This window comes from Paraburkholderia sediminicola (assembly GCF_046027825.1).
GTDB classification, from domain to species: Bacteria; Pseudomonadota; Gammaproteobacteria; order Burkholderiales; family Burkholderiaceae; genus Paraburkholderia; species Paraburkholderia sediminicola_D.
The window spans coordinates 1-40,905 of sequence record NZ_JAQQDU010000079.1 but is presented as its reverse complement, the minus strand read 5'-3'; the positions used below and the strand labels follow the sequence as shown (position 1 = coordinate 40,905).

36 protein-coding genes and 1 pseudogene are annotated in these 40,905 nt (G+C 62.2%); 23 read left to right on the top strand and 14 right to left on the bottom strand.

Annotated features, from left to right (window positions below):
* Positions 1-183, top strand: a 183-nt coding sequence (locus tag PQQ96_RS31890; protein ID WP_408299927.1) for a hypothetical protein, incomplete at its 5' end; no start/stop codon positions are given.
* Between the two features lie 51 nt (positions 184-234).
* Here the strand turns inward: PQQ96_RS31890 and PQQ96_RS31885 are convergent.
* Both PQQ96_RS31885 and PQQ96_RS31880 read right to left on the bottom strand, forming a co-directional pair.
* On the bottom strand, positions 235-1,503 hold the full coding sequence (locus PQQ96_RS31885) for an SGNH/GDSL hydrolase family protein (protein WP_408299925.1): 1,269 nt from the start codon (positions 1,501-1,503) through the stop codon (positions 235-237).
* Between the two features lie 160 nt (positions 1,504-1,663).
* A complete protein-coding gene (locus PQQ96_RS31880; RefSeq protein WP_408299923.1) occupies positions 1,664-3,289 on the bottom strand; it encodes an NAD(P)/FAD-dependent oxidoreductase in 1,626 nt (541 codons plus the stop codon).
* Between the two features lie 216 nt (positions 3,290-3,505).
* On the opposite strand from PQQ96_RS31880, the gene paaA reads away from it, so the two are divergent.
* From paaA to PQQ96_RS31840, 8 genes are all read left to right on the top strand, one after another.
* Positions 3,506-4,504 carry a 1,2-phenylacetyl-CoA epoxidase subunit PaaA gene (gene paaA / locus PQQ96_RS31875; RefSeq protein WP_408299921.1) on the top strand — a complete coding sequence of 333 codons (999 nt, stop codon included), beginning with the start codon at positions 3,506-3,508 and terminating at the stop codon, positions 4,502-4,504.
* A gap of 39 nt (positions 4,505-4,543) precedes the next feature.
* Positions 4,544-4,828: a 1,2-phenylacetyl-CoA epoxidase subunit PaaB gene (gene paaB, locus PQQ96_RS31870; protein ID WP_408299920.1), complete on the top strand. Its 285-nt coding sequence runs from the start codon at positions 4,544-4,546 to the stop codon at positions 4,826-4,828.
* Between the two features lie 8 nt (positions 4,829-4,836).
* Positions 4,837-5,640: a 1,2-phenylacetyl-CoA epoxidase subunit PaaC gene (gene paaC / locus PQQ96_RS31865; protein ID WP_408299919.1), complete on the top strand. Its 804-nt coding sequence runs from the start codon at positions 4,837-4,839 to the stop codon at positions 5,638-5,640.
* A 31-nt stretch (positions 5,641-5,671) separates the two neighbouring features.
* Positions 5,672-6,214, top strand: a complete 543-nt coding sequence (gene paaD / locus PQQ96_RS31860) for a 1,2-phenylacetyl-CoA epoxidase subunit PaaD (protein WP_408299917.1) — start codon at positions 5,672-5,674, stop codon at positions 6,212-6,214.
* A gap of 1 nt (position 6,215) precedes the next feature.
* Entirely contained in the window at positions 6,216-7,304 is a 1,089-nt protein-coding gene (gene paaE, locus PQQ96_RS31855) for a 1,2-phenylacetyl-CoA epoxidase subunit PaaE (RefSeq protein ID WP_408299915.1), read from the top strand.
* A gap of 154 nt (positions 7,305-7,458) precedes the next feature.
* Positions 7,459-8,271, top strand: a complete 813-nt coding sequence (locus PQQ96_RS31850) for a DUF1835 domain-containing protein (RefSeq protein ID WP_408299913.1) — start codon at positions 7,459-7,461, stop codon at positions 8,269-8,271.
* Between the two features lie 14 nt (positions 8,272-8,285).
* Positions 8,286-8,894 carry a TetR/AcrR family transcriptional regulator gene (locus PQQ96_RS31845; protein ID WP_408299911.1) on the top strand — a complete coding sequence of 203 codons (609 nt, stop codon included), beginning with the start codon at positions 8,286-8,288 and terminating at the stop codon, positions 8,892-8,894.
* A gap of 243 nt (positions 8,895-9,137) precedes the next feature.
* Positions 9,138-9,806: a GNAT family N-acetyltransferase gene (locus PQQ96_RS31840; RefSeq protein ID WP_408299909.1), complete on the top strand. Its 669-nt coding sequence runs from the start codon at positions 9,138-9,140 to the stop codon at positions 9,804-9,806.
* A gap of 81 nt (positions 9,807-9,887) precedes the next feature.
* Here the strand turns inward: PQQ96_RS31840 and PQQ96_RS31835 are convergent, their stop codons facing one another.
* Positions 9,888-10,385: an Lrp/AsnC family transcriptional regulator gene (locus PQQ96_RS31835; protein WP_408299907.1), complete on the bottom strand. Its 498-nt coding sequence runs from the start codon at positions 10,383-10,385 to the stop codon at positions 9,888-9,890.
* A gap of 159 nt (positions 10,386-10,544) precedes the next feature.
* Here PQQ96_RS31835 and hppD point away from each other — a divergent pair, with 159 nt between their 5' ends.
* Positions 10,545-11,642 (top strand): 4-hydroxyphenylpyruvate dioxygenase, encoded by a 1,098-nt coding sequence (gene hppD, locus PQQ96_RS31830; protein WP_054043238.1) that lies wholly within the window; start codon positions 10,545-10,547, stop codon positions 11,640-11,642.
* 145 nt (positions 11,643-11,787) lie between these two features.
* Here hppD and PQQ96_RS31825 read toward each other — a convergent pair whose 3' ends face one another.
* Positions 11,788-11,988 carry a hypothetical protein gene (locus PQQ96_RS31825; protein ID WP_408299905.1) on the bottom strand — a complete coding sequence of 67 codons (201 nt, stop codon included), beginning with the start codon at positions 11,986-11,988 and terminating at the stop codon, positions 11,788-11,790.
* A gap of 348 nt (positions 11,989-12,336) precedes the next feature.
* Here PQQ96_RS31825 and PQQ96_RS31820 point away from each other — a divergent pair, with 348 nt between their 5' ends.
* On the top strand, positions 12,337-15,936 hold the full coding sequence (locus PQQ96_RS31820; protein WP_408299903.1) for an indolepyruvate ferredoxin oxidoreductase family protein: 3,600 nt from the start codon (positions 12,337-12,339) through the stop codon (positions 15,934-15,936).
* A 556-nt stretch (positions 15,937-16,492) separates the two neighbouring features.
* Here PQQ96_RS31820 and PQQ96_RS31815 read toward each other — a convergent pair.
* Together PQQ96_RS31815 and PQQ96_RS31810 are read right to left on the bottom strand one after the other, a co-directional pair.
* Entirely contained in the window at positions 16,493-18,775 is a 2,283-nt protein-coding gene (locus tag PQQ96_RS31815; RefSeq protein ID WP_408299901.1) for an NADP-dependent malic enzyme, read from the bottom strand.
* A gap of 305 nt (positions 18,776-19,080) precedes the next feature.
* Positions 19,081-20,313: an MFS transporter gene (locus PQQ96_RS31810; RefSeq protein WP_408299899.1), complete on the bottom strand. Its 1,233-nt coding sequence runs from the start codon at positions 20,311-20,313 to the stop codon at positions 19,081-19,083.
* Between the two features lie 386 nt (positions 20,314-20,699).
* Here PQQ96_RS31810 and PQQ96_RS31805 point away from each other — a divergent pair, with 386 nt between their 5' ends.
* Positions 20,700-21,386, top strand: a complete 687-nt coding sequence (locus PQQ96_RS31805) for an orotate phosphoribosyltransferase (protein ID WP_074281967.1) — start codon at positions 20,700-20,702, stop codon at positions 21,384-21,386.
* Positions 21,387-21,489: 103 nt separating this feature from the next.
* On the opposite strand, the pseudogene PQQ96_RS31800 reads toward PQQ96_RS31805, so the two are convergent.
* Positions 21,490-22,177, bottom strand: a pseudogene (locus tag PQQ96_RS31800) (response regulator).
* A 265-nt stretch (positions 22,178-22,442) separates the two neighbouring features.
* On the opposite strand from PQQ96_RS31800, the gene PQQ96_RS31795 reads away from it, so the two are divergent.
* The 6 genes from PQQ96_RS31795 (at position 22,443) to PQQ96_RS31770 (ending at position 29,316) form a co-directional block, all read left to right on the top strand.
* Positions 22,443-23,045, top strand: a complete 603-nt coding sequence (locus PQQ96_RS31795) for a YbhB/YbcL family Raf kinase inhibitor-like protein (RefSeq protein ID WP_408299897.1) — start codon at positions 22,443-22,445, stop codon at positions 23,043-23,045.
* Positions 23,046-23,235: 190 nt separating this feature from the next.
* Complete coding sequence (locus PQQ96_RS31790; protein WP_408299895.1) at positions 23,236-23,808, top strand: flavodoxin family protein; 573 nt, start codon at positions 23,236-23,238, stop codon at positions 23,806-23,808.
* Positions 23,809-24,096: 288 nt separating this feature from the next.
* Entirely contained in the window at positions 24,097-25,044 is a 948-nt protein-coding gene (gene argC / locus PQQ96_RS31785) for an N-acetyl-gamma-glutamyl-phosphate reductase (protein ID WP_408299894.1), read from the top strand.
* 490 nt (positions 25,045-25,534) lie between these two features.
* Positions 25,535-26,962, top strand: a complete 1,428-nt coding sequence (locus PQQ96_RS31780; RefSeq protein ID WP_408299893.1) for a DUF2957 domain-containing protein — start codon at positions 25,535-25,537, stop codon at positions 26,960-26,962.
* A 100-nt stretch (positions 26,963-27,062) separates the two neighbouring features.
* On the top strand, positions 27,063-28,319 hold the full coding sequence (locus PQQ96_RS31775) for a DUF2957 domain-containing protein (RefSeq protein ID WP_408299891.1): 1,257 nt from the start codon (positions 27,063-27,065) through the stop codon (positions 28,317-28,319).
* Between the two features lie 172 nt (positions 28,320-28,491).
* Positions 28,492-29,316 (top strand): OmpW/AlkL family protein, encoded by an 825-nt coding sequence (locus PQQ96_RS31770; protein WP_408299889.1) that lies wholly within the window; start codon positions 28,492-28,494, stop codon positions 29,314-29,316.
* Positions 29,317-29,617: 301 nt separating this feature from the next.
* Here PQQ96_RS31770 and PQQ96_RS31765 read toward each other — a convergent pair whose 3' ends face one another.
* Both PQQ96_RS31765 and PQQ96_RS31760 read right to left on the bottom strand, forming a co-directional pair.
* Positions 29,618-30,253 carry a LysE family translocator gene (locus tag PQQ96_RS31765; protein ID WP_408299887.1) on the bottom strand — a complete coding sequence of 212 codons (636 nt, stop codon included), beginning with the start codon at positions 30,251-30,253 and terminating at the stop codon, positions 29,618-29,620.
* Between the two features lie 82 nt (positions 30,254-30,335).
* Positions 30,336-31,205, bottom strand: a complete 870-nt coding sequence (locus PQQ96_RS31760; RefSeq protein ID WP_408299885.1) for an NAD(P)-dependent oxidoreductase — start codon at positions 31,203-31,205, stop codon at positions 30,336-30,338.
* 94 nt (positions 31,206-31,299) lie between these two features.
* On the opposite strand from PQQ96_RS31760, the gene PQQ96_RS31755 reads away from it, so the two are divergent.
* Both PQQ96_RS31755 and PQQ96_RS31750 read left to right on the top strand, forming a co-directional pair.
* Complete coding sequence (locus PQQ96_RS31755) at positions 31,300-32,055, top strand: Mut7-C RNAse domain-containing protein (RefSeq protein ID WP_408299883.1); 756 nt, start codon at positions 31,300-31,302, stop codon at positions 32,053-32,055.
* A 137-nt stretch (positions 32,056-32,192) separates the two neighbouring features.
* A complete protein-coding gene (locus PQQ96_RS31750; protein ID WP_074281957.1) occupies positions 32,193-32,471 on the top strand; it encodes a hypothetical protein in 279 nt (92 codons plus the stop codon).
* 153 nt (positions 32,472-32,624) lie between these two features.
* Here the strand turns inward: PQQ96_RS31750 and PQQ96_RS31745 are convergent, their stop codons facing one another.
* The 4 genes from PQQ96_RS31745 to PQQ96_RS31730 all read right to left on the bottom strand — a co-directional run bounded on the left by PQQ96_RS31745 (position 32,625) and on the right by PQQ96_RS31730 (position 35,889).
* Entirely contained in the window at positions 32,625-32,837 is a 213-nt protein-coding gene (locus PQQ96_RS31745) for a hypothetical protein (protein WP_408299881.1), read from the bottom strand.
* 226 nt (positions 32,838-33,063) lie between these two features.
* Positions 33,064-33,816 (bottom strand): IclR family transcriptional regulator domain-containing protein, encoded by a 753-nt coding sequence (locus tag PQQ96_RS31740; RefSeq protein WP_408299879.1) that lies wholly within the window; start codon positions 33,814-33,816, stop codon positions 33,064-33,066.
* 107 nt (positions 33,817-33,923) lie between these two features.
* Positions 33,924-35,102 carry an SDR family oxidoreductase gene (locus PQQ96_RS31735; RefSeq protein ID WP_408299877.1) on the bottom strand — a complete coding sequence of 393 codons (1,179 nt, stop codon included), beginning with the start codon at positions 35,100-35,102 and terminating at the stop codon, positions 33,924-33,926.
* Positions 35,103-35,172: 70 nt separating this feature from the next.
* Entirely contained in the window at positions 35,173-35,889 is a 717-nt protein-coding gene (locus tag PQQ96_RS31730) for a MipA/OmpV family protein (protein ID WP_408299931.1), read from the bottom strand.
* Positions 35,890-36,140: 251 nt separating this feature from the next.
* Between PQQ96_RS31730 and PQQ96_RS31725 the strand changes: the two genes are divergently transcribed.
* Genes PQQ96_RS31725 through PQQ96_RS31715 form a run of 3 tightly spaced genes read left to right on the top strand, consistent with a single transcriptional unit; the run spans position 36,141 to position 39,292 of the window.
* Positions 36,141-36,866, top strand: coding sequence for a response regulator (locus PQQ96_RS31725; protein ID WP_408299875.1), 726 nt, complete (start codon positions 36,141-36,143; stop codon positions 36,864-36,866).
* On the top strand, positions 36,867-38,312 hold the full coding sequence (locus tag PQQ96_RS31720) for an ATP-binding protein (protein WP_408299874.1): 1,446 nt from the start codon (positions 36,867-36,869) through the stop codon (positions 38,310-38,312).
* Positions 38,313-38,356: 44 nt separating this feature from the next.
* Complete coding sequence (locus PQQ96_RS31715) at positions 38,357-39,292, top strand: DMT family transporter (protein ID WP_408299872.1); 936 nt, start codon at positions 38,357-38,359, stop codon at positions 39,290-39,292.
* Here the strand turns inward: PQQ96_RS31715 and rtcR are convergent.
* Positions 39,280-40,866 (bottom strand): RNA repair transcriptional activator RtcR, encoded by a 1,587-nt coding sequence (gene rtcR, locus PQQ96_RS31710; protein ID WP_408299929.1) that lies wholly within the window; start codon positions 40,864-40,866, stop codon positions 39,280-39,282. The genes PQQ96_RS31715 and rtcR overlap by 13 nt on opposite strands.
* Positions 40,867-40,905: the final 39 nt, after the last annotated feature.

The window sequence follows — 40,905 nt, the reverse complement described above, 5'->3', positions numbered from 1 at the left end:
CACTTCAACCACCCGGCACCGCTTCGTTCTGCGTCGCTGCATCAGCAGCAGAGAGACGAGATTATGAAGAATCTTTTTCGTTTCGTCAACAACATTTTTTCGCTTTCGCTTAAAACCTTGTTGACGATACGGCCACCTGTTTCTGCAGCGGCCCTCGTTCGCAAACGAGGAGGCGAATCTTAGGCGAACATCAACGATACGACAAGGGTTTGACGAGAATATTTTTTTGGCGGCTCACTTCCGGGTCGAATTCACTACAGCAGCCACCGGAACCGCGTCGGCCATTGCGGTGTATCCCGCGTCGCTGGGATGAATATGGTCACCGCTGTCAAAGGCCCGCTGCAGGCGATTCGGTTGCGCCGGGTCGCGTAGTGCAGCGTCGAAATCCACAACGCCGTCGAAAGCGTGGCTGGTTCGGATCCACTGGTTGACCGCCAGCCGGATCGTCTCCCGCGGCGCCGGCAGCGACGCCGGCGTCAACGTTGCGCCAAACACCTTCACGCCGCGATGCCGCGCATCCGCAATCACCCGCTGGTAGCCGGCAATCAGATCGGCGGCCGTCACCGAAGTATGCGGGGCATCGCAGTCAAGTCCGCTGCGAGCCGGCATCTCCGCAAAGTTGATGTCGTTGATCCCGATCAGCAGAATCGCCGTCTTGACGCCAGGGCGCTCGAGCACGTCCCTGTCGAAACGCCGGACGAGCGCGTCACCGTAGCAGGGTGAGTCGCTCAGTAGGCGATTGCCGCTGATGCCAAGATTAACGATTGCCGTGGAATGGTCGCCGCTGCTGGCGAACCGGCGAGCCAGCGCATCCGGCCAGCGCCGGTTCTGGTTCAGGCTGGAGCGCATGCCGTCGGTGATCGAGTCGCCAATCGCGGCGACGGCGGCCGATGAAGGCGCGTCCACTGACAGACCCGTCACCCACACATATTGCGTGAACCGGCCGCGAAACGAATCGGCGAGAGTATCCGCTGTGTGATTACCTGGCGCAGAAACGTAATTCAACTGATTGGAGACCCGGTGCCATGCCACGATCCGCTGTTCCGGCCCCATGAAAGCACTGATCGCATAAGGCGAACCTTCGGCGATGTCGATAGCGATCGGGTCGCTGTCCAACTCTGCGCCCGCCGGTACGCTTACCGAGCTCTTGCCGCCGAACGTGACGCGCGTCTCGCCATTGCCCAACACGGCGGCACCGCCCGCCGAGCGCGCGATGCGCAGATCCTCGATGAGGAGCGTCGTCTTGCCGTACTCGTTGCTGAGATGCAGTCGTGCGGTTTTACCAGACAGCGTCGGATAGACGATCTGGCGAACCGTGCGCCCTGCTACCTCTGGGGCGCGATACAACGGCGGCAAATCCGACCGTTGCGGGATGGGTTGCAACGCCGTTGCCCACGCGGAGACCCAGTGCGCCGGGGCGTCAGCGGCAAAAACAGTCGAGGAAACGGCAAATTGGCAAAGCAGCGCTGCGCCACATGCGGCAGCCAGGGTACGAATGGTCATTCGGGTGGTCAGTTCGAGGCGAAACGTGCATTGTGCCCGATCGCCATAACCATCGCGGCTGTCCGCGCGAACGCTAGCACACGATCAGCCGCACCTGGTATCAGGGCTGCGGCGCCGAATGCGCCACAGCCATTGGCTGCAAGCGCAGACGCATGGCGAATCAACCCGTCGCCGACGCCCCAGTCATGTTCAACGCAAGCGCTTCGGCCACTTCGATCCCGTCGATGGCCGCCGAGTAGATCCCGCCGGCATAGCCCGCGCCTTCACCGGCCGGATACAAGCCCTCGACATTCATGCTCTGAAAGTCATCCCGGCGCCGCACGCGAATCGGCGACGACGTTCGTGTCTCGACGCCGGTCAGCACCGCGTCATGCATCGCGAAGCCGGCAATCTTCTTGTCCATCTGCGGCAACGCTTCGCGAATCGCTTCGATCACGTAGTCCGGCAGCGCCGTGCTGAGATCGGTCGGATGCACGCCCGGTTTGTACGACGGCACCACTGAACCCAGCGAAGTAGACGGCCGCCCGGCGATAAAGTCGCCAACCAGTTGGCCCGGCGCCATATAGTTGCCGCCGCCCAGTTCGAACGCCCGCTCTTCCCATTTGCGCTGGAAGGCGATCCCAGCGAGTGGACCGCCCGGATAATCGTCCGGCGTGATGCCGACAACAATGCCGGCGTTGGCATTGCGCTCGGCCCGTGAGTACTGGCTCATGCCGTTGGTCACCACGCGGCCCGGCTCGGAAGTCGCCGCGACCACTGTGCCCCCCGGACACATACAGAAGCTATAAACGGCGCGCCCGTTGCTGCAGTGGTGCACAACCTTATAGTCGGCGGCGCCCAGTTGCTTGTGACCGGCGAACTTGCCGAAACGGCTGCGATCGATCAACCCTTGCGGATGTTCGATCCGGAAACCGAGCGAAAACGGTTTCGCTTCTATATAGACACCGCGGTCGTTCAACATCTGGAAGGTATCGCGCGCGCTATGACCGACCGCCAGCACCACGTGGTCACAGCGCAAATGCTCGCCCGTCGACAGCTTGAGCCCGCGCACCTTGCCCTGATCGATTTCGATATCGTCGACCCGCGTCTCGAAACGCACCTCGCCGCCCAGCTCGTGGATGGTCGCGCGCATCTTCTCGACCATGCTGACGAGGCGGAACGTCCCGATATGGGGCCGGCTCAAATAAAGAATGTCCTCCGGCGCACCCGCGCGAACGAATTCATCGAGCACCTTGCGGCCGTAATGCTTCGGATCCTTGATCTGACTGTAAAGCTTGCCGTCCGAGAAGGTACCCGCGCCGCCTTCGCCGAACTGAACGTTCGATTCAGGATTGAGCACCGACTTGCGCCACAGCCCGAAAGTATCTTTGGTGCGCTCGCGCACGGCCTTGCCGCGCTCGAGAATGATCGGACGAAAACCCATTTGCGCCAGAATCAGCCCGGCAAACAGGCCGCACGGCCCCATGCCGATCACGACCGGGCGCGGGGCAGTCATCTGCTCCGGTGCCTTGGCGACAAAACGGTACGTCATATCCGGGGTCACACCGCAGTGCGGCACGTCGGCGAGCCGTTTGAGCGCGGCCGCTTCATCCTTTACCTCGACGTCGACGATGTAAGTGAGCTTGATGTCGGCGCGCTTGCGCGCGTCGTGCGCGCGACGAAACACGGTGTATCGGATGAGCCCGTCCTCGCCCACGCCGAGTTCAGCAAGGCGCGCGCGGACGGCGGCTTCGAGAACGCTCTCGGGATGGTCGAGCGGGAGCTTGATTTCGCTTAGACGTAACATGAGTACCGGGGGATGCATGAAGGCCATAAATCGCGGCCAATTCGCAATTTTATAGGTTAAGTGTCGGCGCGGGGCAGTGGCGCTCGCGAAACGCCTCGCCAGCGGGTCCAGGATCTCCCTATCGGGAAGCGCCGTTCGTCTCAAAAAATTTATTAACCGACCGGTCGGTTGATTTATACTGCGCAGACACAGACAACTTCCGCTGAGAGCGTCCCCATGTACACGCAATCCCTGGATATCCCCGGCAACGTCGCCCCGCTCGACGCAGCAGCGAGTTCGCCCGAGCAGGCGCAATTCGACGCGGTCATGGCCGCCGACGGCAAGATCGAAGCGCAGGACTGGATGCCTGACGCTTACCGCAAGACGCTGGTGCGGCAAATCTCGCAGCACGCGCATTCTGAAATCGTCGGCATGCTGCCCGAGGGCAACTGGATCTCGCGCGCACCCAGCCTGAAGCGCAAGGCGATCCTGTTGGCCAAAGTGCAGGACGAAGCCGGCCACGGCCTCTATCTATATAGCTCGGCGGAAACGCTCGGCGTGTCGCGCGATCAGTTGATCGCCGCATTGCACTCGGGCAAAGCCAAATATTCGAGTATCTTCAACTATCCGACGCCCACATGGGCGGACGTTGGCGTGATCGGCTGGCTGGTGGACGGCGCGGCGATCATGAACCAGATTCCGCTGTGCCGCTGCACTTACGGCCCGTATGCCCGCGCAATGATCCGTATCTGCAAGGAAGAGTCGTTCCATCAGCGTCAAGGCTTCGACGCGCTGATGTCGATGACGAGCGGCACCGACGCGCAACGCGAGTTGGTCCAGCAAGCGGTGAACCGCTGGTGGTGGCCGGTGCTGATGATGTTCGGCCCGAGCGACAAAGACTCGATCCACAGCAACCAGTCGTCGAAATGGGGCATCAAGCGCATCTCCAACGACGATCTGCGCCAGAAATTCGTCGACGCCACCGTCGACCAGGCCAAGGTGCTCGGCGTCACGCTGCCGGATCCGGACCTGAAGTGGAACGAAGCGCGCGGCCACCACGACTACGGCGACATCGACTGGGAAGAATTCTGGCGCGTCGTGAATGGCGACGGCCCGTGCAACCGCGAACGTCTCGCGACCCGCGTGAAAGCCCACGACGAAGGCACCTGGGTCCGTGAAGCCGCCCTCGCCCACGCCGATAAGCAGCGCCAGCGCGCACAACAGCAAGCTGCCTAACCGCGGCGACCAGCCAGACACAGTATCAGGAGATCAGCGATGAACAAGGAATGGCCGATTTGGGAAGTCTTCGTGCGCAGCAAGCAGGGACTCGACCATAAACACTGCGGCAGCCTGCATGCCGCCGACGCGCCGATGGCGCTGCGCATGGCGCGCGACGTCTACACCCGCCGCCAGGAAGGCGTGAGCATCTGGGTGGTGCCGTCGTCGGCGATCACGGCGTCCGCGCCGGAAGACAAGGCGGAGCTGTTCGAACCGGCTGGCGACAAGATTTACCGCCACCCGACGTTCTACAGGCTCCCCGACGAAGTCAACCACATGTAAGCGCGGCCATGACCATCACGCCCCAACATCTGCAGTACGTGCTGCGCCTCGCGGACACCGCGCTGATCCTCGGTCAGCGCAATGCCGAGTGGTGCGGTCACGGCCCGATCCTCGAAGAGGACATCGCGCTGTCGAACATGAGTCTGGATCTGATCGGCCAGGCGCGCCTGCTGTACACGCACGCCGCCTCGCTGGAACAGCAACTCACCGGCAAAACCCGCACGGAAGACGACTACGCCTACTTCCGCGCCGAACGCGAGTTCGCCAATTACACGCTGGCCGAGTTGCCGCATTACGGCCCGCTCGCCGGCACCGCGCAAGCCGAGAAGGACTACGCGGTCACGATCGTGCGCAATTTCCTGTATTCGACGCTGATGGCGCATCTGTGGACGGCCCTCACGACCTCGAAGGATGAACAGCTGGCAGCAATCGCCGCGAAGTCGATCAAGGAAACCAGCTATCACGTGCACCATGCGAGCGAATGGCTGATCCGTTTCGGCGACGGCACGGACGAATCGCATCGGCGCGCACAAGCCGCGCTCGACTATCTGCTGCCGTACACGCGTGAGTTTTTCAGCGCGGACGCCGTGGAGGAGACCATCGCCGCAGCCGGCATCGGGCCGCTGACGTCGGACCTCGAGGCGGCATGGCGCGAAGACGTACAGGCCACGCTCGACAAAGCCACGCTCCAGCTGCCCGAAGCGGTCAAGCACATCACGACCGGCAAGCATGGCGAGCACTCAGAGCACATGGGCTTCGTGCTGGCCGAAATGCAAAGCCTCGCGCGCCAGCATCCCGGCGCCACCTGGTAAGCGCTCAACCGGAACCCGACGGAACTTCACGATGACGACCTCGACTGCCATCTCCACTGCCGACGCCATGCTGGAACGCGCATGGGCCGTGCTCGAAACGGTGCCCGATCCGGAGATCCCGGTGGTGTCGATTCGTGAACTCGGCATTCTGCGCGATGTGCGACGCGCCGCCGACGGCACGCTCGAAGTCGTGATCACGCCAACCTATTCCGGTTGCCCGGCGATGTCGCAGATTGCTGAAGACGTCGCGCACGCGCTCGATGTGGCTGAACTGAAGCCGTATCGGATCGCCACGGTCCTCGCACCGGCCTGGACCACTGACTGGATGACCGCCGACGCGCGCGAAAAGCTGCGCGCCTACGGAATCGCGCCGCCCACGGGTAATTGCGGTTCCACTGCGCCGTCGCAGGAAAAAGTGCTGCGCTTCATGCCGCGCGCGCTGCCGGCGCCGTCCTGCCCCCGTTGCGGCTCGGCGCATACCGAGCGAGTCGCGCAATTTGGCTCGACGGCCTGCAAAGCGCTGTACCGCTGCCTCGACTGCCGCGAACCCTTCGACTACTTCAAACCATACTGATATGGCTACCCCGCAATTTCACCCGCTGCGTATCCGCGAAGTGCGTCCCGAAACCGCCGACGCGGTTTCGGTCGCCTTCGACGTCCCTGTCGAACTGCGCGACCACTATCGCTTCACGCAGGGCCAGTTCGTCACGCTGAAAACGCACATCGACGGTGAGGAAACGCGTCGTTCGTATTCGATCTGCGTCGGCGTCACCGATTACGATCGCGACGGCGAACTGCGCATCGGCATCAAGCGCGTGCGCGGCGGGCGTTTCTCGAACTTCGCGTTCGACACGCTGCAACCCGGCCACACCATCGACGTGATGACGCCGGATGGGCGCTTCTTCACCCATCTCAACGCAGACCAGGGCCAGCAGTACATCGCCTTTTCCGGCGGCTCAGGCATCACGCCGGTGCTCGCGATCATCAAGACGACGCTCGAAGTCGAGCCACGCAGCACCTTCACGCTGGTGTACGGCAACCGCAGCGTCGATCAGATCATGTTCGCGGAAGAACTCGAAGATCTGAAGAACCGCTTCATGGACCGCTTCGTGCTCTATCACGTGCTGTCGGACGACCTGCAGGACGTCGAGTTGTTCAACGGCGTGCTCGACCAGCAGAAGTGCGCAGCCTTCATCGAGAACCTCCTGCCGGCCGACGCGATCGACGAAGCCTTCATCTGCGGCCCCGCGCCGATGATGGATGCCGCCGAGGCGGCGCTGAAAGCCGCGGGCGTGCCTTCGGCAAAAGTGCATGTGGAGCGCTTCGGTTCGCCGCTGCCGCAAGCGGGCGTGCCGCCGGTCGAAATCACCGACGACACCCCGGCCGCCGACCTCGAAATCGTCCTCGACGGGAAAAGACGCAAGTTGCGCCTGCCGTATCAGGGCGTGAGCGTGCTCGACGTCGGCTTGCGCGCCGGCCTCGCGCTGCCGTATGCGTGCAAGGGCGGTGTCTGCTGCACCTGCCGCGCAAAGGTGCTCGAGGGCGAGGTGAAGATGGAGAAGAACTACACCCTGGAAGAACACGAAATCCGCGACGGTTTCGTGCTGACCTGCCAATGCCATCCGATCAGCGATCGCGTGGTGGTGAGTTACGACGAGCGCTGAGTCGAGCGCGGCGGGTGGCCATGCGACACCCGCAACGCTTTCAGCAGGTCCGCGATCCGCTTACACTAGGGGCCGCTCGTGATCGGACACCTGTCCCGGTCGATGAGCGGTCCCTTTTGTCATTTGCGTTTTTTGCCAGCCCAAGCCACTGCCGATGAGCATCATCCACCTCACCAACGGCGATGTCGCCGCCGAGTCACTGCGCGCCGCGCTAGCCGAGGCGGGCCACGACGATCGCGTGCATGCACTGCGCGACGATCTGGCGGTCGGTCCGCTGCGCGGCATCGATGACGGACCCGACGTGCGAGCCGAGTTCTGGGACCGTGTCAGCACGGACACCCGGCGCGATTTTCTTCGGGAATTCCGCGAGCAGGCGGCAGCGCTGGAGAACATCGCACGCGGCGAGGCGAACCTCGTGGTCTGGCACGGCGAAAGCGCAGCCGATCAATTGATGCTGCGCCGGGTCTGCTACCACCTGCGCAACAACCCGCAGCGACTGAACGAAGTGCGTCTATCGATTCGCGACCTCACCGATCCGGGCGCATGGGCACACAGCCGCAAAGATCGCGCGACATCCGTCGGCATGTTCTCGCCGGCTGTCCTGCAAGGGCGTCTGTCGGACGCGGCACCGATTTCGGTTCTGCGCATCAGCCGGCTCGCGCTCGAATGGCAGGAAGCCAAACACGCGAACGGGGAGACGCGGCGCTGGCGCGACAACACGTTCACGAGCGGCAGCTTCGCCGATCTGGACACGCTGATTCTCGAGCATGTCACCGCCGACTGGCAGCCGGCCGCGCATGTTGCCGCCGCATTGATGGCCGCCGAACTCGGCTATCTGGTGAGTGACACCATTGTGCTGTGGCGCTTCCGCGAACTGGCCGCGACCCGCCGCATCAAGCTGCGTGGCGACACAAGCGCATGGCGCACGCTGGAACTATGTACTGCGCTTGCCCCCTGTCCACACTAATAAAATAGACGACTATGGCCCGCACCCGAGCCCCCGACCACGAAACCCAGCGCGATCAGATTCTCGAACTAGCCGCGGCGAAATTCGCCCAGACCAGCTACCCGAGCACCTCGATGGCTGACCTTGCCGCCGCGAGCGGCACCTCGAAAGCGCGCCTGTACCACTACTACGCGAGCAAGGAAGCGATCCTGTTCGATCTGCTGGATCGCTACACCAAGCGGTTGATGCTGATCATCGCCGAGGTGGAAGGTGCGAGCCAACGCCGTGGACTGACGGAGCGGGAAACCTTCGCGGAGCTGATCCGTGCGTTTTTGTCCGAGTACGAGACGTCGCACAGCCGCCACGTCGCGCTCCTCAACGACGTGAAGTATCTGGTCGACACCCAGCGCGAGGTCATCCTGAACCGCCAGCGCGATGTGGTCGCGGCGTTTGCGCGGCAGCTGGCGCGTGCCTATCCGGAACGCGCCACGCGCGAAAACCAGACCGCCCTCACGATGATGGTGTTCGGCATGATCAACTGGACGTTCACCTGGCTCAAGCCAGACGGCAAGATGGGCTACCGGGAATTTGCCGAGCAAGTGATCAATATGGTGGACCACGGGTTGAGCGCTGCCGAGGCCTGATTTGCGCACGACAGCATTGTTCAGAGGAAATGGTCGCCACGAGTTGCCTAGGCGCGGCACTTTCTCGCGAACGCTCGTTCAGTTTATTTTCCTTTAATAATCAATGCTATAAAAATAGGGCGCCAACTTTTTAGGCATTCCCTTCAATTTTTTATACGGGTTTTCCCTAGTGATAAGCCAGGGTTTCCGCTAAAATCGTTTTTGCGGTGCACCATTCCGCTCGATTAAAAGGAGAACCCGACCATGAACTTGATTACACCCCGCGCCGCCGAGCCGATCGTCGCACACGATCGCGTGTTGCAGCCAGGCGGTCGTGCGCCTGCTCTGGTCCGTGAGCTCACCGCCATCGATCGCGAACGGCTGCTGACCCACTTCCTCTCGCTTGGTGAAGAAGACCGCCTTCTGCGCTTCGGCCAGATCGTGCCGAACCACGTCATTGAAAACTACGTCCGCGCGATCGATTTCACGCGTGACACGGTTTTCGGCGTATTCAATAGCCAGTTGCAACTCACCGGCGTCGGCCATCTGGCGTATCTGCCGGCCGAAGGCGACAAGCGCACCGCCGAGTTCGGCGTTTCGGTGCTAGAAAGCGTCCGCGGGCAAGGGATTGGCTCGAAGCTCTTCGAGCGTGCCGCCATCCGCAGCCGCAATACACATGTCACCACGCTTTACATGCATTGCCTGTCGCGCAACTCGACCATGATGCACATCGCGAAGAAGGCGGGCATGAAGATCGAATACGCGTACGGCGAAGCAGACGCCTACTTGACGCTGCCGCCGGCGGATCAATCGAGCATCATCGCTGAGATGCTGCAGGAGCAGGCAGCGGTGTTCGACTACGCACTCAAGCGCCAAGCGCGTCAGGCGTCGAAGTTGTTCGAATCGTTTATACCGACCGCAGCGGCAGCCTGAACAGCCTGCGCTTCGACGAAAGAAAGGGCGGCCTTATGGCTGCCCTTTTTGTTTGTCCGTCCCCTGACCGCAGCCCAGCGCTCACAAAATCGGCAATGCCGTCGTCTCCTTGAATTTCTCGAGCGAAAAGCTCGTTTTCACGTCGATGACAGAGGGATGGTGCAGCAACTGATCCTGCACGAAACGGGAAAAGTGCGCCATATCCTCGACCTGTACACGCAGCAGGTAATCCATGTCGCCCGTCATCGCGTGACATGCGACGACTTCCGGCCACGTCTGCACCGCTGCGCGGAACAGATCGGCATGCGTGGCGTCGCCGCGCGGACTGAGTGCTGGACCACTACGCTTTTCCAGCCGCACGTTGACGTAGGCCAGCAGATCGAGCCCAAGCTTTTGCGCGTCGAGTAACGCGACATAGCCGCGGATCACCCCGCTCTCTTCCAGCCGACGGATACGCCGCAGACACGGGCTCGGCGACAGGTTGATGCGCTCGGCGATCTCCTGGTTCGACAGCCTGCCATTCTCCTGAAGGATGGCCAGAATGCGTCTGTCGATAGCGTCTATCTCGATACTGGGCATTTCCTGCCGTCCGTGTGAAAAATTGCGCTAGAAAATAGCGCCAGCGTATCGCCATGCGATTAAGTTCGCAAGTTTTCGCCGTGAGCCCGCCTTTACACTTGCGTCATTCAGTCGCGCAATGCGCGCACCCCGCGCCGGCGCTCATAGGAGACAGACACAATGCAGGTTTCAACTTGGGAAAACCCGGTCGGTACCGACGGCTTCGAATTCATCGAATACACCGCACCGGATCCGAAGGCGCTCGGCAAGCTGTTCGAACAGATGGGCTTCACCGCCGTCGCCCGGCATCGTCACAAAGACGTGACGCTGTATCGCCAGGGTGAAATCAACTTCATCGTCAACGGCGAGCAGGATTCGTTCGCGCAACGTTTCACGCGCCTGCATGGCCCGTCGATCTGCGCGATCGCGTTCCGTGTGCAGGACGCAGCGAAGGCGTACCAGCAGGCCCTGGAAAAAGGCGCCTGGGGCTTCGACAACAAGACCGGCCCGATGGAACTGAACATCCCGGCGATCAAAGGTATCGGCGACTCGCTGATCTATTTCGTCGACCGCTGGCGCGGCAAGAACGGCGCTGAGCCGGGCACCATCGGCAACATCGATATTTACGACGTCGACTTCGAGCCGATTCCTGGCGCGAATCCGAACCCGGTCGGCCACGGTCTGACCTACATCGATCACCTGACGCACAACGTCCATCGCGGCCGCATGCAGGAATGGGCGGAGTTCTATGAGCGTCTATTCAACTTCCGGGAAGTGCGTTACTTCGACATCGAAGGCAAGGTGACCGGCGTGAAATCAAAGGCAATGACCTCGCCGTGCGGCAAGATCCGCATTCCGATCAATGAGGAAGGTTCGGACGTGGCCGGTCAGATCCAGGAGTATCTGGATCAGTACCATGGTGAAGGCATCCAGCACATTGCGCTGGGCAGCAACGACATCTACCGCACGGTGGACGGTTTGCGCGCGGCGAACATCTCGCTGCTCGATACGATCGACACGTACTATGAACTGGTCGATCGCCGCGTGCCGAACCACGGCGAGCCGCTCGACGAATTGCGTAAGCGCAAGATTCTGATCGACGGCGCACCCGACGACTTGCTGCTGCAGATCTTCACCGAAAACCAGATCGGACCGATCTTCTTCGAGATCATCCAGCGCAAGGGCAATCAGGGCTTCGGCGAGGGCAACTTCAAGGCGTTGTTCGAATCGATCGAACTGGATCAGATCCGCCGCGGCGTGGTTCAGGACAAGGTTTAACGACGCAAGGTCAACGGCCGGCGAAGAATCTGAGAGATAGAAAAAAGGGCGAGGATCTTGCGATCCTCGCCCTTCGTCGTTTGTGCCGTTGTCAGAAGCCCGGACAACGACTGATTTTCAACCGATACGCCGCCTTAGCGACGCATCACGAATTCTGGTCTTCCTCGTCGGCTTTCGTGGATTGTGCAATGCGCTCCACCGCAATGCGCGCGGGCGCGACTTGCGCCGTGCTGGCAATTGCATTCGACAGCGTCCCTGCGCTGTTCGAACTCGAGCGCACCGGCGCGCTCATGGCGAAAAATGCGGCCGAAACCATCAGGAACGTCTGGATGTTTCTAGTGTTCATGCGTACTCCTTTTCTAACTGCCCTGCTGTCCTGAAGCTCCACCGAATGCGGAGCGTTGCGCAGACATTGCTCGCAGGTGGGGGTATTAGACAGACATTTCAACTGCGGTTCCGCAGATTTGTAGTTTTTACAGCTTGTTACAGCAGCGTTCCGGCACTTTAAGTCATCCCGCGTATTCCGTGGAGACCAAGCTGCGTTGCCGCATTTCTGGCGTGGTGCGGCGGGTTTTCACCAGTGCTACCATCACTTAAAACACGTCAATATGGCGACCCCGCCCCAAGCATTCACAAGATGCCGCGGCCCAAAAAAAGTTTTGGTGATCCCAAACTGGTTGGAGGAGTACACATAATGAATGCCCCGCTAGACGCAGGTCAGCGAGCTTCGCTCGAAGCCGCGCTATCTTCCGTCACGCTCGACGACAAATACACCCTCGAACGCGGCCGTGCGTACATGAGCGGCATCCAGGCGCTAGTTCGTCTGCCGATGCTGCAGCAGGAGCGCGACCGGGCCGCCGGGCTCAATACCGCCGGCTTCATCTCCGGTTACCGCGGATCGCCACTCGGCGGACTCGACCAATCTCTGTGGAAAGCGAAGCAGCATCTCGCCTCGCACCAGGTGGTGTTCCAGCCCGGCGTCAACGAAGACCTTGCGGCCACCTCCGTATGGGGTTCACAGCAGGTCAATCTGTACCCGAGCGCCAAGTACGATGGCGTGTTCTCAATGTGGTACGGCAAGGGCCCGGGCGTCGACCGTTCCAGTGACGTGTTCAAGCACGGCAATTCGGCCGGCTCGGCGCAACACGGCGGCGTTCTCGTGCTCGCCGGCGACGACCACGCCGCCAAATCCTCGACACTCGCGCACCAGTCGGAACACATCTTCAAGGCGTGTGGCCTGCCAGTGCTGTTTCCATCGAACGTGCAGGAATATCTGGATTTCGGCCTGCACGGCTGGGCGATGAGCCGCTATTCCGGCCTCTGGGTGGCGATGAAGTGCGTGACCGACGTGGTCGAATCGTCGGCTTCGGTCGACATCGATCCGCACCGCACGAAAATCGTTTTGCCGGACGACTTCGCGATGCCCGAAGGCGGCCTGAACATCCGCTGGCCGGATCCGCCGCTGGTGCAGGAAGCGCGTCTGCTCGACTACAAGTGGTACGCGGCGCTCGCCTATGTGCGCGCGAACAAACTCGACCGCGTCGAAATCGATTCGCCGCACGCGCGTTTCGGCATCATGACCGGCGGCAAGGCGTACCTCGACGTGCGTCAGGCGCTGACCGATCTCGGCCTCGACGACGAAACCTGTTCGCGCATCGGCATCCGTCTATACAAGGTCGGCTGTGTCTGGCCGCTCGAGGCGCAAGGCGCGCAAGCCTTCGCGCGCGGCCTCGAGGAAATTCTGGTGGTTGAAGAAAAGCGCCAGATTCTCGAATACGCGATCAAGGAAGAACTGTACAACTGGCCCGATGCGCAGCGTCCGCGCGTGTTCGGCAAGTTCGATGAAAAGGACGGTGCCGGTGGGGAATGGTCGGTGCCGATGGGCAACTGGCTGCTGCCCGCACACTACGAACTCTCGCCGGCGATCATCGCCAAGGCAATCGCCACGCGGCTCGACAAGTTTGACCTGCCGTCCGACGTACGTGCACGCATTGCCTCGCGCATCGCCGTGATCGAAGAAAAGGAAAAAGCCCTGGCGCGCCCGCGCGTCGAAGCCGAGCGCAAACCGTGGTTCTGCTCAGGCTGCCCGCACAACACGTCGACGAACGTGCCGGAAGGGTCGCGCGCGATGGCCGGCATCGGCTGCCACTACATGACCGTGTGGATGGACCGCAGCACCAGCACGTTCAGCCAGATGGGCGGCGAAGGCGTCGCGTGGATCGGCCAGTCGCCGTTCACCAATGACAAGCACGTGTTCGCCAACCTCGGCGACGGCACCTACTTCCACTCGGGCCTGCTCGCGATTCGCGCGGCGATCGCGTCGAAAACGAACATCACCTACAAGATTCTCTATAACGACGCGGTTGCCATGACCGGCGGCCAGCCGGTCGACGGCGTACTGACCGTGCCGCAAATCACGCACCAACTCGCCGCCGAAGGCGCGACGAAAATCGTGATCGTTACCGATGAACCGGAGAAGTACGCCGCGAACGTCGGCCTCGCGCCCGGCATCGACATCCACCATCGTGACAAGCTCGACGAAGTTCAGCGTCAGCTTCGCGAGATTGCCGGCACCACGATCCTGATCTACGACCAGACCTGCGCAACAGAGAAACGCCGCCGCAGGAAACGCGGCACGTATCCGGATCCGGCACGCCGTGTCGTCATCAACGAAGCGGTGTGCGAAGGCTGTGGCGATTGCTCGGTGAAGTCGAATTGCCTGTCCGTGGAACCGCTCGACACCGAGTACGGCACCAAACGCCAGATCAACCAGTCCACCTGCAACAAGGACTTCTCGTGCGTGAACGGGTTCTGCCCGAGCTTCGTCTCCGTCGAAGGGGGACAGTTGCGCAAGCCGAAGGCGGCTTCCGGCATCGTCGGTGATGCGATGCCGCCGGTACCGGAACCCGAGCTCCCGTCGATCGCGCGCCCTTATGGGGTGCTGGTGACGGGCGTCGGCGGCACGGGCGTTGTGACGATCGGTGCATTACTCGGGATGGCCGCGCATCTGGAAAACAAGGGCGTTACGGTACTCGACGTCACCGGCCTCGCGCAAAAGGGCGGCGCCGTGATGAGCCACGTGCAGATCGCCCAGCACCCGGCTGACATCCACGCGACCCGCATCGCAATGGGGGAAGCCAGTCTCGTGATCGGTTGCGACGCGATCGTTACCGCCAGCGACGAATGCGTCTCGCGCATGCAGGTGGGCCGCACACGTGTCGTGCTCAATAGCGCGCACACGCCGACCGCCGAACTCATCAAGAACCCGAACTGGCGCTTCCCCGGCAGCAGCACCGAAGCGGATGTGCGTGCCGGCGCGGGCGACGACGGCGTTGATATGGTCGACGCGAATCACTTCGCCGTCGCGCTGCTCGGCGATGCGATCTACACGAATCCGTTCGTGCTCGGCTACGCATGGCAACGCGGCTGGGTGCCGCTGACCTATCAGTCGCTGATGCGCGCGATCGAACTGAACAACGTGCAGATCGAAAAGAACCGCGCAGCATTCGAATGGGGGCGCCGCGCGGCGCATGATCTGGCTGCGGTGCGCAAGCTCGCGCAGTCGCAAGGACGCGGTGCCGCCGCGGAAACGACGAGCAGCAAGATCATTTCGTTGCACACGCCGAAGGCGCTCGACACGCTGATCGATAAGCGCGCCGACTACCTTGCAGCATGGCAAAACGACGCGTACGCCGACCGCTATCGCGCGCTGGTGTCGCAAGTGCGGGTAGCGGAATCGGCGCTCGATTCGATCGACGGGCAGTTGCCGTTGACCGAAGCGGTCGCCAAGAATCTGCACAAGCTGATGGCCTACAAAGACGAGTACGAAGTCGCACGGCTCTACAGCGACCCCGCGTTCATCGAAAAACTGAAGGCGAATTTCGAAGGCGACTGGAAGCTGCACATTCACCTCGCGCCGCCGACGTTCTCGAAGAAAGACGCACACGGCCATCTGGTGAAGAAGAAGTACGGGCCCTGGGTGTTCAGCGCCATGCACGTGCTCGCAAAACTCAAGTTCCTGCGCGGGACCGCGCTCGACGTGTTCGGCAAGACGGAGGAGCGTCGCACGGAGCGTGCGGTGATTGGCGAGTACGAAGCGCTGGTGCGCGAGCTGATCGGCGGTCTGACTGCGCAGAAGCGCGAACTGGCGGTCGAACTGGCGAATCTGCCGGACGGCATCCGCGGCTACGGGCACGTGAAGGAAAATAACCTGAAGGGCGTGCGAGTCAAGTGGAACGACTTGCTGACGCGTTGGCGCTCGTCGGAAACGGGAAAGACGCAGCACGCTGCGTGATCTTGCCGGCTTGACCGGCTGGCATTGACCTGAAATGGAAAAGGCGGCTGTCCTCGTGGACAGTCGCCTTTTTTTGCCTGTTTCGACACGTGATGCGTGTGTACAAGAACAAGCGGTACAGCTCCTTCCAACAACACAACAACAACCAACCAAAAACAAACAACTGCCAGACAACAACTACGAACTTCTACTACGACTACGACTACGAACTACGAACTACGAACTACGAACTTCTACTTCTGCTTCTGCTTCTGCTTCTGCTTCCATCCAACACCAGAAGAAGCGCGGCGCCTGACGCGATGCAAGGATTGACCAGCCGACTGTTCCGTTGCGTTCGCGTTGTGCCGCGCCTCAGAAGTAACTTTACAAAAGTGTCACAGGAAACCGAATAGGAGCATTCTTAAAGCTCACCTAGCTCCATAAGAATTTTTCAGACCAACAGCCATTACAGTAAGAACGCCCAAATAAAAAACGCCACGGAAGCACCTTCCGTGGCGTTCTCACAGGCTTGCCGCAAACGCCGCAATGCAGCGCCGCTTCAACCCTCAATACCGCATTACTGCGCGCTCACCCGCTTGCGAGCGTTTGCCGAAGCCACCGCCGTCATGTTGATGATCCGGCGCACGGTCGCAGCCGGCGTCAGGATGTGCACCGGCTTTTCCGCGCCCAACAGGAACGGTCCCACCGTCACGCCTTCGCCGCCGATCATCTTCAGCAGGTTGTACGTGATGTTCGCCGCTTCCACGTTCGGCATGATCAGGAGATTCGCTTCACCGGTCAGCGTCGTGCCCGGGAACGCGGCCTTGCGGACGGCTTCCGACAACGCCGCGTCGCCGTGCATCTCACCGTCGATCTCGAGCGAAGGCGCACGTTCAGCAATCAGCTTGCGAGCTGCGGCCATACGTTGCGACGACGAAGACGGCGCGCTGCCGAAGTTCGAATTCGACAGCAACGCAACCTTCGGCGTGATACCGAACTTCTCGATTTCGCGCGAAGCCAGCATCGTCATGTCGGCGAGCTGTTCGGCGGTCGGCGTTTCGTTCACGTACGTATCGCAGATGAACAGATTGCGGCCCGGCAGCATCAGCAGATTCATTGCAGCAAAGTTCTGCACGTTATCTGCCTTGCCCAGCACCTGCTCGATGAACTTCAGATGCGTGTGGTACTGGCCGATCATCCCGCAGATCATGCCGTCCGCTTCGCCGAGGCGCACGAGGATCGCGCCGATCAGCGTGTTGAACTTGCGCATCGCGGCCTTCGCGACATCCGGCGTCACGCCTTCACGCGCGCCGAGTTCGTGGTAAGCCTGCCAGCATTGCTGATAGCGCGGATCGTCTTCCGGATCGACGACTTCGAAGTCTTCACCGCACTTCAGCTTCGAGCCCATCTTCTTCAGACGCATCGCGATCACCGACGGACGGCCGACCAGAATCGGCTTGGCGATCTTTTCCAGCAGCACGAACTGCGCGGCGCGCAGCACGCGCTCGTCCTCACCTTCGGCGAACACGATACGCGCCACCTCTGACTTCGCCGCGGCGAACACCGGACGCATCACCATGCCGGTGCGGTACACGGTCGTGCCGAGTTCTTCGCGGTACGCATCCATATCCTTGATCGGACGGGTCGCGACGCCCGAGTCCATCGCGGCTTGCGCGACAGCCGGCGCGATCTTGATGATCAGGCGCGGATCGAACGGCTTCGGAATCAGGTAGTCAGGACCGAATTCGAGCGAGTGGCCTTCATACGCCTTGGCGACTTCATCGCCCTGATCGGTTTCTTCGGCCAGTTCGGCAATCGCGCGCACGCAGGCGAGCTTCATTTCTTCCGTGATCGTGGTCGCGCCGACATCCAGCGCGCCGCGGAAGATGAACGGGAAGCACAGCACGTTGTTGACCTGGTTCGGGTAATCCGAACGGCCCGTGGCGATGATGCAGTCCGGACGCACCTTCTTCGCTTCTTCCGGTCGGATTTCAGGTTCCGGATTCGCCAGCGCCAGAATCAGCGGCTGCGTGCCCATTTCGACGACCATTTCCGGCTTCAGCACGCCCGCGCTCGAGCAGCCGAGGAACACGTCGGCGCCGCGGATCGCGTCGGCCAGCGTACGTGCTTCGGTGTTCGCCGCGTAACGTTCCTTCGACGGATCGAGATTGCCGCGGCCTTCGTAGATCACGCCCTTCGAATCCGTGACCAGCACGTTCTTCTTCGACAGGCCCAGGTTCACCAGCAGATCCAGACATGCGATCGCAGCCGCGCCCGCGCCCGAACACACCAGCTTCACTTCGTCGAGCTTCTTGCCGACCACTTTCAGGCCGTTCAGGATCGCCGCCGAAGCGATGATCGCGGTACCGTGCTGATCGTCGTGGAAGACGGGAATCTTCATGCGCTCGCGCAGCTTCTTCTCGATGTAGAAGCACTCCGGCGCCTTGATGTCTTCAAGGTTGATGCCGCCCAGCGTGGGTTCGAGCATCGCGATCGCTTCAACCAGCTTGTCCGGATCGGACTCGGAGAGTTCGATGTCAAACACGTCGATGCCGGCGAACTTCTTGAACAGGCAACCCTTGCCTTCCATCACCGGCTTCGCGGCGAGCGGGCCGATATTGCCGAGACCGAGCACGGCCGTACCGTTCGTGATCACGCCGACCAGGTTGCCGCGCGAGGTGTACTTCTGCGCGTCGAGCGGGTCTTCGTAGATTGCCATACAGGCTGCAGCCACGCCCGGCGAGTACGCCAGCGACAAGTCGAGCTGGTTCGACAGCGGCTTGGTTGGCGTGACCGAAATCTTGCCGGGTTTCGGAAACTGGTGGTATGCGAGAGCGCTTTGCTTGAGTTGTTCGTCCATTTTTTAGCCTGCGAGACGTAAGTAATTGGGCCCGCCACACTGCACCGTTGGCGTCGCTTCGCGTCTATCGAATGGATAATCGACTGCGGCGGTTTTCGCATGCGCCGGTTGGGCGCGGCGTCGAACCTCGGCGGAGCGCAAGACGGTGCGGAGTGCTACGCGGGTCGGTTAGTGTACACCCCCAATGCGTCGATGCACTGAGTGGTTAACATGGCTCGCCATCGGCGAAACACCGGCTGGCGAATGCTGCAGCGCCGCATCCGGCGGCCATTTTGCTGACGATTGTCCCGCGCGTCAGGTGCGCGTCAATCGAGCTCGGCGCCGCGTCGTTCAGGGATCAGAAAGAGCGTCGCGAAGATGTCGAGCAGATAGATCGACGCGAGCAAAGCGAGCGCGGCGCCAAACGAATAGCGCGCGGCCAATGCGCCCACGACCACCGGCCCGAAACCGCCAACCGCCCGGCCGACGTTGAACAGCACGTTCTGCGCGGTGGCGCGTGCATCGGTGGGATAAAGCTCGGAGATCAGCGCGCCATAGCCACCGATCATCCCGTTGACGAACACGCCCATCGCCGCACCGCCGATCAGGAGCGCCATCGGCGTCGTTAAATGAGCGTAGACGAAGACCATCACGACCGCGCCCACCTGGTAGAACAGGAAAGTCGGTTTGCGGCCGAAACGATCGGCGGCCATGCCGAACAGCCAGATGCCGCACGCCATGCCGAGAACCGTCACGGCGGTCCACACGCCGGATTTGGTCAGCGAATAACCAAACGTCTTCGACAAATAGCTCGGAAGCCAGATCATCAGACCGTAATAGCCGAAGTTCTGCACTGAACAGAGAATCGCGACGCCGACGCTGGCGCGCGTGGTGCGTCCATCGGCGACCAGCAGCTTGAGCGGCAGCTTACGCATGCCACGCGCGACGCGTTCGGTGAAGAGCGCCGGCTCCTCCACGCGGCGCCGCACGAAAAACGACACTACGGCAGGCAGCAATCCCAGCGCGAACATGCCGCGCCAGCCAATCACCGGCAGCAGCAACGGCGTCAGCAGCGCGGCCGCCAGCACTCCGAGTTGCCATCCCAGCCCGACATACGAGGATACGCGCGCCCGCTGTGACGCCGGCCACGCCTCGGCCACCAGCGTCATGCCGATGCCGAACTCGCCGCCCAGCCCGATGCCAGCAATGGTCCGATAGGCCAGCAGGTCGGTATAACCCTGCGCCAGCGCACACAGTCCGGTGAAGACGGCGAAGATCAGAATCGTCCACGTCAGCATCCGCACGCGGCCGAAATAGTCGCTCAACACGCCGAAAATCAGGCCGCCCGCCACCGCGCCAATCAGCGTCCACGTGACGAGCGAACCGGCCTGCGCGGAGCTCAGATGCAGGTCCACTGCAATCACCGGCAGCATGAACCCGAGGATCAGCAGATCGAAGCCGTCCATCGCGTACCCGAGCACTGAAGCGATCAGCGCCCGGCCGGCATAGCCGCTTTTGGCGGGTTGGCGGGTCTCGGCGGTAGAAAAAGCGGCAGTCATTGAAAGCATTCCGTAGGACATGGAGGCGGCCAACGTACCAGGCCGCCCAGGAAAGTCGCGTGAGTGTAAAGGCGCCCAAAGCAGCTCACAAGCAGACTAAAAGGCAGACCAGGAAACAGGCCGGGAAGCAGCGGTAAACCTTCCCCGAACGAACCTCCTCAGCCCCGTTCAGCGCCGCCGTTATGACCGTCATTCGTGGCAGGCACGCACGACGGCCTCCTCGGGAGGGCCCATTTCGGGTAAAATGTCGGCCTACGCGCGTAGCAAAAACCGGCCTGCACCACTGACCGGCTACGTATTCCGCCCATCATGGCGCGGCATACCCCGCTTGCTGCGCCACCGGGCCCCGCGCCCGCTTCTCCCCGCTCACACCCAAGGATCCGCCCATGACAGGCTTCGATCGCCAGACGATCTCCGACACGACCGCCAAGATGCTGCTGGAAGTGCAAGCAGTGCACTTTAACGCGGAGAAACCGTACATTTTCACGTCCGGCTGGGCGAGCCCGGTTTATATCGACTGCCGCAAACTGATCTCGTATCCGCGCGTGCGCCGTGGCCTGATGGAAATGGCTGAAGCCACCATCCTGCGCGACGTCGGCTATGAGCAGATCGACGCAGTGGCCGGTGGTGAAACCGCCGGCATCCCGTTCGCGGCATGGCTGTCCGACCGCCTGATGGTGCCGATGCAATACGTGCGCAAGAAGCCGAAGGGTTTCGGCCGTAACGCGCAGATCGAAGGTTTGCTGACCGAAGGCCAACGCGTGCTGCTGGTCGAAGACCTGACCACGGACAGCCGTAGCAAGATCAACTTCATCAACGCGCTGCGCACCGCCGGCGCGACGGTGAACCACTGCTTCGTGCTGTTCCACTACAACATCTTCAAGGAAAGCGTGTCGGTGTTGAAAGACATCGACGTCGATCTGCACGCACTGGCCACGTGGTGGGACGTGCTGCGCGTCGCCAAGGCAAACAACTACTTCGACACCAAGACGCTCGACGAAGTGGAAAAATTCCTGCACGCGCCGGCCGAATGGTCTGCAGCGCACGGCGGCGCCAACGCGACGCCGCAGTAAGCGCAGCCGCTCAATGCGGATGGAATAGAAAAGGCCGCCTGTCGATGAGACAGGCGGCCTTTTTTCATTACGCTCGTCCGGCCGGACGAAAGCTTGACCGTGGCTAGGACGCGCCGCCGGTTCCGTCGACCGAATGCGACGACAGATTCAGCAAGCCGTTGCTCTGCGCGTACTGGAACAACTCGGAATCGCGATCGATGCCGAGCTTGCGCATCGCCGTATTCTTCTGCGTGCTGATCGTCTTGATGCTGCGATTAAGCTGCTCCGAGATCTCCTTGATCGTCATGCCGGAGACGAACAGGCGCACGACCTCGAGTTCGCGCCGCGACAGCATCACTTCTTCGTTCTTGCCGCCGGCATTCATGCGCAGCGTATCGAGCGACGCCTTGACCGACGGGCTCATGTATTCCAGGTTGCGACTGACATGCTGCACCGCAAGCCCGATGTGGCTCAGATCGTCCGATTTGTTGACGACCGAGGTCACGCCGAGTTCGCTCAGCCTTTTGAGCAACGCGGCATTTTCCAGCATCGTCAGCACGACGATGGGAAGGTCGGGAAAATTGCGGCGCAGATAGCCGATCAGCGGCAAACCGTCGCCGTATTGGCCGCCTGGCATGGCCAGATCCGTGACGAGCACGTCGCACGCCACGGTCTGCAGCACCTTGACCAGTTCGGTTGACTGTCGCGCGCGCGACGACCTGCAGACCTGGAAACTTGAGCAAAGCCTGTTCGGCGCCGAACAGAATCACCGGATGGTCGTCAGCGACCACGACCCTGACTGGATCTTGCATTGCCCTCCCCTCGACAGATAAACCACTCTCCAAAACTTCTGACATGCCTTTCTATTCTTGGTACTTGAACTGATCGGGTACGCGGTCTGTATTCGCGCGGACAATTCCTCCGACTATAGCCGATTTCGCGCCCGCCCAGCCCGCTGGCGGCAACAATGATCCGTCGCAAAGCGAATGTTAGACTTGATTCGACCTTGGGGCACAAAATAGGGACAATAATCCTCACGAGGACAACTGCCTCGCGCCCTGACAGGAGAACCGGCACATGCGCTCGCGTTGCCTGGTTGTTTCGCTTGCTTCGCCGTTCCGCCGTCTGCCGTTCCTCACCTGCGCGATGCTGGGTCTCGCGCTATGGGCGGCGCATGGCACGCCCGCACTCGCTGAAGGTGCGTTCACGCTGACCAGCGCCAGCTTCCATGCGGGCGGTACCGTGGATGCGGCTCAGGTTTTCGATCAGGACGACTGTAAAGGCGGCAATCGCTCGCCGCAATTGACGTGGCACGATGCGCCGGCCGGCACGCGCAGCTTCGCAGTCACCGTGTTCGATCCGGATGCGCCTGGCCGCGGCTGGTGGCACTGGGCGGTGGCGGCCATTCCGGCCAGCGTCGACAGCTTGCCGGAAAACGCCAGCGCGTCGGGCTTCCTGAAGAAAATCGGCGCGGTCGAAGCGCGTAACGACTTCGATATCGACGGCTACGGTGGCCCCTGCCCGCCGCCCGGCAAACCCCATCGCTACGTCATCACCGTTTATGCACTGAACTCCGCCGACCTGCGCCTTGCGCAGGGACGCCCGGCGCTCATGTTCGATCATGAAATCGGTACCGCCACGCTTGGGAGTGCGCGGATGGTGGTCAACTACGGACGGTAGCGGCACCCGTCGAAATCGCGCCAATGGCCGCAGGGCTTGCAAGCGTATTGCCGCCACAGCGGAATTTCTGTCATCCGCGCACGCTAATGTGCAACAGCGCGGCGTAAGCGATGCTTGTCGATGCCGCGTCGCTGCATGCGCGCACCGTTACCGTGCCTACCCCTGCCAATTCATCTTGCCGGAGAGTGCCATGTCGAAAATCGTCATCGTTTATCACAGCGGCTACGGCCACACGAAGAAAGTCGCCGAGGCCGTGCTGGCCGGCACGCTCGAGGCGGGCGCGGACGCGAAACTCATGCCGGTCGGCGAGATCGATGACGCGGCCTGGGCAGAACTGGCGGCCGCCGACGCCATCATCTTCGGCGCGCCGACCTACATGGGCGGGCCGTCCGCCGACTTCAAGAAATTCGCCGACGCGAGTTCGAAACCGTGGTTCGGCCAGGTGTGGAAGGACAAGATCGCGGCCGGCTTCACCAACTCGGCGACCATGAACGGTGACAAGTTCTCGACGATTCAGTACCTCGTCACACTGGCGATGCAACACAGCATGATCTGGGCGGGCACCGGCATGATGCCGTCAAACACCAAGGCGGCGACCCGTAACGACCTGAACTACGTGGGCGGCTTTACGGGTCTGCTGACGCAGTCTCCGGCGGATGCATCGCCGGAGGAAGCGCCGCCCGCGGGCGATCTGGAAACCGCCCGGATGTTCGGCCTGCGCATCGCCGGCGTGACGGCGCGATGGAACGCGGGAGCGCGATAACGTACTGTCCGGCGGCCCATCCCGGGAAGCCGAGGCCCTGCCTCGCGCGCTCGAGGCGGGCGCCGCGCTTCGTCGCAATGCGAGGCACGCCCCTTGGCAAGCGCCGCCAATCTGTCCGGAACCCCCTTGCTTCGGCCGGCATCTCCCGCTTAACCGGTCACGCCGATGTCACTTTCGGCGTGCATCGTCGTTTTTTCACCCCGTTTTGCACGTCCGCCGCTGTCAGGTCTTAAAATAGCGTTCCGGCGCGGTGTCGCGCCCCGTTTCCAGCAAGCCAGTGAGATCGAGATGAGCACGAAAGTTTTTGTCGACGGACAGGAAGGTACGACCGGCCTGAAGATTTTCGAATACCTGTCCCAGCGCGCCGACGTGGAGATCCTGCGCATCGAAGAAGCGAAACGCAAGGACCTCGAAGAGCGCCGTCGTCTCATCAACGCATCGGACGTCACGTTCCTGTGTCTGCCGGATGTCGCCTCGCGTGAGTCGGCCTCGCTGGTCGAGAACGACCACACCGTCCTGATCGATGCCAGCACCGCCTTCCGCACGTCGGCGGACTGGGCCTACGGCCTGCCCGAACTGGCCCACACGCAACGCGAGCGTCTGCGCACCGCGAAGCGCATCGCCGTGCCCGGCTGCCATGCATCGGCCTTCGTGCTGGCCATGCGTCCGCTCGTCGAAGCCGGCGTGGTGGGGCCGGAGTTCGCCGCGCACGCCTACTCGATCACCGGCTACAGCGGCGGCGGCAAGAAAATGATTGCCGACTACGAAGCGGGCGGCAATGACAAGCTCAAGAGCCCGCGCCCGTACGCACTCGGCCTCACGCACAAGCATCTGCCCGAAATGGCGGCGCATACGGGCCTGAAGTCGGCGCCGGTTTTCACGCCGATCGTCGGCGACTTCTACAAGGGTCTCTCGGTCACCACGTTCTTCTCCCCGAATCAACTGGCCAAGAAAACCACGCCGCAAGACGTACAGGCGCTGTTCGCCGAGTATTACGCGGGTGAAGCCTTCGTGCACGTCGCGCCGTTCGATGCGGAAGCGAACCTCGACGGCGGCTTCTTCGACGTACAAGCGAACAACGACACCAACCGTGTCGACCTGTTCGTGTTCGGCAACGAAGAGCGCTTCGTGACCGTCGCGCGCCTCGATAACCTGGGCAAGGGCGCATCGGGCGCAGCAATCCAGTGCATGAACCTCGCGATCGGCGCCGACGAAGAAGCCGGCTTGAAACGCTGAGCTAGCGAGAGAGACAGACAGCATCCGCTGTCAATCCGCTGAAAAAGCCGGTCTTTACAGACCGGCTTTTTTTGTTTTAAAAAACCTGCCTTTAAAATTCCTCTTTTGCAATTAATCAGTAGTAGCCCGCATTACTTAAAAACTAGAAATCGGACTGCTGATCAACTACCGGTAATTCATGCCTGGATTGGCCCGCGCAGCATAGTTTCCCGCATAGGGAAACTCCGTATTTTTTCTCGAACGGTCGTTCGAAGATGATAGAGCCATTTTGCTGGAACGCCTGCCTGGTAAGGGCATGCGGCGAAGCAACGGTACCGCTGCCGAAGCCAAAATTCCTTTTTTGTTTAAAAGGGCCGCCAGGCCCCATGCAGTGTGCGTCCCGCAATAATTTCGCTGTTTGAATCGATCTTTTTAGACGGCTCATTCAATTGACAGGCATTAATCGCGCAGCGAAATTAGTTCGCACAATTACATGTAGGGAGACAGCAGCATGTCGCACGCCATTACTCGAGGCCTGGCGATGGCCATTGCCATGACCCCGTTCCTCATCGCTTGCGGTGGTGGCAAGGCCGGCGATCCCAGCGCGGTCAATGCACCGCAATGCTCGGGGTCGAGCTGCGGCGTGCAAGGGCCGCCGACTTCGAGCGCGAGCGCGGCCCCGCTATGTCCGGCTACCGCCAACATCGGTCAAACGACGTATCTCGGTGGTGCGGGCAGTGGCGAAATCATTCAGTTGAATATCAACGCGACTGCGATGACGTACACGCTGAAGTGGCTCGAGTCGCCGATTCCGTTGCGCACGGGCGAGGTCCTGCCGACGCGTGCGGGTACGCAGATCACGGGCGCCGTGATCCACCCACCGACCGGCGCGCTGCCGACGGCCGAACAAATACGCTGCGCCTTCATTCTCGGTGCAGGTACCGGCACAGGCGTCGGCGACGGTCAGCCTTATACGACACCCGACTTCGTCAACAATCCGAATCCCCCGATGATCCTCGTCGGCCAGGGCGTGGCCGGTGGCGGCATTCCCGGTGCGACGGTCGAGTATGACGGGCTGACTATCGCCCCGCTGCCAGGCCTGGAGAACATCGGTGCCGTTCCCAACCGGCACTTCGATTTCTATCCGTTCCTCGGTTTTGCCACCACGACGACCGATATCACGAAGTTGCCCGGCACCTACAACGGACTGCTCTACCATCTTGTGCCGTCGGGATCCTATGCGGCAACGGCAACCAACACGGTTGAGACCTTCGACGCAGGCGGTAATTGCACGGGCTCCAATCCGGCCAACTCAGCGTTTCATCCGAGTGCAAGTGGATGCCTGACGACCGGCACCGCCTGGACGCTCAACAGCAGCGGCTACTTCGACAGCAAAAACGCGCCGCAGATCGGTACTCAGTTGACGCTGCCTACCGGGCAAAGCGGCTCGGTGGCTCCGGCTCACATGATTCTCGGGCAGATCAATGGCGCGACAGTGCCGCTTGTCATCCGCACGGGTTACGTGAATCTCGGCACGGCGCCGCTGCATCTCGACGCCCAGGTCGACGACGAATCCGGCATTGCCATGCTTGCCGCGGCCACACCGCTCGCATCGGGCGGCTTCGACGGCGGTTACGTCGGTGCGGACTCCAACTTCAAGTACACGGCCGCGCTGATCCAGGGCGGCGTCGGCAGCTTCGTCAACCCGTCGACCTCCGCCGCGGAGGATGGCTTCGGCCTGGGCTACGGTCTGCCGAGCCCTGGGCTGGTGGGTGTCCAGCAAGCGAACGGTCAAACGGGGCTCGCGATCGCCTCCGGCGGACTGTATGCGATTGAGATTCAAGGCACGGTCAATGGAGGCGTTGCGCCAACGTCGCAGCTCAGCAGCACCGCCTCCAGCGCCCCCTACTTCGGCATCGGAGCACAGATCAGCAAATAAGGACCGAAGCATCAGCAGTTCGCAGTACGAGACATAACTAGAGCAAGAGGTGGCAGGACAGGGAGTCGGCCACCCACAACGAGAAAATTCTGGAGGCGGTATGAATTGGAAAATCCTTTCGGTGCTCGCTCTTGCAGCACCGTTGCTGGGGGCGTGCGGTGGTAGCGGGAGTGGTAGCAGCAACGGCGATGGACCGGTAACGGCAGTTAGCCTGTGTCCTTCGTCGCTCGACTACAGCACCGTGTTCACGGGCGGTGGTGGTGACGGCGAACTGGTCAAGCTGCAGCTGGACACGACCAAGATGACGTGGCAAGTCAGCTACATCGAATCGCCGATCCCGACGACCACCGGCACCGTCATGCCGACACGCGCCGGCCAGACCGCAAGCGGCACGCTGACTCAGGAAACCCTGCTGCCGACCGCCAAGCTCAACCAGTGTGCCTTCCGCCTGAACGGCGCGAGCCTCGACCCGAATCGTCCGGCGCGCATTTTCGTCGGCGAAGGCGTGGCGGGCGGCACGATTCCGGGGGCGGAAATTTCCTTCGCCGGGATTCTCGGCGTGGGCGCGGTGCCCGACACCACGTTCCCGTACTACCCGTTCATCGGTTTCTCGTCGATTGAAACGAACATCGCGAACGTGGCCGGTACCTACAACCAGGTCGGCTATCACCAGATTCCGTCGCAGAACTTCGCGCCGGTCGCGGTCAATTCGAAGATCACGATCAACGCGGACGGCACGTGGACCGAGTGCGACAACTCGGGCGTCAACGCGGGCACATGCCAGCAGCCGGGTACGAACCTCGTCCAGTCGTCTGACGGTAGCGGCGCGTTCGAAACCGACAACTTCCTGGGCCAGGCCAAACCGACGCTCGCCACGACGCCCAAGGCGCGCGGCTACATGATCGTCGGCAAGCTGCGCAACCAACTGGTGCCGATTCTGGTACGCGCCGGCGCAGCGGACTCATCGGTGACCACGCCGGTGAACGGCTCTGTTGGACCGTATGCGGACGATGAATCAGGCATCTCGATCCTCGCGCCGCAAAGCTCGATCGCGGTGAACTCGCAAAACGGTGAGTACATCGGTGTGGATAGCCAGTTCGACTATCGCACCACGGCACTCGAAGGCACAGAGGCCACGCTGCTGGATCCGTTCAATGCATCGCAGGCATCGCTTGCGACGGCGCTGAATCTGGACTTCACGCAGACCGTGCCGGGTGTCGTCACGACGACGCAAGTGAACGCCTCGACGGGCACCACGCCGACCGGAAAGATGATCTTCACGGGTGGCGTGTTCGGCTACCTCGATCTGACCAACGCGGCCTCGCCGTACTTCACGATTGGCGCCTTCGTCCAGTAATGGACGCATCACGCGTCGCCAACACGCAGCGAGGCGTTTGCGTCCCCGCTGCTGCGCGCAGTAACCGCGCGGCAGCCGGCGTCCAGCACGTATCCAGCGCACCGGCCGGACAGCTCACCCGCCGCCGCTCGCCGTGCGCGATGAACGCAACGCGCGCCTCAGGAGGAACAACATGAAAAAAGTCTTTTTCGCGATACTGGCCGCCTGCCTGTCAGTCAGTGCGCACGCCCAGCACGCGGGCGACAACGTCGCCGTGCTCGGCTGGTTTCACGTGATGCCGCAGGATTCGAGCACGCCGCTCACCACCTCTGTCGCGCCGACGCCGATCAATACACCGCTGCGTCTGCCGAGTTCGTTCACGTCGGCCGGCACGGGTCTGTCGACCAGTAAAGCCGACACCGTCGGCCTCGTCTTCAGCCACTACATCACCGATCACATCGCGGTGTCGACGGTGGCAGGCGTGCCGCCGGTCTTCAAGATCTACGGGCACGGCACCATCCAGCCGCCGGGACCGGCGGGCGCGCTCGGTCAGCAGAATCTCGGCGATCCGCAGACCAATCCGATCGTGAAGAGCGTTCGCCAATGGAGCCCCGCGCTGCTGTTCCAGTACTACTTCAACGCGCCGACCTCCAAGTTCAGGCCGTTCCTCGGCGTCGGGGTGTCATACAACTGGTTCTCCGATCTCCAGCTGAGCCAGAACTTCGTGCAGTCGACGCAGCAAAACCTCGGTGCGGTGCTGGCAGCGGGCGCAGGCAAGCCGGGGCAGACGCAGGTGTCGGCGAAGGCTTCGTCGTCGTGGGCGCCGGTATTCAATGCGGGTCTCGCGTACAACATCACGGACCACTGGGGCCTCGTGGCATCGGTCACGTACATTCCGCTGAAGACCACCTCGTCGGTCATCATCAAGGCGGCGGACGGGACAGAACTGGGCGTCTCGAAGTCCGAACTGACGGCCGATCCGATCATTTCGTTCCTGGCCGTCTCGTACAAGTTCTGATTGCGTGCTGAGTTCGACGGCAGACGCGACAAAGGCGGCGGTCCCGCGAAAGGGTCAGCCGACTTTGTCTTTTCTGGAGAGCGCTGGAAATTCAGGGCAAAAAAAAGCCCGCCTAAGTGGGCGGGCTGAATCCATATCAGAGGAGACATGGAGGAGACAAGACGAACTATAGCAAATGGTTTGGTGCGGCGCAACATTCAAATTAGGGTAGACCCTCAGCGTTGCATCAGCGCCACAATCTTCGCTGCGCCTGGTGAACGGCGTTGCGTGCGTTGAGTGCCACGCGCCGCTTGCCGTTGGCCTAATGGCGCACCAGCGCCATCATCGCGCCGAAGCCGACGAATACGCCGCCGGTCAGGCGATTGAACATTTTGGCGACGCTGCGGCTTTTCAACCTGGCCCCGATTCGCGTGCCGAAACCTGCGTACACCAGGTACCAGCTCACCTCGATGACGGCGAAAGTCGCGACGAGCACACCGAACTGCGGCAGCTTGGGCTGCGCGGCGTCAATGAATTGGGGTAGCAGCGCGGCGGCGAACAGGATGGCTTTCGGGTTGCTGCCCGCCACCAGGAAGCCATTGCGGAACAGGGCGAGGCGCGAGCGCGCAGGCTTGGCGGTGAGTTCGTCGACCGCGCCGGCAGCGCCTTCGTCGGCCGGCGCCCGCCAGGCCTTGATGCCCAGATAGACGAGGTAAGCCGCGCCAATCATCCGCAACGCGTTGAACATCGCCGGCCACGCCTCGAGAAACACGCCGAGGCCCGCCGCCGACACCGCCAGCATCAGCACCAGCGCCGACAGGCAGCCGGCCATAGTCGCGCTGGAACGGCGCAGCCCGTGCTGGGCGCCGTGCGTCATCACCAGCAGCATGTTCGGACCGGGGATCGCGGAAACGACGAAGACAGTGGCGACGAACAGCCACCAGGTATGCAGACTCATTGGAATCGACGCAGAAAAGGATCGGGCAGCTATTATGCCCGCCCGCACCTTTAAGCGAGCGCCCGCAGGCACCCGCTCCCGCTTAGCGCCCTGCCCGCCGTGCCGCCACCTGCCCCAGCACCGCGAAGTCTTTCTCGCCGTCGCCATGCGCCACGGCTTCGATCAGGCTGTCGCGCACCACGCTTGCGATCGGCAACGGCGTGTTGACCGATTCAGCGGCTGCCAGCGCAAGACGCAAGTCCTTCAGTCCGAGACGCGCCTTAAACATCGCCGGCTCGTAGCGCTGCTCCGCGATCAGCTTGCCGTAGCCCGAATAGACCGGGCCCGGAAACAGGCCGCTCGTGATGACATCGAGGAAATCCTGCATCGCGAGGCCGTGGCCGGTCACCAGCGTCGCCGCCTCGCCGAGCGTCTCGACGGCCGCGCCCAGCATGAAGTTAGCCGCGAGTTTCATCACGTTCGCCTGCTGCGGCAGCGAACCGATGCGCCAGGTTTTCTGGCCGATTGCGTCGAAAATGGGCTGCACGCGGTCGATCGACTCGGCCGGGCCACCCGCCACGATCGTCAGCTTGCCCGCCGCCGCGACGTCTGGCCGCCCCAGCACCGGTGCTGCGACGTAATGGATGCCGCGCGATGCGTGCGCCGTCGCCAGTTCTTCGGCCAGCGCCACCGAGATCGTCGCCATGTTCACGTGGATCAAGCCGCGCGGGGCGTGTTCCAGCAGCGACGCAGTGATGACTTCGCGCAACGCGGTGTCGTCGGCGAGCATCGAGAACACGGCGTCGCCCGCAAACGCTTCAGCCGGCGTCGCGACGATCCGCGCACCTGCGTCGGCGAGCGGCTGAGCGCGTTCCGGCGAGCGATTCCACACGCGCACCTGATGCCCGGCTTTCAAAATGTTTGCAACCATCGCGGCGCCCATCTCGCCGAGACCGATAAAACCGATGTCCATCTGTCGCTCCATCCTCTAAGGAACTGGAAGTAAAGCACACCCATGCGACACCTGCAGGACAGCGCGCAATTAAACACGGTGCGATACTGATGTGATGGTCACCGCGACATTCCGCTTCTATGAGGAGCTGAACGATTTTCTCGCCCGGCCGCTGCGCCGGCGCGCGTTCAGTTACGCCTGCGCGCGCGGCGCGACCGCGAAACATATGATCGAAGTGCTTGGCGTGCCGCATACCGAAGTGGAACTGATCCTGGTGAACGGTGAGTCGGTTGGTTTCAATCATCCGCTGACCGACGGCGATCGCGTCGCCGTTTATCCGAAGTTTGAAGCGCTCGACATCCAGCCCCTATTACGCGTGCGCGCCCATCCACTACGCGTGGTGCGCTTCATTGCCGATGCGCATCTCGGCGGTCTCGCCCCGCTGCTGAGGCTGGCCGGCTTCGATACGCTTTACGACAACCACTATCCCGACGCCGATATCGAAGCGCTCGCCGCCGCACAACAGCGCATTGTCTTGACGCGCGACCGTGAGCTATTGAAACGCCGCACCATCACGCATGGCTGCTACGTACGCACGCTGCGGCCGCGCGAGCAATTGCGTGAAGTGTTTGAACGGCTCGATCTGGCCGGTAGCGCGCAGCCCTTCCGCTTGTGCCTGATGTGCAATGCGCCGTTGCGGCGTATCGCCAAAGATGAAGTTGGTGATCGGGCCCCCGATGGCGTGCTGGAACGGCATAACCAGTTCGTCACCTGCGACGTGTGCCGGCGCGTGTTCTGGGAAGGCACGCACTGGCAACGAATGCGTGCGCTGATGGACAGCGTGGCAGGCGCGCCGGAACGGCCCGCCTGAACCCCGTTCGACGGCTCGGACTCCACCTGGCCGGAGCACCGTTCCACGGCCGTTTGAGTGCGGAATCGCCGCCGTTCGCTCGACGCCCGGCGCGATGCGTACAATGCGGGATTACTTATCTGGCAGAGGCCTTCCGTATGGCGATGAAAAAAACCGACCTTGAAAAGAACAAGGCGCTCAAGCTGAACAGCGCAATGAAGCTTTCGACCGCCGACCGCTTTGGCAAACCTGCCGCCGCCGACCCGAAGCTCGATCGTCGCGAACAGCGCAAGCTCGACCAGGCGCAGGGCCTCGTCGCGTTCGCCTGCAAGCTGAATGGTGATCTGGTCACGGAACTGAAAGAACGGGCCGCCACGCATCCGGAAGGCATGACCGGATTGCTGAACGAGGTCATCAAGCGCGGCCTCGCGGGCTAAACACCGTCCAGAACCGCCGCCCAATACAAAAAGGCCCGAGCAGAAGCTCTGGCCTTTTTGCTGGCGAATTTAACCGGAACTGTGCTGCACTCGCCGACTAGCGGCGCGCAGAAGAGAACCGGCAGGGTTCGCCCGACGAAACCAAGCCGAAGCTTAGTTTGCCGTGCCCTTGTCGTTCGTGCCGGCTGCCGAAGCTGCTGCCGAAACCGGAGCGCGCTTACCGTGCGTCTTCAGCTTCTTGACGTGATGCTTCTTCGGCGCGCTAGCAGCAGCGGCCGGCGCTGCTGCGTCCGATGCCTGTGCGAAAGCTTGAACGGAGACCAGCGCGATCGATGCGGCTGCGAGCGAGACGATAAATTTTTTCATGTGTTGTTCCCCAAACCTGGACGACTGAGTCAGTGTGAATGAAATAGCTGCACGGTGAAGCAGACAGGGCTTGAGGCGCCTTACCGCTCCCCGCGGGAGAGTATTACGCAGCGTAGGCGGTTTGTCATGCCCAAAACTCGATATGTATTTTCCGCGAGACAGCTTGCTTTCGATATGCTTTCACTCATTAAGCATGCCGTATCAGGGAGATTACCTAGGCCCGCTTCTAGACCAGATTGCGCAGCAAACTGGCGGTTTCCTGAAGGGTCGGCAGCACCCGATGCAGCGCGGCATTCGCCGACTCCTGCCCAATCGGCATGCTCACGCTGATCGCCGCCACGACCGAGCCGTGCCGGTCACGCAACGGCACCGCGACACCGCGCATGCCCAGCTCCAGTTGTTGATCGGTGACGACATAACCATCGCGGCGGATTTCGCTCAGCACTTCGCGCAAGCGCTCGGTGGTCGAGTAAGTGTGCGGCGTGAACACCTTGATCGGATAGGAGGCGAGCCACTGGTCGATGCTTTCCGGCGCCTGGAAGGCCAGCAGGATCAAACCCGCCGACGACAGCGGCGCGCTCGCCCGTGAGCCGAGCACGAAACCGACCGCCATTGCGCGGTTCACACCGTTGCGCGCGACGTAGACCACGTCGTGTTCGTCGAGAATCGCGACCAGCGCGGTTTCCTGCACGGTCGCGGTGATGCGCTGAAGAAATGGCTGCACGGTGCGCGGCAAGCGCGCTGAATCCAGATACGACTGACCGAGCCGCAATACGCGCGGCGCGAGCCAGAACAGCTTGCCGTCGGTATCCACGTAGCCGAGTTCGCGCAGCGTCAGCAGATAGCGGCGCGCCGCCGTGCGCGAGAGCCCGGCGCGGCCGGCTACCATGGTCGGCGTCATGCGCGCGTGCTCTTCGTCGAATGCCTCGATGATCGCCAGCGCCTTCGCGGCGCCGGCAATCCAGTCTTTCTCGTCCATTGCGTCTGCCTGAAAGTCGGTCGGCCCTGTCGGTCAGTCGTACCGTGAGCCGGTTGGCCGTTGCGCGATTATCGCGCGAGTCGCTCGCCATTCAGCCGGTCAAAGGCTTATTTGAAGTCCCAGCGCATCTGCTCGACAATCCCTACCCCACGCGAAGTCCGCAGGCACTCGCTCACATAGTCCGTGAAGGGCAGTGGCTCGAAGCCGATCTCGTCACGCAGACGGCGATTGTCGAACGCATAGTCCAGCTCCGCGAAGCCGGCATACAAACGCAGCGCGTGTTCGATCAGACGGCCAGTGCCGCTACGGTCGCGGCCCACCACCTCGCGTGCGATCTTGCCGAAGTCGCGCACGCGGCACATGGAATAGCGGCGCCCTGAGGTGCCGGTGGCTTCGTCCATCGCGCTGATGATCTGACCGATGGTCGGCGCTTCGGCACCCGCCGAAACGTGATACGTATCGAAAGCCAACGACGGCTTCACCGCCAGCAGAGCGAGCGCACGCGCGCAGTCGTCGGCGGACACCACGTCGAGACGGTTCATCGCTCGCGCCGTGAAGCGCCGCGCACCGTGCACTACGCGAAATACCCAGAAGATGCTTGCCGAAGGCAGCGTGCCAAGCACCGTATGGCCGACCACAATCGATGGTCGCACCACCACCAATGGCAAGCGCGGATACGTGCTGCGCAACAAGCGTTCGACTTCGCGTTTGCTCCGCGTGTACGGCACAAGGTGGGGTGTCTCGCCATAGCCGAACGGGGACTCCTGCACGTTCGCGCCGCATTGCGTGCCACACGCCATGGCCGTGCTCACATGCAGGAAGCGCCGCAGCGCTTTGCTGCCAACAAAGCGCGACGCAAAGCGCAAGGTGTCGTGCACATTCGTGTCGAGCACTTGTGGATGCGTCGAAAACGACGCCATCGCTGCGCAGTTGATCACGTGCGACGCTTTGGCGAGTCGCGCCAAATCGATCTCCGAAAACGCGCTGCCCAACTCACCGACCATGACGTTCGCTTCCGTGATCTGCTGCGAGCGAGCATGCGGCAAACCGCAGCGCACCGCCGACGCACGCAGCCGTGCGAGCGCATCGGCCACGCTTGCCCCGCGCACGAGGCACACCATGCGTTCGACCAGACCGGCGTTGATCAGGGTCACCAACAGATTGCCGCCGATAAAGCCGGTCGCACCGGTCAGCAACAAACTGTCCACGCCGATCACCTGCGCGCGCGCCGACGATATCAGGCTGTCCTGCCAGCCATTGGACAGAGGGGTTTGCCATGCAAACATCGCTAGCTCCTTGCAGAGACATCAGAGTGTCGATTCGGACAACCGATCAACAGGGGGTTCAACACACACATCAATAGCGATACGTCAGCGCGGTGATCGCAAAGTAGTTGTTCTTCGACTGCACGATCGGGCTGTTCGCCGACGCACCGAGCAGGCGCGTCACGCCGCCTTCGGTATGCACCGACCACCGCGGCGAAAAACTGTAGGTCCAGGCGGCCGACACCTTGGCGCTGTCGAATCCGCCTTTCACCGCGTACGGCTGAAAGCGGCTCGCGGCCGCCTGCGCGTCGGTGACGCCGAAAAAGGTCTGCGTATAGCGGCCGCTGCCGGCATGCACGCTGCCCTTGATGCTGATGTCGTTGTCGACGGTTTGCAGCACCGGCACCGTCAGGTCGACGTGGCCGCTCGTGCCGCGACTCGTGTTGGTCACCGGCTGGTCCAGCGTGATGCTGATCGTCGACGGACCGAACAGATGCGCGCCGACCTGCACGGAAACCATCACCGAACCGGGAATTCGCCCCATGCCACTCAAATAGTCGGAGCCCGGTAAATCGGCGCGATTGCGATCGGTACGGCCGAAGTCGTAGCTCAGCGCCGCGGAGGCGAACAGGCCGTTGGCGAAGTTGTGCTTATAGCCGAGACCATCGGTCGGGCTCAGAAAGATGCCGTTGCTGAACTCGGCAGAGATCAGCGGCGCGACGAACGGACGGTAATCGCGGCTGCCCTGATAGCGCGGCGCCACGCCGCCAGCCAGTGAAAACAGATAGAAATTCTCGGCGTAGGCCATCGACGAGCAGGTCAGGCCAAACAGCGGAACACACAGGTAAGAGAGGCGTTTGCGCACGATCAGGACTTTTTATTTGGGATGGAAGACGCAGTCTAGGGACGCCGCCTCGCCACGTCTGTCCTGAAGTTGGGGGAATGTGTGCGCAATTGTGCTCAAGTGTTCGCGAGTGTTCGCGGCGCACCCGGCACGCGTGCGCGCGGATAGAATCGGCGCCTCGCGGATAGAATCGGCGCCTGATAGTGGAGACCGACATGAACGAAGCCCCCCTCAAAACCGGCGTGCTGCTGGTCGAGGACGACGATCGTCTCGCGCAGTTGATCGGGGAGTACCTGAACAGCTATGAATTCAGCGTAACGATCGTGCGGCGCGGCGACACGGCCGTGGCCGCCGTGCGCGAGCACAAACCGGCGCTGGTGATTCTCGACCTGATGCTGCCGAACATGGACGGCATGGAGGTCTGCCGCCGCATTCGCAGTTTTTCGCGCGTACCGGTGCTGATCCTGACGGCGCGCGGCGACGTGTTCGACCAGATCGCCGGTCTGGAAACGGGTGCCGACGACTACGTCGTCAAGCCGATCGAACCGCGCGTGCTGGTCGCGCGCGCCCGTGCCTTGCTGCGGCGCGCGCTGCCGGCGGAAAACGCGGAACCATCCACGCAGGACGACACGCTCACCTTCGGCGAACTGGTGATTTCTCCGCCCGATCGCGCAGTGAGCTGGCGCGGCCAGCCGGTCGATCTGAAAACCGCCGAATACAACCTGCTGCTGATCCTCGCGCGCGCGGCCGGCACCGTGCTGAGCCGCGACGATATTCTCAAGCAATTGCGCGGCATCGAATTCGACGGTCTCGACCGCACCGTCGACGCCGGGATCTCACGGCTGCGCCGGCGTTTCGAAGATGCCTCGCTCGAGCCGCACAAGATCAAGACAATCTGGGGTCGCGGTTATCTGTTCAGCCCGTCGGCGTGGGAGGAATAAATGCTCCGCTCGCTGATCCGGCTGTATCTGATCGTTGTCATCGGTGGCGGCCTCGCCATTGCATTCGTCAACACCTCATTCTCGCAACTGTTTCATGAGCGCGTCACACAAACCGAGCGCGACGCGGACCGTACGTATGCATTCGTACTCGAGGATTACCTGCAACGACACGCGGGCCCGGAACGTGCCGCGGCGCTCGAGGAATTGAAAAAGCACGGCAGCGAAGGCTTCAGGTTGATGACAACCGACGAGGTCGAGCCACTGGTCGGCAAGCGCCAATGGCGCGAGTTGCGCGATGGCAAGCTGGTGTTGGACTACGACACCACGAATTACTACCTGCCTCTGTCGGATGGCATCGTCGTCTATGCGCGTCGCGGCGATTCCACCACTGTCGAGATTCAGGCATTCGCGTATGCGTTGCTCGCGCTTGCCACGCTGCTTTCGGTGGTCGTGTGGGTGCACTATCACTGGCGCGAGTTGCGCAAGCTCGAAGCCGCAGCGCGTGCGTTCGGCTCGGGTAATCTGTCGACCCGCGCGCAGTCGTCGACGAAGTCGAACATCTACGAGTTATCGCAGCAATTCAACGAAATGGCGCGGCAGATCGAGGCCTCGATCCTGCATCAGCGCGAGATGATGCACGGCATCTCGCACGAACTGAAGACGCCGCTCGCGCGGCTCGAATTCGGACTTGCGCTGCTGCTGCAATCGCCGGAGTCGCCCGAGCGGCAGCGTGAACGGCAACTGGCGCTGTGCAAAGACGTGCGCGAACTCGATGAACTCGTCACCGAGCTGCTGACGTTGAGCCGGCTGGAACAAGGTGAAGGGCATCTGGTGCTGATGCAGGTGTCAGTGGACGAGCTAATCGACAGCGTCGCCGCGAGCATGTCCAACGATGTCGCCGACCGGTCGCTGACGCTCTCGGTCAGCACAACGGGTATGACCGCAGCCGGCGCCGACGTGGGCTCGTTGGCCGCCCGCACTCCGGGTGCCCGTACGCCGGGTGCCCGTACGCCGGTTGCCCGTATGCCGGTTTCCCGTACTCCCGCGTATCATGTCTGCGATCCCAAACTGGTCGCGCGTGCATTGCTGAATCTGCTCCGCAACAGTACCCGCTACGCACGTCAGGCCATTTCGTTGAGTGCGGCCACCGGCGCGGCAGGCACGCTGGTGCTGATCGTCGAAGACGACGGCCCCGGCATTCCCCTCGCCGACCGCAGCCGCGTATTCGAACCGTTTCATCGGCTCGATTCCAGCCGTGACAGGCATACCGGCGGCTTCGGTCTTGGCCTCGCGATCGTGCGGCGCGTCGCGCTGGTTCATGGCGGCGACGTGCGGCTCGAAGAAGCGGCATCGGGCGGAGCACGCTTTGTGATCACCCTGCCCGCGTTGGCATTGCCCTTGCCGGCGAACGGGTCCGCGCGGCAAGATGTGGCGCGTCATGGTTAAGCCCTGGACGCCTTGTTAGAACAACCGAATTCGAAAAACTGCCCTTGAAGCCCGACACACGCCAACACCTGCGCGCCAACCTGCTGATGCTGATCGCCGCGATGATCTGGGGCTCCGCGTTCGTCGCGCAGCGCCTCAGTCTCGACACGATCGGACCGTTTCTGTTTACCGGGCTACGCTTCCTGCTCGGCGCGCTGGTCGTGCTGACGTTGATCGTCTGCGTGCGGCGCTCCGCCCTTGCGGAATTGTCGAAGCGCGAACCCGGTGGCGCACGCGAGCTGCTCGGTGCCGGTGTGCTGCTTGGCGTCGTGCTGTCCGCGTCGATCTCGTTGCAGCAAATCGGCCTGCAATACACGAAGGTCGCCAACGCCGGCTTTATCAGTTCGTTGTATGTGGTGATCGTGCCGCTGCTGGGTGTGCTGTTTCGTCATCCAACGGGATTCGGCACGTGGCTCGGCGCGACGCTCGCTGCGCTCGGCATGTACTTTCTGAGCGTCAACGAGCACTTCTCGATCCTGTACGGCGACTGGTATCAGCTTGCCGGCGCGTTGGTAATTTCCGTGCAGATGATGCTTGTGGGCCGCTTCGCGCTGCGACACGACACACTCATGTTGGCGCTCGTGCAGTTCGTGACTTGCGGGCTGGTCTGTCTGGTCATCGGCCTCGTGATCGAGCCGATCAGCCTGGCGGTGATCAAGCGCGCCGCGCCGACGATTCTGTACGGCGGTGCGCTGTCGGTGGGTATCGCCTATACGATTCAGGTGGTGGCACAAAGGCACGCGGCGCCGTCGCATGCCGCGGTGATCTTCAGCATGGAAGGCGTTTTCGCCGCGCTCGCCGGTTGGCTCGTACTCGGCGAAACGCTGTCGGCGCGCGCGCTATTCGGATGCGCGCTGATGCTCACCGGTTTGATCGTCTGCCAGGTGATGCCCTCCCCGCGACGCAAAAGCGAACGTGATCGCCTGCCTCACGAAGCGTGAGGGTTGAGCCAGTCGCCCCATTCCACGCCGAAACGTGCGAGATATTTTCGCAGACGGTCGGCATCGTTCGGGTGCTTCCTGGTTTGCCGTGACACGGCAAAGAGCTTGCGCCCCGCATCCGACAAACTCACCGACGCCGCGCACACCTCCAGCACACGCTGCAGCTGCAGGCGATCGAACAGGTCGTAATCTTCGGCACGCGCGCCGAGCGTGCGTGACACCAGATCGGCATCCGCGCCGTCAGGCGGCGGCGTCCACGTTCGCTGCAACCGCTCGATCTCGTGTGCGGCGTTGTCTTCCGTGATGCGTCCGGCGTCGGCCAGGGTCGCCATTCGCGTCACCGAGGCCGACAACTCACGGAAATTGCCCGTCCACGCGGCCTTCGCAGACGTGGCAAACGCCAGATAGCGGCGCCGTGCTTCGACATTGAAACGCACCAGCTCGCCCTGCTCCCGTCCAAAGCGATCGAGCTCGAACTCGAGGTTCGGCTCGATATCTTCGATCCGCCCGGCGAGGCCCGGCAGATCGTATGTCCAAAGGTTGATCCGTGCGTACAGGTCTTCGCGAAAGGCGCCCTGCGCGACCATCGTTCGTAGATCACGATGCGTGCCGGCAATCAGTTGGAAATCGCTGCTGACTTCCGCATCGGCGCCAAACGGCAGAAAGCGTTTCTCCTCCACCGCCTTCAGCAGCATCGCCTGTTCGTCCATCCCCAGCTCACCGATTTCGTCGAGAAACAGCAGTCCTTGATCGGCCGCGCGCAGCAAACCGCCGCGCGCGCTTTGCGCGCCGGTGAACGCGCCTTTGACGTGGCCGAACAACGTCGACATCGCCGAATCGCCTCGCAACGTCGCGCAGTTCACTTCGATAAACGAACCAGCCAGCCGATGCCGGCTGCGCTTCAGTTCATAGACGCGCTTCGCGAGAAACGATTTGCCGGCACCCGTCGGGCCGATCAATAGAATCGGCGCGCGCGAGCGGATCGCGACACGCTCGATCTGATCGATCAACGCGTTGAACTGTGGATTGCGCGTGGCAATGCCCGCCTTGAGGAACGACACGGTCTCCTCGCGCTCACGGGTGAAACGCTGCGCGATGCGGTTGTAACGCGACAGATCCAGGTCGATGACCGACACCTTGCCCGGCCCGCTTTTGCCCTCATCGGTCTGCGGCGGCGGTGCGGTTTGCACCAGGCTCGCCGGCAGATAGCGCGCCTCGGTCAGCAGGAACCAGCAGATCTGCGCGACGTGTGTACCGGTGGTGATGTGGACGAGGTATTCCTCGTTGTCGGTATCGAACGTATAGCCACGCGCAAAATCGTGCAGCGATGCGTACACCTCTTCGAAGTCCCACGGATCGTGGGTGACGATGGGCGTCAGACGCACGTCGGTGAGGGGCGAGACGCCGGCGAGATCACTCTTCACGCGATTGGCGAGCGATTCGTAACCCGGCGAGTACAGCAACTCGAGCCGGTCGACGGGCATGCCCGGTTGCTCGCAGAGGCTAATGGTGGGTCGCCAGCGATGCCAGCGCCGCGCGCCGCCCTGGTCCAACACCGTCCCGAGAAAACCGATGGCGACGCGCTATTTCATTTTTATCTTTCTGTATAAGTT

Coding starts and splice junctions, on each gene's coding strand:
- PQQ96_RS31835 (WP_408299907.1), bottom strand. CDS start 10,385: ATGCCCAGTATCGAGATAGACGCTATCGACAGACGCATTCTGGCCATC.
- paaB (WP_408299920.1), top strand. CDS start 4,544: ATGAACAAGGAATGGCCGATTTGGGAAGTCTTCGTGCGCAGCAAGCAG.
- PQQ96_RS31815 (WP_408299901.1), bottom strand. CDS start 18,775: ATGGACGAACAACTCAAGCAAAGCGCTCTCGCATACCACCAGTTTCCG.
- PQQ96_RS31850 (WP_408299913.1), top strand. CDS start 7,459: ATGAGCATCATCCACCTCACCAACGGCGATGTCGCCGCCGAGTCACTG.
- argC (WP_408299894.1), top strand. CDS start 24,097: ATGAGCACGAAAGTTTTTGTCGACGGACAGGAAGGTACGACCGGCCTG.
- PQQ96_RS31760 (WP_408299885.1), bottom strand. CDS start 31,205: ATGGACATCGGTTTTATCGGTCTCGGCGAGATGGGCGCCGCGATGGTT.
- PQQ96_RS31880 (WP_408299923.1), bottom strand. CDS start 3,289: ATGTTACGTCTAAGCGAAATCAAGCTCCCGCTCGACCATCCCGAGAGC.
- paaC (WP_408299919.1), top strand. CDS start 4,837: ATGACCATCACGCCCCAACATCTGCAGTACGTGCTGCGCCTCGCGGAC.
- paaD (WP_408299917.1), top strand. CDS start 5,672: ATGACGACCTCGACTGCCATCTCCACTGCCGACGCCATGCTGGAACGC.
- hppD (WP_054043238.1), top strand. CDS start 10,545: ATGCAGGTTTCAACTTGGGAAAACCCGGTCGGTACCGACGGCTTCGAA.
- PQQ96_RS31745 (WP_408299881.1), bottom strand. CDS start 32,837: ATGAAAAAATTTATCGTCTCGCTCGCAGCCGCATCGATCGCGCTGGTC.
- PQQ96_RS31840 (WP_408299909.1), top strand. CDS start 9,138: ATGAACTTGATTACACCCCGCGCCGCCGAGCCGATCGTCGCACACGAT.
- PQQ96_RS31805 (WP_074281967.1), top strand. CDS start 20,700: ATGACAGGCTTCGATCGCCAGACGATCTCCGACACGACCGCCAAGATG.
- PQQ96_RS31790 (WP_408299895.1), top strand. CDS start 23,236: ATGTCGAAAATCGTCATCGTTTATCACAGCGGCTACGGCCACACGAAG.
- PQQ96_RS31810 (WP_408299899.1), bottom strand. CDS start 20,313: ATGACTGCCGCTTTTTCTACCGCCGAGACCCGCCAACCCGCCAAAAGC.
- PQQ96_RS31730 (WP_408299931.1), bottom strand. CDS start 35,889: ATGGCCTACGCCGAGAATTTCTATCTGTTTTCACTGGCTGGCGGCGTG.
- paaA (WP_408299921.1), top strand. CDS start 3,506: ATGTACACGCAATCCCTGGATATCCCCGGCAACGTCGCCCCGCTCGAC.
- PQQ96_RS31825 (WP_408299905.1), bottom strand. CDS start 11,988: ATGAACACTAGAAACATCCAGACGTTCCTGATGGTTTCGGCCGCATTT.
- PQQ96_RS31885 (WP_408299925.1), bottom strand. CDS start 1,503: ATGACCATTCGTACCCTGGCTGCCGCATGTGGCGCAGCGCTGCTTTGC.
- PQQ96_RS31725 (WP_408299875.1), top strand. CDS start 36,141: ATGAACGAAGCCCCCCTCAAAACCGGCGTGCTGCTGGTCGAGGACGAC.
- PQQ96_RS31770 (WP_408299889.1), top strand. CDS start 28,492: ATGAAAAAAGTCTTTTTCGCGATACTGGCCGCCTGCCTGTCAGTCAGT.
- PQQ96_RS31765 (WP_408299887.1), bottom strand. CDS start 30,253: ATGAGTCTGCATACCTGGTGGCTGTTCGTCGCCACTGTCTTCGTCGTT.
- PQQ96_RS31735 (WP_408299877.1), bottom strand. CDS start 35,102: ATGTTTGCATGGCAAACCCCTCTGTCCAATGGCTGGCAGGACAGCCTG.
- PQQ96_RS31795 (WP_408299897.1), top strand. CDS start 22,443: ATGCGCTCGCGTTGCCTGGTTGTTTCGCTTGCTTCGCCGTTCCGCCGT.
- PQQ96_RS31750 (WP_074281957.1), top strand. CDS start 32,193: ATGGCGATGAAAAAAACCGACCTTGAAAAGAACAAGGCGCTCAAGCTG.
- PQQ96_RS31740 (WP_408299879.1), bottom strand. CDS start 33,816: ATGGACGAGAAAGACTGGATTGCCGGCGCCGCGAAGGCGCTGGCGATC.
- PQQ96_RS31775 (WP_408299891.1), top strand. CDS start 27,063: ATGAATTGGAAAATCCTTTCGGTGCTCGCTCTTGCAGCACCGTTGCTG.
- PQQ96_RS31845 (WP_408299911.1), top strand. CDS start 8,286: ATGGCCCGCACCCGAGCCCCCGACCACGAAACCCAGCGCGATCAGATT.
- paaE (WP_408299915.1), top strand. CDS start 6,216: ATGGCTACCCCGCAATTTCACCCGCTGCGTATCCGCGAAGTGCGTCCC.
- PQQ96_RS31755 (WP_408299883.1), top strand. CDS start 31,300: ATGGTCACCGCGACATTCCGCTTCTATGAGGAGCTGAACGATTTTCTC.
- PQQ96_RS31780 (WP_408299893.1), top strand. CDS start 25,535: ATGTCGCACGCCATTACTCGAGGCCTGGCGATGGCCATTGCCATGACC.
- PQQ96_RS31820 (WP_408299903.1), top strand. CDS start 12,337: ATGAATGCCCCGCTAGACGCAGGTCAGCGAGCTTCGCTCGAAGCCGCG.
- PQQ96_RS31720 (WP_408299874.1), top strand. CDS start 36,867: ATGCTCCGCTCGCTGATCCGGCTGTATCTGATCGTTGTCATCGGTGGC.